55 protein-coding genes and 1 pseudogene (2 of these 56 cut by a window edge) are annotated in these 56,467 nt (G+C 74.1%); 26 read left to right on the forward strand and 30 right to left on the reverse strand.

Annotated elements, in window-relative coordinates; all coding sequences use genetic code 11:
• Window positions 1–24, reverse strand: partial view of a pirin family protein gene (locus tag KOV94_RS15895; RefSeq protein ID WP_218052582.1) — the 5' portion only. 954 nt of this gene lie to the left of the window's left edge; only the first 24 of its 978 coding nucleotides appear in the window; the start codon lies at window positions 22–24; its stop codon lies off the left edge, out of view.
• A 110-nt stretch (window positions 25–134) separates the two neighbouring features.
• Here KOV94_RS15895 and KOV94_RS15900 point away from each other — a divergent pair, with 110 nt between their 5' ends.
• Genes KOV94_RS15900 through KOV94_RS15910 form a run of 3 tightly spaced genes read left to right on the forward strand, consistent with a single transcriptional unit; the run spans window position 135 to window position 1,595 of the window.
• The gene (locus tag KOV94_RS15900) at window positions 135–614 is read left to right on the forward strand and encodes an RNA polymerase sigma factor (RefSeq protein WP_218052583.1); all 480 of its coding nucleotides are present in this window, start codon (window positions 135–137) and stop codon (window positions 612–614) included.
• A complete protein-coding gene (locus KOV94_RS15905) occupies window positions 614–1,213 on the forward strand; it encodes a methylated-DNA--[protein]-cysteine S-methyltransferase (protein ID WP_218052584.1) in 600 nt (199 codons plus the stop codon). Before KOV94_RS15900 ends, KOV94_RS15905 begins: the two co-directional genes overlap by 1 nt.
• A gap of 10 nt (window positions 1,214–1,223) precedes the next feature.
• Window positions 1,224–1,595: a DUF2277 domain-containing protein gene (locus tag KOV94_RS15910; RefSeq protein WP_124341219.1), complete on the forward strand. Its 372-nt coding sequence runs from the start codon at window positions 1,224–1,226 to the stop codon at window positions 1,593–1,595.
• A 163-nt stretch (window positions 1,596–1,758) separates the two neighbouring features.
• Here the strand turns inward: KOV94_RS15910 and KOV94_RS15915 are convergent, their stop codons facing one another.
• From KOV94_RS15915 to KOV94_RS15925, 3 genes and pseudogenes are all read right to left on the reverse strand, one after another.
• Window positions 1,759–2,067 (reverse strand): hypothetical protein, encoded by a 309-nt coding sequence (locus KOV94_RS15915; RefSeq protein ID WP_124341218.1) that lies wholly within the window; start codon window positions 2,065–2,067, stop codon window positions 1,759–1,761.
• Window positions 2,068–2,075: 8 nt separating this feature from the next.
• A pseudogene (gene mqo, locus KOV94_RS15920) lies at window positions 2,076–3,563 on the reverse strand (malate dehydrogenase (quinone)); the annotation flags it as partial.
• Window positions 3,564–3,736: 173 nt separating this feature from the next.
• Window positions 3,737–6,529, reverse strand: coding sequence for a cellulose binding domain-containing protein (locus tag KOV94_RS15925; RefSeq protein WP_218052585.1), 2,793 nt, complete (start codon window positions 6,527–6,529; stop codon window positions 3,737–3,739).
• 266 nt (window positions 6,530–6,795) lie between these two features.
• Here KOV94_RS15925 and KOV94_RS15930 point away from each other — a divergent pair, with 266 nt between their 5' ends.
• Window positions 6,796–6,996, forward strand: coding sequence for a hypothetical protein (locus KOV94_RS15930; RefSeq protein WP_124341215.1), 201 nt, complete (start codon window positions 6,796–6,798; stop codon window positions 6,994–6,996).
• A 117-nt stretch (window positions 6,997–7,113) separates the two neighbouring features.
• Here the strand turns inward: KOV94_RS15930 and KOV94_RS15935 are convergent, their stop codons facing one another.
• From KOV94_RS15935 to KOV94_RS15950, 4 genes are all read right to left on the reverse strand, one after another.
• Entirely contained in the window at window positions 7,114–8,292 is a 1,179-nt protein-coding gene (locus KOV94_RS15935; RefSeq protein ID WP_124341214.1) for an App1 family protein phosphatidate phosphatase, read from the reverse strand.
• Window positions 8,289–8,861, reverse strand: coding sequence for a Dps family protein (locus KOV94_RS15940; RefSeq protein ID WP_218052586.1), 573 nt, complete (start codon window positions 8,859–8,861; stop codon window positions 8,289–8,291). The genes KOV94_RS15935 and KOV94_RS15940 overlap by 4 nt, the downstream gene beginning before the upstream one ends.
• Before the next feature lie 101 nt (window positions 8,862–8,962).
• A complete protein-coding gene (ligD, locus tag KOV94_RS15945) occupies window positions 8,963–9,826 on the reverse strand; it encodes a non-homologous end-joining DNA ligase (RefSeq protein WP_225916817.1) in 864 nt (287 codons plus the stop codon).
• A 14-nt stretch (window positions 9,827–9,840) separates the two neighbouring features.
• Window positions 9,841–10,767 (reverse strand): ATP-dependent DNA ligase, encoded by a 927-nt coding sequence (locus KOV94_RS15950; protein WP_225916834.1) that lies wholly within the window; start codon window positions 10,765–10,767, stop codon window positions 9,841–9,843.
• Between the two features lie 102 nt (window positions 10,768–10,869).
• Here KOV94_RS15950 and ku point away from each other — a divergent pair, with 102 nt between their 5' ends.
• The 4 genes from ku to KOV94_RS15970 all read left to right on the forward strand — a co-directional run bounded on the left by ku (window position 10,870) and on the right by KOV94_RS15970 (window position 13,972).
• Entirely contained in the window at window positions 10,870–12,012 is a 1,143-nt protein-coding gene (ku, locus tag KOV94_RS15955) for a non-homologous end joining protein Ku (protein WP_218052588.1), read from the forward strand.
• A complete protein-coding gene (locus KOV94_RS15960) occupies window positions 12,009–13,043 on the forward strand; it encodes a PHP domain-containing protein (protein ID WP_218052589.1) in 1,035 nt (344 codons plus the stop codon). Before ku ends, KOV94_RS15960 begins: the two co-directional genes overlap by 4 nt.
• A gap of 144 nt (window positions 13,044–13,187) precedes the next feature.
• Window positions 13,188–13,469, forward strand: a complete 282-nt coding sequence (locus KOV94_RS15965) for an HU family DNA-binding protein (protein ID WP_124341208.1) — start codon at window positions 13,188–13,190, stop codon at window positions 13,467–13,469.
• Window positions 13,470–13,552: 83 nt separating this feature from the next.
• Window positions 13,553–13,972 (forward strand): Fur family transcriptional regulator, encoded by a 420-nt coding sequence (locus tag KOV94_RS15970; protein ID WP_269467829.1) that lies wholly within the window; start codon window positions 13,553–13,555, stop codon window positions 13,970–13,972.
• Window positions 13,973–13,988: 16 nt separating this feature from the next.
• On the opposite strand, the gene KOV94_RS15975 is transcribed toward KOV94_RS15970, so the two are convergent.
• The gene (locus tag KOV94_RS15975) at window positions 13,989–14,474 is read right to left on the reverse strand and encodes a DUF6328 family protein (protein ID WP_218052590.1); all 486 of its coding nucleotides are present in this window, start codon (window positions 14,472–14,474) and stop codon (window positions 13,989–13,991) included.
• A gap of 101 nt (window positions 14,475–14,575) precedes the next feature.
• On the opposite strand from KOV94_RS15975, the gene KOV94_RS15980 reads away from it, so the two are divergent.
• Window positions 14,576–15,634 carry a threonine aldolase family protein gene (locus KOV94_RS15980; RefSeq protein WP_218052591.1) on the forward strand — a complete coding sequence of 353 codons (1,059 nt, stop codon included), beginning with the start codon at window positions 14,576–14,578 and terminating at the stop codon, window positions 15,632–15,634.
• 93 nt (window positions 15,635–15,727) lie between these two features.
• Here the strand turns inward: KOV94_RS15980 and KOV94_RS15985 are convergent, their stop codons facing one another.
• The 3 genes from KOV94_RS15985 to KOV94_RS15995 all read right to left on the reverse strand — a co-directional run bounded on the left by KOV94_RS15985 (window position 15,728) and on the right by KOV94_RS15995 (window position 22,016).
• Window positions 15,728–17,956, reverse strand: a complete 2,229-nt coding sequence (locus KOV94_RS15985) for a cellulase family glycosylhydrolase (RefSeq protein WP_218052592.1) — start codon at window positions 17,954–17,956, stop codon at window positions 15,728–15,730.
• A 151-nt stretch (window positions 17,957–18,107) separates the two neighbouring features.
• Entirely contained in the window at window positions 18,108–20,711 is a 2,604-nt protein-coding gene (locus tag KOV94_RS15990) for a glycoside hydrolase family 6 protein (RefSeq protein ID WP_124341204.1), read from the reverse strand.
• Between the two features lie 198 nt (window positions 20,712–20,909).
• Window positions 20,910–22,016, reverse strand: a complete 1,107-nt coding sequence (locus tag KOV94_RS15995; protein WP_308160601.1) for a LacI family DNA-binding transcriptional regulator — start codon at window positions 22,014–22,016, stop codon at window positions 20,910–20,912.
• 67 nt (window positions 22,017–22,083) lie between these two features.
• Between KOV94_RS15995 and KOV94_RS16000 the strand changes: the two genes are divergently transcribed.
• Window positions 22,084–24,783, forward strand: a complete 2,700-nt coding sequence (locus KOV94_RS16000; RefSeq protein WP_124341203.1) for a substrate-binding domain-containing protein — start codon at window positions 22,084–22,086, stop codon at window positions 24,781–24,783.
• A gap of 110 nt (window positions 24,784–24,893) precedes the next feature.
• Here the strand turns inward: KOV94_RS16000 and KOV94_RS16005 are convergent, their stop codons facing one another.
• On the reverse strand, window positions 24,894–26,669 hold the full coding sequence (locus KOV94_RS16005) for a DEAD/DEAH box helicase (RefSeq protein WP_124343426.1): 1,776 nt from the start codon (window positions 26,667–26,669) through the stop codon (window positions 24,894–24,896).
• Window positions 26,670–26,957: 288 nt separating this feature from the next.
• Window positions 26,958–27,371, reverse strand: coding sequence for a CoA-binding protein (locus tag KOV94_RS16010; protein ID WP_124343427.1), 414 nt, complete (start codon window positions 27,369–27,371; stop codon window positions 26,958–26,960).
• A gap of 182 nt (window positions 27,372–27,553) precedes the next feature.
• On the opposite strand from KOV94_RS16010, the gene clsA reads away from it, so the two are divergent.
• The 8 genes from clsA (at window position 27,554) to KOV94_RS16050 (ending at window position 33,805) form a co-directional block, all read left to right on the forward strand.
• A complete protein-coding gene (gene clsA / locus KOV94_RS16015) occupies window positions 27,554–28,138 on the forward strand; it encodes a cardiolipin synthase ClsA (RefSeq protein WP_218052593.1) in 585 nt (194 codons plus the stop codon).
• Window positions 28,135–29,124, forward strand: coding sequence for a DUF881 domain-containing protein (locus KOV94_RS16020; protein ID WP_218052594.1), 990 nt, complete (start codon window positions 28,135–28,137; stop codon window positions 29,122–29,124). Before clsA ends, KOV94_RS16020 begins: the two co-directional genes overlap by 4 nt.
• Complete coding sequence (locus tag KOV94_RS16025) at window positions 29,121–29,453, forward strand: small basic family protein (protein ID WP_124343430.1); 333 nt, start codon at window positions 29,121–29,123, stop codon at window positions 29,451–29,453. The genes KOV94_RS16020 and KOV94_RS16025 overlap by 4 nt, the downstream gene beginning before the upstream one ends.
• Before the next feature lie 13 nt (window positions 29,454–29,466).
• Complete coding sequence (locus tag KOV94_RS16030) at window positions 29,467–31,056, forward strand: DUF881 domain-containing protein (protein WP_218052595.1); 1,590 nt, start codon at window positions 29,467–29,469, stop codon at window positions 31,054–31,056.
• 115 nt (window positions 31,057–31,171) lie between these two features.
• Complete coding sequence (locus KOV94_RS16035; RefSeq protein WP_124343432.1) at window positions 31,172–31,657, forward strand: FHA domain-containing protein; 486 nt, start codon at window positions 31,172–31,174, stop codon at window positions 31,655–31,657.
• Between the two features lie 40 nt (window positions 31,658–31,697).
• Window positions 31,698–32,465: a transcriptional regulator FtsR gene (ftsR, locus tag KOV94_RS16040; RefSeq protein ID WP_218052596.1), complete on the forward strand. Its 768-nt coding sequence runs from the start codon at window positions 31,698–31,700 to the stop codon at window positions 32,463–32,465.
• 83 nt (window positions 32,466–32,548) lie between these two features.
• Window positions 32,549–33,043 (forward strand): bifunctional nuclease family protein, encoded by a 495-nt coding sequence (locus tag KOV94_RS16045; protein WP_124343434.1) that lies wholly within the window; start codon window positions 32,549–32,551, stop codon window positions 33,041–33,043.
• Between the two features lie 168 nt (window positions 33,044–33,211).
• A complete protein-coding gene (locus KOV94_RS16050; RefSeq protein ID WP_218052597.1) occupies window positions 33,212–33,805 on the forward strand; it encodes a MerR family transcriptional regulator in 594 nt (197 codons plus the stop codon).
• An 84-nt stretch (window positions 33,806–33,889) separates the two neighbouring features.
• Here KOV94_RS16050 and KOV94_RS16055 read toward each other — a convergent pair whose 3' ends face one another.
• A complete protein-coding gene (locus tag KOV94_RS16055; protein WP_124343436.1) occupies window positions 33,890–34,657 on the reverse strand; it encodes a ParA family protein in 768 nt (255 codons plus the stop codon).
• Window positions 34,658–34,841: 184 nt separating this feature from the next.
• On the opposite strand from KOV94_RS16055, the gene KOV94_RS16060 reads away from it, so the two are divergent.
• The 6 genes from KOV94_RS16060 (at window position 34,842) to KOV94_RS16085 (ending at window position 39,634) form a co-directional block, all read left to right on the forward strand.
• The gene (locus KOV94_RS16060; RefSeq protein ID WP_218052598.1) at window positions 34,842–35,486 is read left to right on the forward strand and encodes an MBL fold metallo-hydrolase; all 645 of its coding nucleotides are present in this window, start codon (window positions 34,842–34,844) and stop codon (window positions 35,484–35,486) included.
• An 81-nt stretch (window positions 35,487–35,567) separates the two neighbouring features.
• Window positions 35,568–35,708: a hypothetical protein gene (locus KOV94_RS16065; protein WP_168678017.1), complete on the forward strand. Its 141-nt coding sequence runs from the start codon at window positions 35,568–35,570 to the stop codon at window positions 35,706–35,708.
• Between the two features lie 149 nt (window positions 35,709–35,857).
• A complete protein-coding gene (locus KOV94_RS16070; protein ID WP_124343438.1) occupies window positions 35,858–36,358 on the forward strand; it encodes a GNAT family N-acetyltransferase in 501 nt (166 codons plus the stop codon).
• A 1,013-nt stretch (window positions 36,359–37,371) separates the two neighbouring features.
• The gene (locus tag KOV94_RS16075) at window positions 37,372–38,394 is read left to right on the forward strand and encodes a tyrosine-type recombinase/integrase (protein ID WP_124341443.1); all 1,023 of its coding nucleotides are present in this window, start codon (window positions 37,372–37,374) and stop codon (window positions 38,392–38,394) included.
• 92 nt (window positions 38,395–38,486) lie between these two features.
• Window positions 38,487–38,960: a heme-degrading domain-containing protein gene (locus tag KOV94_RS16080; protein ID WP_218052599.1), complete on the forward strand. Its 474-nt coding sequence runs from the start codon at window positions 38,487–38,489 to the stop codon at window positions 38,958–38,960.
• Window positions 38,961–39,052: 92 nt separating this feature from the next.
• Window positions 39,053–39,634, forward strand: a complete 582-nt coding sequence (locus KOV94_RS16085; RefSeq protein ID WP_218052600.1) for a hypothetical protein — start codon at window positions 39,053–39,055, stop codon at window positions 39,632–39,634.
• A gap of 113 nt (window positions 39,635–39,747) precedes the next feature.
• Here the strand turns inward: KOV94_RS16085 and KOV94_RS16090 are convergent, their stop codons facing one another.
• Window positions 39,748–40,695: an aldo/keto reductase gene (locus KOV94_RS16090; protein WP_124341449.1), complete on the reverse strand. Its 948-nt coding sequence runs from the start codon at window positions 40,693–40,695 to the stop codon at window positions 39,748–39,750.
• Between the two features lie 221 nt (window positions 40,696–40,916).
• On the opposite strand from KOV94_RS16090, the gene KOV94_RS16095 reads away from it, so the two are divergent.
• Complete coding sequence (locus KOV94_RS16095; protein WP_013771102.1) at window positions 40,917–41,261, forward strand: RNA polymerase-binding protein RbpA; 345 nt, start codon at window positions 40,917–40,919, stop codon at window positions 41,259–41,261.
• Window positions 41,262–41,288: 27 nt separating this feature from the next.
• Here the strand turns inward: KOV94_RS16095 and KOV94_RS16100 are convergent, their stop codons facing one another.
• The 10 genes from KOV94_RS16100 to KOV94_RS16145 all read right to left on the reverse strand — a co-directional run bounded on the left by KOV94_RS16100 (window position 41,289) and on the right by KOV94_RS16145 (window position 53,180).
• The gene (locus tag KOV94_RS16100; RefSeq protein WP_218052601.1) at window positions 41,289–42,077 is read right to left on the reverse strand and encodes a polyprenol monophosphomannose synthase; all 789 of its coding nucleotides are present in this window, start codon (window positions 42,075–42,077) and stop codon (window positions 41,289–41,291) included.
• Window positions 42,074–43,639 carry an apolipoprotein N-acyltransferase gene (gene lnt, locus KOV94_RS16105; protein ID WP_308160605.1) on the reverse strand — a complete coding sequence of 522 codons (1,566 nt, stop codon included), beginning with the start codon at window positions 43,637–43,639 and terminating at the stop codon, window positions 42,074–42,076. The genes KOV94_RS16100 and lnt overlap by 4 nt, the downstream gene beginning before the upstream one ends.
• A 461-nt stretch (window positions 43,640–44,100) precedes the next feature.
• Window positions 44,101–45,738: an amidohydrolase gene (locus KOV94_RS16110; RefSeq protein WP_124341448.1), complete on the reverse strand. Its 1,638-nt coding sequence runs from the start codon at window positions 45,736–45,738 to the stop codon at window positions 44,101–44,103.
• Between the two features lie 96 nt (window positions 45,739–45,834).
• Window positions 45,835–48,711, reverse strand: a complete 2,877-nt coding sequence (locus tag KOV94_RS16115; RefSeq protein ID WP_308160608.1) for a DEAD/DEAH box helicase — start codon at window positions 48,709–48,711, stop codon at window positions 45,835–45,837.
• Window positions 48,712–48,833: 122 nt separating this feature from the next.
• The gene (locus KOV94_RS16120; protein ID WP_124342822.1) at window positions 48,834–49,748 is read right to left on the reverse strand and encodes a diacylglycerol/lipid kinase family protein; all 915 of its coding nucleotides are present in this window, start codon (window positions 49,746–49,748) and stop codon (window positions 48,834–48,836) included.
• Entirely contained in the window at window positions 49,745–50,533 is a 789-nt protein-coding gene (gene tatC / locus KOV94_RS16125) for a twin-arginine translocase subunit TatC (protein ID WP_124342823.1), read from the reverse strand. The genes KOV94_RS16120 and tatC overlap by 4 nt, the downstream gene beginning before the upstream one ends.
• 43 nt (window positions 50,534–50,576) lie before the next feature.
• A complete protein-coding gene (tatA, locus tag KOV94_RS16130) occupies window positions 50,577–50,777 on the reverse strand; it encodes a Sec-independent protein translocase subunit TatA (protein WP_124342821.1) in 201 nt (66 codons plus the stop codon).
• 67 nt (window positions 50,778–50,844) lie between these two features.
• Window positions 50,845–51,174 (reverse strand): hypothetical protein, encoded by a 330-nt coding sequence (locus KOV94_RS16135; protein WP_124342820.1) that lies wholly within the window; start codon window positions 51,172–51,174, stop codon window positions 50,845–50,847.
• A 4-nt stretch (window positions 51,175–51,178) separates the two neighbouring features.
• Entirely contained in the window at window positions 51,179–52,153 is a 975-nt protein-coding gene (locus KOV94_RS16140; protein WP_124342819.1) for a helix-turn-helix transcriptional regulator, read from the reverse strand.
• Complete coding sequence (locus KOV94_RS16145; protein WP_218052603.1) at window positions 52,146–53,180, reverse strand: helix-turn-helix transcriptional regulator; 1,035 nt, start codon at window positions 53,178–53,180, stop codon at window positions 52,146–52,148. The genes KOV94_RS16140 and KOV94_RS16145 overlap by 8 nt, the downstream gene beginning before the upstream one ends.
• A gap of 36 nt (window positions 53,181–53,216) precedes the next feature.
• On the opposite strand from KOV94_RS16145, the gene KOV94_RS16150 reads away from it, so the two are divergent.
• Complete coding sequence (locus KOV94_RS16150) at window positions 53,217–54,365, forward strand: DUF3866 family protein (protein ID WP_218052604.1); 1,149 nt, start codon at window positions 53,217–53,219, stop codon at window positions 54,363–54,365.
• Window positions 54,366–54,474: 109 nt separating this feature from the next.
• On the opposite strand, the gene KOV94_RS16155 is transcribed toward KOV94_RS16150, so the two are convergent.
• The 4 genes from KOV94_RS16155 to pnuC form a co-directional block, all read right to left on the reverse strand.
• Window positions 54,475–54,906 carry a PH domain-containing protein gene (locus KOV94_RS16155; protein ID WP_218052605.1) on the reverse strand — a complete coding sequence of 144 codons (432 nt, stop codon included), beginning with the start codon at window positions 54,904–54,906 and terminating at the stop codon, window positions 54,475–54,477.
• An 8-nt stretch (window positions 54,907–54,914) separates the two neighbouring features.
• On the reverse strand, window positions 54,915–55,763 hold the full coding sequence (gene hisG / locus KOV94_RS16160; protein WP_218052606.1) for an ATP phosphoribosyltransferase: 849 nt from the start codon (window positions 55,761–55,763) through the stop codon (window positions 54,915–54,917).
• A 41-nt stretch (window positions 55,764–55,804) separates the two neighbouring features.
• Window positions 55,805–56,068, reverse strand: coding sequence for a phosphoribosyl-ATP diphosphatase (locus KOV94_RS16165; RefSeq protein ID WP_124342814.1), 264 nt, complete (start codon window positions 56,066–56,068; stop codon window positions 55,805–55,807).
• 306 nt (window positions 56,069–56,374) lie between these two features.
• Window positions 56,375–56,467, reverse strand: partial view of a nicotinamide riboside transporter PnuC gene (gene pnuC, locus KOV94_RS16170; protein ID WP_124342813.1) — the 3' end only. It continues 609 nt past the right edge of the window; the window shows 93 of its 702 coding nt (coding positions 610–702); its start codon lies beyond the right edge, outside the window; the stop codon is at window positions 56,375–56,377.

Genomic DNA, 56,467 nt, shown 5'->3' on the forward strand with positions numbered 1-56,467 from the left:
CGGGCGGACCTCCAGGTTCGTCATGGCTCCACTGTGCCTGACACCCCGACCGGTCGGGAGCACCACGCCTGGCACGCCGACCCGTCGGTGGCACCTCACACCCGGCGCGCCCCGGACGTCTGCACACTGTGGGCGTGAAGCAACCGTTCGAGCGGGTCGTCGTGGAGCACGGCGCGACGGTGCTGCGCGTCTGCCGGTCGGTGCTGGGACCGGTCGACGCCGACGACGCGTGGTCCGAGACGTTCCTGTCGGCGCTGCGCGCCTACCCGGACCTGCCGGCCGACGCGAACGTCGAGGCGTGGCTCGTCACGATCGCCCGGCGTCGCTCGATCGACGTTGTCCGTCGCGCCACCCGGCAGGCCGTCCCGGTCGCCGAGCTGCCCGAGCGCACCGCGCCGGCCGACGGGCGCGACCTGGACCTGTGGGCCGCGCTGGCCGCGCTGCCGGACAAGCAGCGGCGGTCGGTGACCTACCACCACCTCGGCGGGCTGCCGTACGACGAGGTGGCGTCGTTGCTCGGCGGGACGTCGGCCGCGGCGCGACGGGCGGCGGCCGACGGGGTCGCGACACTGCGCCGCACGTACCCGCGCTTCGCCGAGGAGGGAGAGCAGTGATGACGGACGGACGAACCCCGGGGACCGAGGAGCACCTCGTGCGGCTGCGCGCCGGGCTCGTGGCACGGGCCGCCGAGGACGGGCTGCTCGACGTCGCCTACCGCACGGTCGACAGCCCTCTCGGGCCGCTGCTCCTGGCGCGCACGCCCGCGGGCGTCGTGCGGGTGGCGTTCGCCGTCCAGGACCACGACGCGGTGCTCCAGGACCTGGCGGTGCGGGTCAGCCCGCGCGTGCTCGAGGCCCCAGGCGCGCTCGACGACGTGGCGCGTGAGCTCGACGAGTACTTCGCCGGGTCACGGCTGACGTTCGACGTCCCGGTCGACCTGCGCCTGACCGCGGGCTTCCGCCGCTCGGTCGTCGAGCACCTGCCGGACATCCCGTACGGGCGCACGGCGTCGTACGCGCAGGTCGCGGCGTCCGCGGGCAGCCCGCGTGCCGTCCGCGCGGTCGGCACCGCGTGCGCGCTCAACCCCGTGCCGCTCGTCGTCCCGTGCCACCGCGTCGTGCGGTCCGACGGCAGCCCCGGCCGGTACGCGGGCGGCGACGCCGCGAAGCACGTGCTGCTCGAGCTGGAGGCGCGAGTCGGACGTGCGGCGTAGCGTCGGGCGCATGTGCCGGAACATCACGACGCTGCGCGGGCTCGAGCCGCCCGCGACGACCGAGGAGATCGAGGCGGCCGCCCGCCAGTACGTGCGGAAGGTGACGGGCGTCCAGTCGCTCAGCGACGCGACGCGCGACCCGTTCGAGGCCGCGGTGGCCGAGATCGCGGCGATCACCGCGCGCCTGCTCGACGAGCTGCCCGCCCGACGCCAGCCGCCCGCGACCGTGCCGCCGCTGCGCCGCCCGGAGGTCCAGGCGCGCATCGCCGAGCGGATCGCCGCGCGCGAGGCGCACGAGCGGGCGCACGAGCTCGGCCTGCCGCACACGCACGAGGACGACGACCTGCACGACGACCTCGACGAGGTCGCGGCCGCCCGCTGACCGGCATCCCGACCGACCGCGTCGAGCGACGCGGTGGGTGACGTGGCGTGGAAGGTGTGGTGCGCCTGACGCGACGGTCCCTCCACACGGCCGACGACCGGCCCGCCACACGACCGGCCACCGGAGAGCGGGCGGAGCGGTCGTCGCCGAGACCGGCGAGGCGTCAGGACAGCGGGTCGGTGCCCTCGCCGGCGACGACGTGCGCGCTCACGAGCCGCGGGATCCCCGGGGGAGCGACGGCGGAGAGCGCGAGGAAGCGCGCCTCGGCCCGGTGCAGCCGGATGTGCTCGTCGAGCGTCCAGGTCGGGCCGTTGGTGAGCTGCATGCCGCACGCGCACGCGATGGTGACGCGCCCGTCGGACGTGGTGTCGACGAGCCCGACGGTGGTGTGGTCGGTCGCGGCGCGCACCTTGGCGCGGCGCATCTCGGCGCTCACCGGCACGACCGGCGTCGCCGCGTCGTGGACGGTCATGGCGTTCCTCAGCGGTCGGTGGCGACCCGCTCGTCGACGAGCTGGTCGAGCTCGAACGACTCGTCCCAGTGCGCGCCGCCGAGCGACGGCATCATCGCACGCAGCTGCGGGCGCCAGCCCTCGACGCGCTCGGGGAAGCAGCGGTCCAGCAGGTCGAGCATGGTCGCGACGGCCGTCGACGCGCCGGGGGAGGCGCCGAGGAGACCGGCGATCGAGCCGTCCGCGGAGGTGACGAGCTCGGTGCCGAACTCGAGCACCCCGCCCTTCTTCCGGTCGCGCTTGATGACCTGCACGCGCTGGCCGGCGGTGATGAGCTCCCAGTCGCGCGGGTGCGCGGTCGGCATGAACGCTCGCAGCGTCCGCAGGCGGTCGGTGTCCGTCGCCGTGACCTCGCTGATCAGGTACTTCAGCAGGTCGAGGTTGCGCACGCCGACGGCGAGCATCGGGACGAGGTTGTCGGGGCGGATCGACCGCAGCAGGTCGAGCCACGAGCCGTGCTTGAGGAACTTCATGCTCCAGCCGGCGTAGGGGCCGAACAGCAGCGCGGTGCCGCCGTCGACGACGCGCGTGTCGAGGTGCGGGACCGACATGGGCGGGGCGCCGATGTCGGCCTTGCCGTACACCTTCGCCTGGTGCCGGGCGACGATCTCGGGGTTGGTGGTGCGCAGGAACTGCCCGCTGATCGGGAAGCCCGCGAAGCCCTTGGCCTCGGGGATGCCCGACTTCTGCAGCAGCGGCAGCGCGCCGCCGCCGGCGCCGATGAACACGAAGCGTGCACGCACGCGGCGGGCCTTGCGGTTGCCGTTCCAGCGGCGGTCCTTGACGCGCAGCGTCCAGGCGCCGTCGCGGCCCTGGCGCAGGCGCGTGACCTCGCTCTCGACGTGCAGGCGGGCACCGCGGGCCTGGGCGTCGTCGAGCATGGAGCGCGTGAGGGCGCCGAAGTCGACGTCCGTGCCGGAGGTCGCGCGCGTCGCGGCGACGGGCTCGGCGGGGTCGCGGTCGTCCACGAGGAGCGGCGCCCAGTCGGCGATCGTGGCCGGGTCCGCGCTGAACTCGAGGTCGGAGAAGAGCGGGTGCGCGCGCAGGGTCTCCCAGCGGCGGCGCAGGTACTCGACGTTCGCCGCGCCACGCACGAACGTCATGTGCGGGGTCGAGGACAGGAAGCCGGTCCCGCCGGGGAGGCGGCCGTTCGTCGCGAGGTGGTTCCAGAGCTCGCGGGAGAGCTCGAACTGCTCGTTGATCGTGACGGCCTTGGAGATGTCGATCGAGCCGTCGGCGCGCTGCGGCGTGTAGTTGAGCTCGCAGAGGGCGGCGTGGCCGGTGCCCGCGTTGTTCCACGGGTTCGACGACTCGGTCGCGACCTCGGCCCGGCGCTCGTGGATCTCGACGGTCCACGTCGGCTCGAGCGTCGTGATGAGCGCGGCCAGGGTCGCGCTCATGATCCCGCCGCCGACGAGGACGACGTCCACTGTCTCTTCGCGATGCGCCACGATTCGAGCGTATGTCGACGTCGAGAATCTCTACAGCGAGGAACGTGTGACCTTCGTCTCTCTCGTCCCATGACTTCAGACAGGTCGTGGGACGACCGACGGGGACGGCGGGCCGCCGTGGTGCGCGGCCCGCCGCCCCCGTCAGGTGGTGCGGTGGACGTCGGTGCTGGTCGCGGGCCTCAGCCCGCCGTGCAGGCCGTCCCGTTGAGCGTGAACACCGTCGGCTTCGGGTTGCTGCCCGCGTGCGAGCCGTTGAACCCGATGTCGACGCTGCCCTTCGCGGCGATCGTGCCGTTCCACGGCGCGTTCGTCACGACGACGGACTGGCCGGTCTGCGTGAAGCTGCCCGACCACCCGTTGGTCACCTGCTGCGACGACGGGAACGTGAACGCGAGGGTCCACCCGTTCATCGGCGCCGAGCCGTTGTTGGTGACCCGGACCGACGCCGTGAAGCCCGTGTTCCAGTCGTTCGTCGTGTACCGCACGGAGCAGCCGGTCGGCTGGACCGTGGGCGTGACCGTCGGCGTGGGCGTGACGGTGGGCGTCACCGTCGGCGTGACGGTCGGGGTCGGCGTGACCGTCGGCGTCGGCGTGACCGTGGGCGTCACCGTCGGCGTGACGGTCGGCGTCGGGGTCACCGTCGGCTCGGTGCCCGAGCTGTTCCCCACGACGATCCCGCGCCCGTTGGTCCCGACGTAGACGCGCCCGAACACGTCGGGGTCACCGGTGATCGCGGCGCCCGTCCAGGCGTACTGGTGCTCGTCGTCGTTGATCCGCACCCACGTCGCACCCGCGTCCGTCGAGCGGAAGAAGCCGCGCACGCCGTTCAGCTTCGACGTCGTGTAGATCGCGGGGTACGTCGCGCCCGGGGCCGCCTTGCCGAACCCGACCGCGCCGCCGTCCTCGAACCCGGCGAGCTTCGTGAACGTCACGCCCGCGTCGGTCGACCGCCACAGGCCGGTCTCACCTGCGAGCCAGACGTGGCCCTCGTGGCCGGGCACCGCGCCGAACCGGATGTTGCCGGTGGTCGGGAAGCCGGTCGCGGCCGAGGCGGTGAACGACGCGCCGCCGTCCGTCGACCGGTAGAACCGGCCGTCGCCGAACGCGTAGAACTTCTGCGCGTTCACGCGGTCGGCCTCGACGCGCGCACCCGCGGGGACACCCGTCGACGCGGTCCACGACGAGCCGAGCGTCGTCGAGCGGTGCACGCCGGTCCCGGCCGGGCTCCAGACGATCGTGCCGCCGTCGGCGGACATCGCGACGGTCCCGCCGCCGGTCACGCCCGCCGGCTGCTGGCCCGCCCACCACGACGAGCCGGACGAGGTCGAGACGCCGATGTGCGACTCGACGGTCCCGTCGACGGCCTGCCCGACGCGGACCATCGTCGCGGGCTTCGCCTCGGCGAAGTCCACGCCCGTCACGGAGCCGTGGTACGGCTGCGTGTACATCTGCGCCGGCACCTTCGTGATGTCGGTGTGCACGAACCCACCCACGTCACCGAGCCCGGAGATCAGCTCGACCGGTCCCGGCGGAGCGGCGAGGTCGAGCACGGCCGTCTCCTCGATGCCCTGCGCCTTGACGCCGATCTTGACCTTCCCGCCCGTGTCCCACGCGGTGAGGTTGCTGCCGCCGTAGACCGTCGCGCCGGTGCCGTAGAGGAACTTGTCGGAGTCGAACGGGTCGATCTCGAAGGACTCCGTCATCCAGCCGAGCTTGACGAGCGGCTCGCCCACGGGCGCGGACGTCTTGCCGAACGTGAGCCACGGCGCACCCGAGTAGTCGAGGTCGTAGCGCAGGTCGCGGTTCGGGTAGCCGGCCCAGTCCCAGATCCGGCTCCAGGTCGCGCCCCGGTCGGTGCTGCGGAACACGATGATGTCCGGCCACCAGGAGATCTGCGTGACGACCATGAGCGTGTCGGGGTCCTGCCGGTCGATCGTCAGGCCCGAGTAGCCGAAGTACTGGTCGCTGCTGGACGACGGGACGGGGGAGATGTTCGTCCACGTGCCGGTCGTGGTGTCCAGGCGCCAGACGTCGCCGTGCCCGCCGTCGTACGGGCCGCCCGTGTCGCTGGTCGCGAGGTAGAGCTGCTTGCCCTTCGCGTCGTAGACGCCCTTGTGCGCGATGTACCCGGTCGGCTGGCCGGGGATCCGCTGCCACGTCGCACCCGCGTCGGTCGACCGGTAGACGGTGTTCTCCTTGTCGGCGACGCCGACGTAGATCGTCTTCGTCGGCGAACCCTTGGTGCCGCTCGACGGGTCGAACGTCACCCACACGACGCCCTGGTTGCTCGTGAGGTAGTCGTTGGTCGACGTGGGGTCCTGCACGTAGGTGCCGGGGTTGGTGAACGAGCTGACCTTGGCCCACGTGACGCCCGAGTCGGTGCTGCGCCACAGCCCGTTGCCGCTCTCGGTGCCGAGGTAGAGGACCCGGTTGTCGTTGGGGTCGACCTGCAGGCGCTCGCCCATGCCGCGGCCGGGCATGTTGCCGCCGACCTTGAACGGCAGGGTGGTCTTCTGCCAGGTCTCCCCGCGGTCCGAGGACCGCAGGACCGCGCCGTTCTGCGGGTCCCACGAGTTCGTGTAGGTGCCGACGGCCGCGTAGACCCTGTTGGGGTTCACCGCGTCCGTCGCGAGGCTCAGGACGCCGGTGTGGCTCCACTCGTCCCAGCCGATGTGGTCGAGCAGCGGGACCCAGCGCTGAGTCGCCTGGTCGAGGCGGTACGCCCCGCCGATGTCGGTGCGGGCGTAGACGAGGCCCTTCTCCGACTGGTTGTAGACGATGCCGGGGACGAACCCGCCGCCGACGACCTCGACGTTGCCCCACGTGTACGACGGGGTGGCCGCGGTCGCGGGGGAGCCGAGGGCGACGGCCGTGCCGGCGCCGGTGACGAGTGCGGCTGCGAGGACGGCGCCGGCGAGGCGTCGTGGCGGGCGGCCGGGTCTGACGGGGGAGGTTCGAGCAGGGACGCGCATCCGCTGCACTCCTTCGTGAAGGCGGTGGTGTGCCCGCCGGGCGAGGGTTGCCCGGCCGGTCGACCCCGCAGCCGGACGGCCTCGGGAGGGCGCCGGACGACGGGTGGCCGCACGGTATCGAAGCGCTTCGAGAGCGGGTCAGGGGACGAAACCTTTCGCACGCCACCCGACCGGGAGGGCCCGGCCCGCGTCCAGCCCGCGACGCGGTGCGGGTCAGCCGGTGGTCCGCAGGTGCGACGGGGGAGGAGCAGCGGTAGAAACCTCCCATGAGCCGCGACCTGACCTCCGACCCCGCCGCCGAGCACCTCGCCGAGCCCCCGCTCCCGGAGGCCGAGCTGGCCGCCGCGGACGCACGCTCGGGCGGCGACCCGACGCGGGCCCCGCGGTCGCTGCACGCGGTCGAGATCGAGGCCGACGACGAGGCCATCGCGAGCAGCGAGGACTGGGACGACCCGCAGCGCCTCTGACGGGCTCCGACGCCCGGCCGGACCGCGTCCCCGACGCCGATGAGGCTCCCCGCCGAGGGCACGGCACGCAGGTGCCGCTCTCGGTGGGGAGCCTCACCTCGTGGGCGCCGGACCGGCTCAGCCGCCGGCGATGCCCTCCGGGCCGATCTCGCGACGGAGCTCGTACCCGTCGGCAGCCTGCAGGACCGGGATGCCGTCCGGCGCCGCCGCGGCGGCACGCTCGGCCGCCCGTGACTCCGGGGTGGGCGCCGGCAGGCCGTGCGCGAGCACGTGCTCGCTGAAGGTGAGCTGCCGCAGCAGGATCGCGCGCACGTGGTCCGGGTGGTGCGTCGCCGCACCCGCGTAGATCTCCGGGTCGCGCTGGCCGTCGTCACCGACGAGGACCCATCGCACGTCGGGCAGCTCGTGCACGAGGCGCCTCAGCTGCGCGACCTTGTGCGCACGGCCGCTGCGGAACCAGCCGGTGTTCGTCGGGCCCCAGTCGGTGAGCAGCAGAGGACCGGCCGGGTAGCCGTGCCGCTTGAGGAACCGGGAGATCGCCGGCGCCGCGTTCCAGGCACCCGTCGACAGGTAGACCACCGGCATGCCCGGGTGACGTCGGCGCAGCTCCGCGTACAGCTCGGCCATGCCGGGCACGGGCTCGCGCGCGTCCTCGTTGCGCACGAGCACGTTCCAGGCCGCGACCAGCGGACGCGGCAGGCGGGTCACCATGACCGTGTCGTCGATGTCGCTCACGAGGCCGACGCGGACGGCCGGGTCGATCACCAGCACCGGCGCCTGCGCGCTCGTGCCGTCCTCGGTCGTGAGCTCGACGTGGTGCCAGCCCGGCTCGAGGTCGGACTCGAGCCGGACGTCGAGGTAGCCCCCGCGGTCCGACACGACGGAGTGCTCGTGGCCGCCCACGCGCACGTGCAGCGCCACGCCCGCGACCTGAGCCGTCGCGAAGGAACGCCAGCCGCGCGTCGACGGCGGCTCGGCCGCGTCGATGTGCGCGTCGGCGCCGGCCCCCGGCAGCTCGTGGTCCGGGACCTCGGGCGGTGCCAGGAGCGTGCGCGCCATGACCCGGACCCAGCCCGGGGCGCCGTAGCCGGCGAACGGCTCGATCCGCACGGTCCAGCCCCGGTGGCGCATCTGGTGCGCGACGGCGCGGTCGAACGCGTCCTCGAGCCGGGCCGCGACGTGCAGGCGGCGCGTCGGGCTCGGCGGCTGCGATCCCGCGCCCACGGCACGGTGGCCCGGACGTGCCGCACGGAGCACCGCGCGGTCGTCCGCGGGGTGCTCCGTGCGGGTCGTCATGCCGATGCCTTGTCCTTCGCCCGGGCCTTGTCCGCCGACGCCTTCTCGCCCTCGGCCGACGCGGTGCTCAGCGCACCGCCCGCCGACTCCAGGTGGGCGCGCACGAACCAGTGGAACAGCTCGAGCTCGTGCAGGTGGCCGATGAGGAGGTCGTTCGTGACGTCGTCGAGCTCCTCGGTGTCCTTCGCCGCCTGGCGGTGGTCCGTGATGACGCCGACGTAGACCTCGTCGAGCGCGCCGAGGTGCGCGATCGCGCTGTCCCGGCCGATCGAGTAGTCGTCCCAGCTGCGCGCCTTGACGAGCGCACCCGGCGTGCCGACCGGGGCGACGCCGAGGGTCGCGATGCGCTCGGCGATCGCGTCGACCATGAGGCGGACGGCGTCGACCTGCGGGTCGATCATCTCGTGCACCGCGATGAAGTGCGGGCCCACCACGTTCCAGTGGATGTGCTTGAGCGTGAGGGCGAGGTCGTTGAGCGCGTTGAGCCGCTGCTGGAGGATCTCGGCGACCTTCGCGCCGTCCTCGGGCGTGAGCGACGGGACCGTGTACTTGGGCAGCGAACGTGCCATGAGGGGACTCCTCCTTCAGCTCGTGACCACCGGGCGAGGTCTTGCCCGGGTGTCCGTCCACGCTGCCGCAGGACCGGCCCCCTCGCCAGCGGAACGGCCGGTCACCCGAACGGGTCGCCGTCGCGGTCGAGCCGTTCCGCCACCTCGTCGGGACCGAGCTGCGCGAGCCCGGGACCGATCTCGTCCCACCAGCGGGGGGCCGCGACGCGCGGCTCGTCACGGCCGCGCAGCGAGTACGGCGTGATCGTCGTCTTGGCCGGGTGGTTCTGCGACCAGTCGATGAGCACCTTGCCCCCGCGGACGTCCTTGCGCATGACCGCGACGACGAGCGACGGGTGCTGCTTCGCGACCGCGAACGCGAGGTCGCGCGCGTACTGCCGGACCTCCGGCGCGGTCCTCCGGCCGGGCAGGCGTGCGTAGAGCTGCATCCCCTTGCTCCCCGACGTCACCGGGACCGTCTCGTCCAGGCCGTCCTCGCGCAGCCGGTCCGCCACGAGGTGCGCGACCTGGGCGCACTCGTCGAGGCCCGCGGGCGCACCCGGGTCGAGGTCGATCACGAGCCGGTCGGGGTTCCGCACCCCGCCGCGCGGCCCGACCGTCCACTGCGGAGTGTGCAGCTCGAGCGCGCCCTGGTTGGCGCACCACACGAGCCCGGCCAGGTCGTCGACGAACGGCAGGTCGAGCATCGTGCCCTCGCCGTCGTCGTTGTTCGGCGCCGCGGGCAGCGTCTGCCGGCGCAGCCAGTCCGGTGCGCCGCGCGGCACGTTCTTCTCGAAGAACTTCTCGCCCGCGACGCCGTCGGGCCAACGGATCCGGGTGACGGGCCGCTCGTGCAGCTGCGGCAGCAGCGCCGGTGCGACCCGCACGAGGTAGTTCATGACCTCGGCCTTCGTCGTCCCCGTGCCGGGGTACATGACCTTCTCGAGGTGGGTCACGCGGACCTGCCGCCCGTCCACCTCGACCATCTGCCGATCCGGCGTCACTGCTGCTCCCAGGGGTCGGGGTCGGTGTCCGTCCGCACGCCCCGGACGACGGGCTGGCGCAGCCGGCCCGTCGGGGTGCGGTTGAGGTAGCGCGTGTCGACGACCACCACGGGCGCGCACCAGCGTGTGCCGCGCGCGTCGAGCGGTGGGACGTCGTCGTCGAAGGGGCACGTGTCGCGCGGCTGCGCGGTCACCGCGGCGTGCAGCGCCGTCGCGAGCGCGCCCGTGAGCCCGCTGCCTGCGCGACCCAGGTAGCGCAGCCGCCCGTCGGCGTCGTGCGCCCCCAGCAGGACCGCGCCCAGCCGCCCGCTGCCCGACGTCTCCTCGCGCCACCCGACGACGAGCGCCGTGCGGTGGTGCTGGTGCGCCGACTTCACCCAGTCGGCCGAGCGCACGCCCGGCCGGTAGACCGACGACCGCCGCTTCGCGACGACGCCCTCGAGGCCGTGCTCCGCGGTCACGGCCCACAGCTCGTCGCCGTCCGGGTACACGGGGGAGAGCTGGACGCGATCAGGAAGCGGCAGCCCGTCGAGCAGCGCGCGTCGCTCGTCGTACGCGCGCGACGTGACGTCGGCGCCCGCGACGCGCAGCACGTCGAACACGAGGTACGTGACCGGCCGGGACCGGGCGAAGGCCGCTGTGCGGCGCGGGTCCCGCACGTGCATGCGCTCGGCGAGCGCCGCGAACGACGGTCGCCCGCCGTCGAGCAGCACGACCTCGCCGTCGAGCACCGTGCCCGGCAGGTCGACGAGCCCGCTGAGCTCGGGGTACGCCGGGGTGACGTCCCGACCGCCACGGCTCCACAGCCGCAGCACGCCCGTGGTGGTGTCCGCGAGCGCCCGCACGCCGTCCCACTTGACCTCGTAGGCCCACTGCGGCCCGCGCGGAAGTGCGCCCGTCCGGGCTGCTGGGGTGGCGAGCATGGGCTCCACGGGTCCATCCTGCCCAGGTGGTCCGCGTCCGTCGCGGGCTCGCCGGGGCGTGCCCGGCAGGCGGTGCCGCCGAACCGACGGAGGTGGTCGACGATGCGAGCGATCTGGAAGGGCGCGGTCGCCTTCGGGCTGGTCAACGTGCCCGTGCGGCTGTACGCGGCCACGGGGGAGCACGAGGTGACCCTGCACCAGGTGCACAAGGCCGACGGTGGCCGGATCCGGTACCGGAAGGTGTGCAGCATCGACGGCGAGGAGGTCGAGTACCGGGAGATCGCGAAGGGCTTCGAGACCGACGACGGCGAGCTCGTGGTGCTGACGGACGAGGACTTCTCGCGGCTGCCGCTGTCGACGGAGCGCGAGATCGAGGTCATGGAGTTCGTGCCGGCGGAGCAGGTGGACCCGATCCTGCTGGGCAAGACGTACTACCTGGAGCCGGAGAAGACGGCGGCGAAGCCGTACGCGCTGCTGCGCGGTGCGCTCGAGCAGGCGGACCGGATGGCGGTCGTGAAGGTCGCGATCCGGCAGCGCGAGTCGATGGCGGTGCTGCGGGTGCGGGACAAGGTGATCTGCATGCAGATCCTGCTGTGGCCGGACGAGGTGCGGGCGGCGGACTTCCCGATCCTCGACGGGGACGTGTCGGTCAAGCCGCAGGAGCTCGCGATGGCGTCGTCGCTGGTGGACTCCCTGGCGGCCGACTTCGACCCGACGCAGTACGAGGACCGGTACTCGGCGGCGCTGGAGACCTTGATCGAGACCAAGATCCAGACGGGCGACACGCGTGCGGTGCCGGCACCCGCGGGCGAGGAGGGGGAGTCGGGCGGTGGCGAGGTCGTCGACCTGCTCGCGGCGCTCCAGCGCAGCGTCGAGAAGGCGCGAGGCACGCGGGGCGGGGCGGGCGAGCCGGCGGCGGAGGAGAAGCCGCGGTCGCGGGCGCGGACGGGGACGGACGACGTCGACGAGGGTGACGAGGACGCGTCGGACGGCGGTGCGAAGCGGTCGACCGGCGCGCGGTCGTCGAGGTCCTCGGGCACGAAGGCGTCGACGTCGAAGGCGTCGAGCGGGACCAGGTCGAGCGGGACGACGTCGTCGAGCAGCGCGAAGTCCTCCGGGAGCGCGAAGTCCTCCGGGAGCGCGAAGGCGGCTGACGGCGCGAAGGCGAAGCCCGCTGCCAAGGCCACGTCCAAGGCCGAGGGCGACGAGCCGACGCCGCGCCGCACGCGCCGCAAGGCGTCGTGACGGCTGCGGCGCTGCGGGACGACGCGGTCGCGGCGCTGCGCCGGATCGCGTTCCTGCTGGAGCGCGCGCAGGCGAGCGGGTACCGGAGCGAGGCGTTCCGGGCGGCGGCGTCGTCGGTCGAGCGGACGGCGCCGGACCGTGTCGTGGCGCTCGCGAAGGCGGGCGCGCTGACGGACCTGCCGTCGGTGGGGGCGCGCACGGCCGAGGTCGTGTCGCTGGTCGTGCGCGGGAAGCCGGTCGAGTACCTGGAGCGGCTGGAGGCGGAGGCGGCGGCCGGGGAGGCGCCGGAGCCTGCGGTCGCGGCGCTGCGGGAGCGGCTGCGCGGCGACCTGCACGCGCACAGCGAGGCGAGCGACGGCGCGACGCCGATCCAGGAGATGGTGCTGGCGGCGCTCGACCTCGGGCACGAGTACCTCGCGATCACCGACCACTCGCCGCGGCTGACGGTCGCGAACGGCCTGTCGGCACCCTGCCTGCGCGCGCAGCTGGAGCAGGTCGCGGCGCTCAACCGCGCGGTGGCGCCGTTCACGGTCCTGTCGGGCATCGAGTGCGACATCCTCGACGACGGCGCGCTGGACCAGGACCCGGACCTGCTCGACGAGCTCGACGTGGTGGTCGCGTCGGTGCACTCGAAGCTGCGGATGGACTCGCGGTCGATGACGGAGCGCATGGTCGCGGCGGTGCGCAACCCCCGCACGGACGTCCTCGGGCACTGCACCGGCCGGCGTCTGACGGGCCGGCAGCGCCCGCAGAGCGAGTTCGACGCGCGCCGGGTCTTCGAGGAGTGCGCCGAGCACGGCGTCGCGGTGGAGATCAACTGCCGCCCCGACCGCCTGGACCCGCCGCACGACCTGCTGGCGGTCGCGGTCGAGGTCGGCTGCCTGTTCAGCATCGACACCGACGCGCACGCGCCGGGTCAGCTGGACTGGTTGACGGCGGGGTGCGAGCGGGCCGCGCAGCACGCGATCGACCCGGAGCGGGTCATCACGACGTGGCCCGTCGAGCGGCTGCGTGAGCGATCGCACCGCTGACACGCCCGGTCGGACGTGCGGAAGCGCACGGGTGGACGCGTTAGGGTCTGCGCAGCCCCCGGTCACGCGGTGTCGCCGCGCGCCCGACGGGTCCAGGCCCGTCCAGGGTCCGCAGGAACCGAGTCAACAAGGAGCACACATCTCGTGAGCGTCAACCGCACCGAGCTCGTCCAGGCCGTGGCCGCGAAGGCGGGCACCGCCAACGCCGAGGCCGACAAGGTCCTCAAGGCCTTCCAGGAGGTCCTCGTGGAGCAGCTCGCCGCAGGGGAGTCCGTGACGATCCCCGGCTTCCTCGCCGTCGCGCGCGCCGAGCGCTCGGCCCGCACGGGCATCAACCCGCAGACGGGCGAGAAGCTCGAGATCCCCGCGGGCTACCGCGTGAAGCTCACGGCGGGCAGCGCCCTCAAGCGCGCCGTCCAGGGCTGACACCCGACTCAGGGCCGGGTCCGACCGTCGAGGTCGGGCCCGGCCCTGTCTCGTGCGCGTCCACTATGATGCGAACGAGTCTCATGAAGGAGCGGCACGTGATGGCGGTGGTACGGCAGACGCGGCAGCGTGCCGAGATCCTCGACCTGCTCGCGGGTCTGGACGAGTTCCGCAGCGCCCAGCAGCTGCACGAGCTGCTGCGCTCACGCGGCTCGTCGGTGGGCCTGGCGACCGTGTACCGCGCGGTGCAGAGCCTGACCGAGACGGGCGAGGTCGACGTCCTGCGCACCGAGGACGGCGAGTCCGTCTACCGCCGGTGCGCGCAGCGCACGCACCACCACCACCTCGTCTGCCGGTCGTGCGGGCGGACCGTCGAGATCGACGCGGCGCAGGCCGAGGCGTGGGCCGCGCAGGTCGCGACCGCGCACGGGTTCGCCGACGTCGACCACACGATCGAGCTCGTCGGGACGTGCGCCTCGTGCCGGGCGGCCGCCGCGTCCTGACCGCGCCAGCGCCCGCTCAGCCCGCCGCGCGACGCATGAGGCGCGGCACGAGCCACCACGCGGACGTGAGCACCACGAGCGAGACGCCCCCCACGAGCAACCCCGCCTGACGCCCGACCACGACGTCGAACAGCAGCATCGCCGAGCCCGCGAGCACGAGGGCCAGGACCACGAGCCCGAGCCGCGCGAAGATGTTGGCGGCCGCGACGAGCTCGGGCTTGAGCCGCTTGCGGAACAGCACCCGGTGCAGGCTCACCGGCGCCACGAGGAGCGCCGTCGCCAGGACCGCGAGCACGACCAGCACGAGGTAGAGGTCCTTCTGGTACGCGTCGAGGTCCGCGAACCGCTGCTGGAACGGGATGGTGAACAGGAAACCCGTGAGGATCTGCGTGCCGGTCTGCGTGACGCGCAGCTCCTGCAGGAGCTCGTTCCAGTTCCGGTCCATCCGCTCCGTGAACGTCTCGTTGCGGTCCTCGTCGTGCAGCTGGTCCTGCGCGGGCACGGTGCCTCCTTCGGTCGTGTCGCAGGGGATCATGCCGCAGGCGCCCTCGTGCCGCCCGACAGGTGTCCCGGGCACCCGTCGGGCCGGGGGAGACTGGGGGAGTGACACGACTCCACGACGCCGACCACCGTGACTTCGCCTCCGACAACTACGCGGGCGCGCACCCCGAGGTCCTCGCCGCGCTGGTCGACGCGAACGGCGGCCACCAGACCGCGTACGGCGCGGACGCCTATACCGCGCGGCTCCAGGAGGTCGTCGGGGCGCACTTCGGTGCCGGCGCGACGGCGTACCCGGTGTTCAACGGGACGGGCGCCAACGTGCTGTCGCTCCAGGCGCTGCTGCCCCGCTGGGGCGCCGTCGTGTGCGCCGAGACCGCGCACATCCAGACCGACGAGAACGGCGCGCCGGAGCGTGTCGGCGGGCTCAAGCTGCTCACGGTCCCCACACCGGACGGCAAGCTCACGCCCGAGCTGGTCGCCCGCCAGGCGTGGGGCTTCGGGGACGAGCACCGCGCGCAGCCCGGCGTCGTGTCGATCACGCAGAGCACCGAGCTCGGCACGCTCTACACGCCCGACGAGGTCCGCGCGCTGGCCGACCAGGCGCACGACCTGGGCCTGCGGCTGCACGTCGACGGGGCGCGCATCGCGAACGCGGCCGCCGCGCTCGACCTGCCCCTGCGCGCGTTCACGACGGACGCCGGCGTCGACGTCGTGTCGCTGGGCGGCACCAAGAACGGGCTGCTGTTCGGCGAGGCGGTCGTCGTCCTCGACGAGGCCGCGGCCCCCGGGCTCGCATACCTGCGCAAGATGAACATGCAGCTCGCGTCGAAGATGCGGTTCGTGTCCGCGCAGCTCGTCGCCCTGTTCGAGGGCGACCTCTGGCTGCGGTCGGCGCGGCACGCCAACGCGATGGCTGCGCGCCTGCGCGCCGGGCTCGACGCGCTCGGGGACCGCGTCCACGTGACGCTCCCGACGCAGGCCAACGGCGTCTTCGTGACGCTCCCGCGTGCGGTGTCCGCCGAGCTGCGGCGCACGTGGACGTTCTACGACTGGCACCCGGAGAGCGGGGAGGTGCGGCTCATGTGCGCGTTCGACACGACCGAGGCCGACGTCGACGCCTTCCTCGCCGAGCTGCGTCGGCTGCTCGACGCGCAGGGCTGACGCGACGGCGCCGGTGGCACGGGGCTGAGCCCGTCCCACCGGCGCCGAGGGCGGGTGCGCCGGCCTCCACGTCCGACGCACCCACCGGAGAGGTCAGCGGGTGCAGCTCGCCCCGTTGACCGTGAACGCGGTCGGCGCGGTGTTCGTGCCGGTGTGCGTCCCGCTGAACCCGATCTCGACGCTCGCCCCGGGCGCGAGGACCCGGTTCCAGTCCGCGTTGGTCGCCGTGACCTTCGCACCGGACTGCGCCCACGTCGCACTCCAGCCCTGCGTCAGGGTCTGGCCGCTGGGGAAGTCGAACGCCAGCGTCCAGCCGTTGAGCGCGGTCGTCCCGGTGTTCGTGACCTTGACCGCCGCCGTGAACCCGCTGGACCAGCCGTTGGCCGTGTACGCCACGGAGCACGACCCGGTCGCGACGTCCGGCGCGGTCGACGCCGTGAGCGCCGCCGACGCGGCGGACACGTTGCCCGCCGCGTCCTTCGCCCGGACGGTGAAGGAGTACGACGTGCCCGCGGTCAGGCCCGTCACCGTGTACGACGGCGTGGTCGTCGACCCGACGAGCGTCGTGCCCCGGTAGACGTCGTAGCCCGCGAGGCCCGAGCCACCGGTGTCCGTCGACGCGGTCCACGTCAGCGGGACCGACGTCTTGGTCGCCGTGCCCGCCGTGAGGCCCGTCGGCACGCTCGGCGCGGTGGTGTCGCCCGTGCCGGCCGCCGTGCGCACCGACACCGCGGTGGACGCCGCCGACACGTTGCCCGCGCCGTCCTTGGCCCGCACCGAGAACGAGTACGCGGTGTCGGCCGTCAGGCCGGTCACGGTGTAGGACGTCGAGGTCGTGGTCCCGACGAGCGTCGAGCCGCGGTACACCTCGTAGCCCGCGACGCCGGACCCGCCGGTGTCCGTCGAGGCCGTCCACGACAACGGCACCGACGACGCCGTCGGCGTGCCCGCCTTCAGGCCACCGGGGACGCTCGGCGCGGTCGTGTCCGACGTGCCGCCGCCCACCTGGGAGATCGAGATGCCGGTGGTCGAGCCCACGCCGCCGAGCGGCACCTCGTGGTCGAGGCCGACGAACTTGCCGCCGTGCTGGAACAGCGTCGGCTTGAGCATGGTCGAGTACTTGACCTCGTCCCACGTCTTCCAGTCGTCGAGCAGCAGGCCGCCCGTGTCACCCGAGTTCGGGTTGAGCACCCAGAACGTCTGGCTGAGCTTCCGCTCGGCGATGAGGTCGCGCAGCGCGGCCATCCACTTGTCCTGCCGCGGGTCCTGGCCGAGCCGGCCACCCCACTCGCCGATGAGCAGCGGCGCGATGTCCTCGTCGTGGATGAACAGCCAGTTCGGGCCCCACACGTCCGCGGTCAGCGACGCCTTGTCGAAGTCCTTCTGGAACCACTTCTGGTCGAACACGAGCGGCCCGTAGTCGTGCGGCGAGTACACGAGCTGGTCCTGGTTCGCCCCCAGGTCGATCGGGAAGTCACGCACGCCCCGCAGGTTCCCGCCCCACCACGTGCCGTAGTAGTCGGTGAGCCCGGTCGAGGTCCACGAGACGCCCTCCTTCGGGTAGATCTCGACACCCTCGACGAACACGAGCCAGTTCGGGTTGATCGCGAGGATCTTCTTCGACGCCGTCTCGGCGAAGTGCTTGAAGTTGTCCTTGTCGGTCGTGCCGTCCCACTTCGCACGCTCGGTCGAGCCCTGCGTGCCGTGCGGCTCGTTCTTGATGTCGGCGCCGACGATCGTGTCGTCGTTCTTCCAGCGCGCCGCCGCCCACTCCCACCCGGCGTAGACGTCCTCGGTGGTGATCGACCCCTTCCACCACATGTTGTAGACGTGCCCGGAGTTGTCGGCCTCGGCGGAGTGCACGTCGAGGAACACCTTGATGCCGTACCTCTGGCACAGCGTCAGGAAGTACTCGAAGATCTGCAGGCTGTTCTTGCCCTCGAGCTCGGGGTTGGCGTAGGTGTTCACGTTCGGCTTGAGGAACGTGCCCGCCTTCCACTCGAGCAGCAGCTGCGTCGAGATCGGCACGCGGACCGTGTTGATGCCGCGGTTCGCCATCTGCTGCGTGATCTCGGTGATGTTGCCGGACCACAGGCCGTGGAAGACGCGCTCGCTCGCGTTGAAGCCGAACCAGTTGACGCCGGAGAGCACGACCTCCTTCCCGGACGCGTCGACGATCGTGTTGCCCTGCACGTGGAGCCAGTCGTCGCCGGCGGCCGCCTGTGCAGGCGCGGCGACCAGGGCGAGCGGCGCGGTGAGGGCGGTCGCGGCCAGCAGGCCCGTGACCGCCGCGCGCACGCGGGTACGGAGGGGGGAGTGCACGTGGTTCTCCTCGGGTCGATCCGGTCCGGCCGGTGGGTCCCGGCCGGGCGAGCCCGGTGGTGCGGCCGGGTGGGCACGCGGAGCGGGGGTCCCCCGGGACTTTCCGGAGGACCCCCGCCCGTCATGCGGTCGGTGCGGCGAGCACGTCAGGTCACGCGACGGTGCAGGCCACGCCGTTGAGCGTGAAGGCCGTCGGTGCGTTGTTCGTGCCCGAGTGCGAGCCGTTGAAGCCGATCTCGACCGACGAGTTCGCGCCGAGCGTGGTGTTCCACGCCGCGTTCTTGGCCGTCACGGCCGAGCCCGACTGCGACCAGTCGGCGCTCCAGCCCTGCGTCACCTTCTGGCCGTTGGCGAACGAGAAGCCGAGCGACCAGCCGTTGAGCGCGCTGGTGCTGTTGTTCGTCACGCGGACCGAGGCGGTGAATCCGTTGTTCCACGAGCTGGCCGTGTACTTCACGGTGCATCCACCGGTCGGGTTGCTCGGCAGCGTCGAGGCCGACAGGGCCGACGACGACGTCGAGACGTTGCCCGCGGCGTCCTTCGCCTTGACCGTGAACGAGTACGTGGTGCCGGCGGTGAGACCGGTCGCCGTGTAGCTCGTCGTGGTGGTCGAGCCGAGGAGCGTCGAGCCGCTGTACACGTCGTAGCCCGTGACGCCGACGTTGTCGGTCGACGCGCTCCACGACAGCGGGATCGTCGTGCTGGTCGCGGTGCCCGCGGCGAGACCCGTCGGCGCCGTCGGCGCCTGCGTGTCGACCACGGTGTCCGTCTTGGTCGTCGCCGAGACGGCGGTGGAGGCGGCCGACGTGTTGCCCGCGGCGTCCTTGGCCCGCACCGAGAACGAGTACGTCGTGCCGGCGGTGAGACCGGTGACCGTGAAGCTCGTCGTCGTGGACGTGCCGACCACGGTCGAGCCGCGCAGGATCTCGTAGCCCGCGACGCCGACGTTGTCGGTCGAGGCGGTCCACGACAGCGGGACCGACGTGGTGGTCGTCGTGCCGGCGGTCAGACCCGCGGGCACCGAGGGCGCCTGCGTGTCGGTGACGGTGCCGGACTGCGTCGTGGCGGAGACGGCGGTCGAGGCGGACGAGACGTTGCCCGCCGCGTCCTTGGCACGGACCGTGAACGAGTACGCCGTGGCGGGCGTGAGGCCCGTGACCGTGTAGCTCGTCGTGGTCGAGGTGCCCACGAGCGTCGTGCCGCGGTACACGTCGTAGCCGGTGACGCCGACGTTGTCGGTCGACGCGGTCCACGACAGCGGCACCGAGGTCGACGTCGTCGTGCCGGCGGTGAGGCCCGTCGGGACCGTCGGCGCCTGCGTGTCGTTGCCCGGGTCCGTCTGGCCGATGACCGGGTACGCGTTCTTCACGAGCGTGACGAACTGCTCCTCGAACCACTGGCCGGCGAGCGGCGCGTTCGGGGTGGCACCGGTGAGCTGGTTGTTCAGCTTGGGCGAGACGAACGTCGGGTCGCACATGCGGTCGAACCGCTTGCCCTGGTCGTTCGGGATCTCCGACGACGCACCGTCGGACTCACCCGGGGGCTTGATCCAGACGAACGCGTCGAGGTGCGACGCGGCGTAGCCGGACGGGGTGGCCTCGGGGAACCGGCCGATGCCCGCACCGAGCGGGTTGCACCACGCGCCGCGGTGCGCACGACGGTCCACGCGGTTCGCGTCGACGTAGGTGTTCACGTCCGTGCTGGCCGTGATCGCCGTCGGACGGTTCGGGCCGCCCCAGCCGTTGCGCGACGTGTCGATCAGCATGCCGATCGTGGACGGGAAGCCCGCCGCGACCAGGAGCTTGTGCATGTGCGCGGTGTAGTCGACCTCGTCGAAGTCGAAGTTCCACTCGTAGAACTTCGACGACCGGATCGGGTTGTTGTTGATCGTGAGCGACGAGTCGGTGAGCAGCGGCTCCTCGAGCGGCGTCGTGTTGGCGACGTCGGAGACGAAGCCGTCGATCGACGCGAAGCCCGCGGTCGTCGTCTTGGCGACCTCGGCGAACAGCGTCGCGGACGGACCCGCGTTGCTGTCCCAGCCGAGCCAGCCGGAGTGGCCGATGTCGATGTAGTTGTAGACGTTCGGGATCGCGTGCAGCTTGTCGAGCGCGTACTTGACGCCCTGGCGGTAGTACGGCGCCGCCTGCTGGCAGGCCTGCTCCGAGATGTTCGTGACCAGGTTCGGCAGCGAGTCGGGCTCGATGGTCGCGGCGATCCGGATGTTCTCGTACTCCGGGTTGTCGAGGAGGTCCGCGATCGGGTCGATGTACTCGGTCTTGTACCGCGCGAGGCCCGCGTCGGTCGCGGGGAGCTCGCCGTTGGACGCGAGCGCGAAGCAGTCGCGGCCGGGCAGGTCGTAGATGACCAGGTTGAAGACGAGCGGCTTCCCCGCGGCCTTCTGCTGCGCGACGGCGTTGTCGAGGTGGAACTTCAGGCCGTTGCCGTCGGCGTTGCCGGTGATCGCGGAGATCCGGTCCATCCAGACGGCGGTGGGCTGCGTCGCGACCGTCCGCATCTTCGCGGCGAGGGTCGGGTCGGCGCTCTGCCGGCCCGCGGCGGCGGTGACCGAGGCGGACCACGTGGGGTTCACGTACTGCACCGCGCCCGAGTAGGGGTTGTCGACATGGGTCGGCGCCGCGCTCGCGCTCGTCGCCAGGGTCGTGAGAGGGACGGCGGCGAGTGCCGTCGCCGTGGCGACGGTCGCCGCGGCACGTAGCCGCCGCCTCACCGTCGCTCGCTTGCCGTGTGTGGACACGTGGTCCTCCGGGTGTCGATCGGCACACCCGAGCGGACCGTCCCGGTCGGGCGCGAGTCGCCCGGGGGGAGTCCACGGCGACTGGCGGCTACCTCAACACGCACCGCGATCGGGACGGCATGGGGCAAATCGTTTAAGCATCCCGCGTTACCCATTCGTTACCCGATCGACGCCCGCACGGGGTGGCGAAGCCGCTGGTCAGCGGCTCCGCGGACCCGTGCTGCCGCGCACCGCGAGCCCGCCGACCTGCAGCTCGCGCCGTACCCGGGTGTCGCCGTCGAGCACCGCGAGGACCGCCTCGCCGGTCGCGAGGCCCAGGTCGCGCTCCGCCGACGGCAGCGTCGTGACCGACGGCGTCGCGAGCCGGCACAGCGCCGAGTCGGAGCCCGCGACGACCGACAGGTCCCACGGCACCGCGAGACCCGTGCGTCGCGCCACGTCGAGCGCCGCGATGGCCATCTGGTCGGAGTCGAACACGATCGCGGTCGGCGGGCGCCCCGCCGTCAGCAGGCGTCGCGTCGCGACGGCCGCCTCCTCGGCGGTCCCCGCGGTCGCCTCGTGCTGGAGGTGCCCGCCCGCCGGGTCGAGCACCCGCGCGAGCGCGCCGACACGCGACCGCGTGCGGGCGAGCCCGTCGGGCGCGGTGACGGCGGCGACGTTCCGGTGGCCCAGCTCGAGGAGGTACCGGGCGACACGCGCGTAGGCGTCCCCCTCGTCGACGCGCACGCTCGCGAGGTCGTGGTCCTCGGGCGAGCCGCCGACGACGACCGCGGGCGCCCGCAGCCGGCGCAGCGCGTCGATGCGCGGGTCCTCGACGAGGACGTCGGTCACGACCATGACGTCGAACCGCCGCTCGGCCCACCACTCGCCGTACAGCGCCACGGCGGCCTCGGGACCGTCGACGATCTGCAGCACGAGCGCGAGGTTCCGGGTCGCGAGCACCTCCTGGATGGCGGTGACGAACTCGAGCACGCCGGTCGCCTGCGCCGCCGGGCCCGCACCGGCGCGGTCGACGACGAGCCCGACCGCCCGTGGACCGGTGCGCATCGAGCGGGCCGCCGCGCTCGGCCGCCAGTTGAACTCGTCGGCGACGCGGAGCACACGCTCACGCGTGGCGGCCGAGACGCCGGGACGACCGTTCAGGGCGTACGAGACGACCGCGATCGAGACGCCTGCCGCGCGGGCGACGTCGGTGATCGTCGGACGCCTCGGCGCCGGGGTGGACGGTGGAAGCGGTCCCGGCCCGGAGGGGGTCGGAGTGCTTCCATCGGTGGACGAGTCATATGCAGGTGTGACCACGATCACCTAGTGTGTCGCCCGATGCGGCACAATTGCACCATCTCGACTCCGACGACGTAGGCGAGGAGCAACCATGGGGACTGTCCGGCGCGGTCCGGTGTCGCCGACGGCACGGCGCACCATCGGTGTGCTGTCGCCGGTCGTCGGGGGTTTCTACTTCGGTGCGCTCATCGCCGGCGTCGCCCGAGCGGCGCGCGCGGCGGGCCATCGGGTCGTCGCCGTCCAGACCTATCCCGCGGGCCTCGACCGCGAGCGGTACCCCGACGAGTCGATCCTCGACGCCCCCGTCGCGCTGGGCGCGGTCGACGGCCTGGTCGTCGTCGGCAAGGCGCTGCGCGCCGACCGGCTGGCGGCGGTGCAGCAGTGGGGCGTGCCGCTGGTGCTGGTGTCGGAGGAGCCGACGTCGCAGGACGACCCGGTCGTCGTGCCGGACAACACCGCGGGTGTGCGGGCGGCCGTGGACCACCTCGTCGGGCACGGGCACACGCGGATCGGGTTCGTCGGCTGCCTCACGCAGCGCGACATGCGCGAACGCTTCGCGGCCTACCGCGCGACCCTCGCGGACCACGGGATCGAGCCCGCCGAGGCGTGGTGGTACGACGCGACGGACAACCACGAGCAGGGTGGCGCGGACGCCGCGGCACGCATGCTGGCGCTGGGCCGGCAGACGACGGCCGTCGTGGCGGCGACCGACCGCAACGCGATCGGCTTCCAGCGCGCGCTCCGTGCGGCGGGCCTGGTGCTGCCGCGGGACCAGGCCGTCATCGGGTTCGACCACGCGGACTCGGGTGCACGCGTGACGCCGCGCCTGTCGACGGTCGACGCGCACTACGACCGCGTGGGCGAGACGGCGGTGTCGCTGCTGCTCGCGCGCATGCGGGGCGAGGAGATCGTGGGCGGCGAGTACCGGACGCCGTCGACGCTCGTGCTGCGCGAGTCGTGCGGCTGCACCGAGGTGGGGCCGGCGTCGGCCGCCGACCAGCCCACGGGCGTCGCGGGCGGTCACCAGGTGCTCCGGGCGCTCGCCGAGACGGCGTTCGTGGGACCGGTCGGTGCGGGTGCGGGCCGACGCGCGGGCAGCGCGCCGCGGGACACGTGGTGGCACGCCGTCGTCGAGCCGCTCGAGGCCGCGGCCGAGCGCGGTGCCGTGCCTGCGCCGGCGACGCTCGCGCGGCTCGCGGACCTCACGGCCGCGATGCAGCCGCACCCCGAGGCCCTCGAGCAGCTCGTGACGTGCCTGCGCGGGATCGAGAGCGCGACGCTCGCGGCGCTGCCACGGCCCGAGCACGAGACCGCCGTGCGGCGCGCGGTGACCGAGGTCCTGCTGGCGCTGACCAAGGGCTGCACGCGGGCGATGCTCGCGCGCAGCGGTCAGCTCGAGCGGACGATCGTCGACCAGTACGAGGTCGACATGGACCTGCTGCGCGGCGACGGCGCGAGCCCGCGGGCGCTCGGGTGGCTGCCGCGCGGCGTGCGCGGTCACGCGTGCCTCGGCCTGTGGCTCGGCGCCGATCGTGGCCCCGGGGACCGGGAGATGGAGATCGTCGGCGTGCACGACACGTCGGGCACGCTGTCGCGCCTCGTCGGGATGCGCACGACGGCGAGCCAGTTCCCGCCGGCGGCGCTCACGCGCGCGGGGACGGTCGGCAGCAACGAGCTGACGTTCGTGGTCCCGGTGACGTTCGGCGGCAGCGACTGGGGTCTGCTCGCGATCGACGGCACCGCGGAGACGCGGGCGACGAGCGCGCGCGACCGGTTCAACCACTGGGCGGCGCTGCTCGCGGTCGCGCTGGACCAGGAGCGCCTGCTCACGTCGCTGCGCGAGCAGCGCCGGGCGCTCGAGCAGGCCGCTGCGCGGGAACGCTCCCTCGCGGACACGGTGCGCGCGAGCGAGGAGCGGTACGCGCTCGCGTCGATGGCGGCGCACGACGGCACGTGGGACTGGGACGTCTCGGCGGGCACGGTGTACTACTCGCCGCGCTGGAAGCAGACGCTCGGCTACGACGACGAGGTCATCGGCGACTCGCCCGCGGAGTGGCTCGAGCGCGTGCACCCCGCCGACCGCGACGACCTGTCCGCGGCCATCGCGTCGCAGCTCGCGGGCGCCGGCACGCCGCTCGAGCTCGAGCACCGCGTGCGGACGTCGTCGGGCGACTACCGCTGGATGCTGTGCCGCGCGGTGACGGTGCTCGACGACGCGGGCTGCCCCGCCCGGCTGGTCGGGGCGCTCGTCGACGTGACCGAGCGCAAGGAGGCCGAGATCGCGCTCCAGCGGGACGCGCTGCACGACCCCGAGACGGGTCTGGTGAACCGGCTGCTGTTCCTCGACCGGCTCGCCTCCGCGCTGCTGCGGACGCGCCGCTCGCCGTCGTACGACTGCGCGGTCGTGCTCGTGCGCGTCGCGGACGACCACGCGATCCCGACCCAGGGGCGGCACGAGGAGGGCGACGTCCACCTCGACCTGCACCGCGAGCTCGTGCGCCGGCTGCGTCGGCCGCTGCGGGAGGGCGACACCCCGGCGCGCATCGCCGAGGACGACTTCGCGGTCCTGCTCGACGACGTCGGGCCCGGCGGCGTGCCAGGACGGGTGGGTCAGCTGCTCGACCAGCTGCGCCACGAGCTCGGCGCGCGCATCCGCGTCGGTGCGCTCGGCAGCATCCGCGGGTTCCGCGACGTCTCCGAGGTGCTCCGCGAGGTCGACATCGCCCTCCTGCGTGGCGGGTCGACGACGACCTGGCGGCAGGAGTCGCGCCCGGGCTCCGTCCTGCGCTGAGCGCGACGCCGGCGACGAGACGACGTCGAGCGACGCCCGGCGACGAGACGACGTCGAGCGACGCCCGGCGTCGTCGTGCGTGCCCGCCGCGGAGGGCGGGCACGCCGGTGTCAGGAGCGGCCGCGCTGCGGGCCGTGGGACGGACGCGAGGCGCCGTGACCCGGGCGCGGACCCGTGTCCATGCGGATGCGGAGCGGGCGTCCCGCGACGCGGGCCCGGGCCAGGCGGTCGACCGCGTCGGCCGTGAGCCCGCCGGGGATGTCGACGAGCGCGAAGCTGCCGAAGATGTCGATCTTGCCCACGTCCTTGCCGGTCAGCCCGCCCTCACCGGTCAGCGCACCGACCAGTGCGCCCGGCTGGAGGCCGTCGCGGTGGCCGACGGCGACGCGCCAGCGCGGCGGACCGCCCGCGATGTGCGTGTCGCTGCGGCGACGCTCGCGCGGCGGACGGTCGTCGTGGCTCACCGTGCGCTCGGTCCTGCCCGGGGTGAGGCGCGCACGCTCGAGCGCGTCGTCCAGGTCGTCGCCCGTGCGCGCCGCGGGACCCTCGTCGCCGACCGCGAGCGCCGCGACGGACGCGAGCAGGTCGACGGGGTCGGTGCCGGGGTGGGCGGCGAGGTGCGCGGCGATCGCCTCGCGGTACACGTCGAGCCGGCCGAGCTCGGCGCGCCCGGGTGCGCGGTCGAGCAGTCGCGTGACCCGGTGCCCGCTCACCTCGGCGGGCGACGGGATCTGGACCTGCTCCATCGGGACGCGCGTGGTGCGCTCGATGCTGCGCAGGCGCGACTGCTCCGACGGGGTGACGAACGACAGCGCCTCACCCTCGCGGCCGGCGCGGCCCGTGCGGCCGATGCGGTGCACGTAGGTCTCGGCCTCGCGCGGCACGTCGAAGTTCACGACGAGGCCGATGCGCTCGACGTCGAGACCGCGTGCCGCGACGTCGGTCGCGACGAGCACGTCGAGGGCGCCGGTGCGCAGGCGGTCGACGATCTTCTCGCGGTCGCTCTGCGCGACGTCGCCGGAGATGTGCGCCGCGGAGATGCCGCGCTCGACGAGCGCGCTGCCGACCTCCTCGGCCGCACCGCGCGTACGGACGAACACGATGGTCGCGTCGGCGTCGGTCACCGACAGGACGCGGCCGAGCGCGCCGACCTTGTGGCGGTGGGGCACGACCGCGTAGGTCTGGCGGACCGTCGTGACGGTCGACGACTGCCGCGCGACCGTGATCTCGACAGGCTGGTGGAGGTGCTGCTCGGCGACCCGACGGATCGGTGCGGGCATGGTCGCGGAGAACAGGGCGACCTGGCGACGGTCGGGCGTCGAGGACAGGACGCGGTCGACGTCCTCGGCGAAGCCCATGCGCAGCATCTCGTCGGCCTCGTCGAGCACGAGGTACCGGACCTGGTCCATGACGAGCGTGCCGCGGTCGAGGTGGTCGAGGACGCGGCCGGGGGTGCCGACGACGACCTGCGCGCCGCGCGCGAGCGCACGCTGCTGCGGCAGGAACGGGGAGCCGCCGTAGACGGCGACGACGCCGAGCCCGGTCAGGTGCGTCGCGAACGAGGAGATCGCGTCGGCGACCTGCATCGCGAGCTCGCGCGTCGGGGTGAGGACGACGGCCTGGACGCCGGCGGTGCCGGCGTCGACCGACGCGAGGAGGGGGAGGCCGAACGCGGCGGTCTTGCCGGTGCCGGTCTGCGCGACACCGACGATGTCGCGGCCCGCGAGGAGCGCGGGGATGGCCTGGGCCTGGATGGCGGAGGGGGTGACGAAGCCGAGGTCGGCCACCGCGCGCTCGAGGGCGGCGGGCAGGCCGAGGTCGTCGAACCGGGGGTCCGGCGTGTCGGTCGCGTCGGTCGTGGGGGCAGGGGGCACGAGGGTGCTCATGGGGGAACCGTTCGGTGGAGCGGGGGAGCCCTGAACCGTGCGCCGGGACGGCGGACGGCGGGTCGCTGCTGCCCCGCACACCCGACGGCACCAGGACGGTGCCCAGACTTCACGACACGAGCCCGCACAGGGTGCAGGCTCGACGGGGGACGCGCGACGAACTCCGGTAGTCGTGGACCAGTCTACGGGCGCGGGCCGCCCGGTGGTCGCGGAGGAGCAGGTGAGTTCGCGCACACGACGTCGTCGCCCGCACGAGCGCGGGGTTCACCGCGTCGTGCTGCGTCGTGCTCAGAGACCGAGCCGGCGCGCCTCGATGATCGGGCACGTGTCCATGACGACGTCGAGTCCCGCTGCGGCGGCACGGGCGGCCGCGTCCTCGTCCACGACGCCGAGCTGCAGCCACACCGCGCGCGCGCCGACCGCGATCGCCTCGTCGACGACGGCACCGGCGAGCGCGCTGTTGACGAACACGTCGACGACGTCGACGTCGCCCGGGACGTCCGCGAGCGTCGCGTACCCGGTCGCACCGTGCACCGTCGGGGCGCTCGGGTGCACCGGGACGATCTCGTTCCCGCGCGCCTGCACGAACTCGGAGACGCCGTACGCGGCGCGCGCGGTGTTCGTCGACAGCCCGACGACGGCCCAGCGGCCCGGGGTCGTCAGGAGGCGGCGGATGACGTCGGTGTCGTTGTGGTGGGTCACGCCCGCAGCCTCGCACGCCGTGCCGGTCGGACGCGCGGGCACACCCCGGACCCGGGTCGGCACCGGGCCGGACGCCCGCGGGGTGGACGGCTCCGACGCGCGGACGCGGACGGGGGAGCAGGTCGGCGGGGTCGAGCGCCGTAGGATCGTCGCCGCAAGCACCGAGAGCGACGGGGGAGGCAGTGAGCCAGAACGAGCTCGTCACACCCCGCGTGCTGACGGTGCCCAACCTCGTGAGCTTCGTCCGCCTGCTGCTCGTGCCGGTGTTCGGCTGGCTCATCGCGACCGGGCACGACGGCTGGGCCGTCGTCGTGCTCGCGGTGTCGGGCGCGTCCGACTGGCTCGACGGCGTGCTCGCCCGCCGGCTCCACCAGGTGTCGCGGCTGGGGCAGCTGCTCGACCCGGCCGCCGACCGCCTCTTCATCCTCGTCACGCTCGTCGGGCTCGTCTGGCGCGGTGCCGTGCCGTGGTGGCTGCTCGCCGTCCTCGTCGCACGCGACGTGCTGCTCGCGGGCGTCTTCCTGCGCCTCGCCCGCGCCGGCTGGGGCCCGCTGCCCGTGCACATGGCCGGGAAGGCCGGCACGTTCGCCCTGCTGTACGCGTTCCCGCTGCTGCTGCTCGGCCAGTGGGCGGCGCCGCTCGGGCCCGTCGCGTCGGTGCTCGGGTGGGCCTGCGCGCTGTGGGGCGTCGGCCTCTACTGGTTCGCGGGTGCGCTGTACCTCGTGCAGGCGCGCGACCTGCTGCGCGGCGGGACGGCCACGGCATGACCTCCCGGCACGGCGACGCGGTGCAGCGGCCCGCCCCCGACGCGTCGATGACGCTCCTCAACGAGGTGTACCGGCGCCCGCTCGACCCCGGCTACGCCGCCGCCGCGGAGGGTCGCCGGACCGGCACGCGCCCGCCGCGCACCCGCCGGGGTGCCGCGCTGCTCCTCGTGCTGGGCGTCCTGCTGGGCCTGGGGACGGTCACCGCAGCCGTGTCGCTGCGCACGCCCCCGCCGTCCGTGGTCGCCGCCCGCAACCTGCTGCAGAACCAGATCGAGCAGCACGACGCGGAGGCCGAGGCGCTCGAGGCCGACATCACCGCGCTCAGCGACGAGGTGCGCGCGCTGCAGGAGTCCGCGCTCGACGACGTCGACCCCGCGCTGGCCGCGGAGCTCGAGGCGAGCCAGATCGCGTCCGGGGTCGTGCCGGTCACCGGCACGGGGCTGCGGATCGTCCTCACCGACGCGCCCGTCGACCCGGAGAGCAGCGAGGAGGACCCGTCGTCGCGCGTGCAGGACTTCGACCTCCAGGTGCTCGTCAACGGGCTCTGGGCGTCGGGCGCCGAGGCGGTCGCGATCAACGGCGAGCGGCTCACCACGACCTCCGCGATCCGCAGCTCGGGTCCGGTCGTCCGCGTCGACCTCGTGCCGCTCGTCAGCCCGTACGTGGTCGAGGCCGTCGGCGACCCCGTCGCGATGCAGACCGAGATCGCCCGCAGCTCCGCGGGCCAGCTCCTCGCGACGCTCCGCAACACCTACGGCATCGGCGTCGACACGTCGTCGCAGACCGCGCTCGAGCTGCCCGGCACCGGGCAGGTGAAGCTGCACGACGCGACCGTGCCGGAGGAGTCGCGCCTGACCCCGCCGACCCCGTCCAGCACGAGCGACGAGCCGCTCGGCACACCGGACGCCGGGGCGTCGTCGGAGGGTGCGGGAGAGGCGGCCGGTGTGGCAGGGTCGGCACGTCATCCGGGGAGGGAACGTACGTGATCGCAGTGATCGGGCTCGTCGTCGGGGTCGTCGTGGGCCTCGTGCTGCAGCCCACCGTCCCCCCCGAGCTGCAGCCGTACCTGCCGATCGCGGTCGTCGCCGCGCTCGACGCGCTGTTCGGCGGCCTGCGCGCGATGCTCGACGGCATCTTCGACGACCGGGTCTTCCTCACGTCGTTCCTGTCGAACGTCGTCGTCGCCGCGCTCATCGTGTTCCTCGGCGACCAGCTCGGTGTCGGGTCGCAGCTGTCCACCGCGGTCGTCGTCGTCCTCGGCATCCGGATCTTCTCGAACGCCGCCTCGATCCGCCGGCACCTGTTCAAGGCGTGAGCGACCTCCGCGCATGAGCGACGACCAGCACCTCGACCGTCCCGACGGCGCGCGCACCGACCCGCCGAGCGCGGACCTCGCGAGCGCCCACCTCTCGAACGTCGACGTGCCGAGCCTCGACGAGCCGGTGTCCGACTCTCCGACCGTGGACGAGACGCGCCGCGACGACCCCGCCGACGCCCCCGTGGAGCTCCCGGCACCCGTCGAGGACGGCCTCGCCGAGCCCGCTCCTCCCGCCGAGGCCGCGGAGCCCGACGACGTCGCGGAGCCCGACGACGTCGGCGACCGTCCGACGGCCGACGAGCGCGACGCGTCGCCGCCCGACCGGGCCGAAGACGTCCTGACGAGCGAACCGGTGCACGACGTCGTCGACGCACCCACCGCCGGTGCCGACCTGCCCGCCCCGCTCGTGTCGCCCGACGCCGTTCCCGACGGCGAGCAGGACGGCTCCGCACCCGGCGACCTCGACGACCGGGACGGCGGCGTGCCGTCCGACGTCGTGCACGTCGACGACGACGCGCTCGTCCGTCCGCTCGACGCGCCCCTCGCGCACGTGCTCGGCAAGGACGCGGACGACCTGTCCGTCCTCGCCACACCCGCCGACGCCACGGACCCGGACCTGCCCACCCACGCCCCCGACGACGGGGCGCCGAGCGGCGCGCCGGACGCGGACACGTCGACCGCCGCGTGGGACGAGCCCCTGCCCACCGACGTGCACACCGTCGCTCACATCGAGGTGCACACGCCGGACGCCGGTGCGGTCGACGACCCGCGCGCCGGCGGCGTCCCCGAGGGCGCGACCCCGGTCGTGGTCCCGGCAGCCACGGCCGGCGGACCCGTGCCGCCGCCTGCGGCGCCCACCGCCACGGCTGCCGCACCCCGCAGCGGGTGGTCGGTCCTCGGTCGCGCCCTGGCCCCCCGCGTCAACCGTGCCCAGGTCCTCGCGGGCGTGCTGTGCGCGCTGCTCGGGTTCGCGCTCGCCGTCCAGATCCGGCAGACCAGCGACCTGAGCCTGTCAGGCATGCGCCAGGCGGACCTGGTCCGCATCCTCGACGAGGCGACGACGCGCGGCGACTCCCTCGAGCGCGAGCGCGCCGACCTCCTCGACGAGCGCGACGAGCTGCTGTCCGGCTCCGACACCCGGCAGGCCGCACTCGACGCGCTGCGGCGCAGCGCCGAGACGCAGGGCATCCTCGCAGGACGCCTGCCGGCGGAGGGCCGTGGCGTGGTCGTCACGGTGAGCGACGGGAGCGGGCAGGTCAAGCCGGTGACGATGCTCAACATGCTCGAGGAGCTGCGCAACGCGGGCGCGGAGGCGATGCAGCTCAACGACCTGCGGATCACCGCGAGCAGCGCGTTCACCGGCACGGCCGGGGCCGTCCAGCTCGACGGGGCGACGCTGACCGCGCCGTACGTCTGGAAGGCCATCGGCGACCCGGACACGATCGCGACCGCGCTGCAGATGCCGGGCGGCGCGTTCGCCGAGGTGCGCAACAACGGCGGGAACGCGTCGGTCGAGCCGCAGGACCTCGTCGAGGTCAGCGCGATCCGCGTCGTGCCGGACCCCGTGCACGCGACTCCGGTGCCCCCGGCAGCGGGCTGACCCGCGCGTCCAGGCGATCCGTGCTGCGACGACGCGCCGGCTCCGCATAGGGTGTGCGTGACCCCACCGAGGACGGTGCCGGGTGATCGGACGAGCAGGGCGCGCGGGAGGCGGAATGAGCGGCGACGAGCAGGCCCCTGGGGTCCCTGGACCGCAGACGGGTCGGCCCGCGTACGGTCCGGACACGACGATGTCGTTCGGTGCGCTCGAGCCCGTCGAGATCGAGGCCGCCGCGCCGGTCGGGCTGACGCCAGACGAGGTCGCCGCGGTGAACGCGCTCCCGCCGACGTCGGCGCTCCTCGTCATGCAGCGGGGGCCCAGCGCGGGTGCGCGGTTCCTCCTCGACGCCGACCGCACGGTCGCCGGCCGGTCGACCGAGGCCGACATCTTCCTCGACGACGTCACGGTGTCCCGCAAGCACGCGGAGTTCGTGCGCGACGGGCAGCAGTTCGTCGTGCGGGACATCGGCTCGCTCAACGGCACCTACGTCAACCGGACGCGCATCGACCAGGCCGTGCTGCGCTCGGGCGACGAGGTGCAGATCGGCAAGTACCGCATGACGTTCCACCCCAGCCCGCACCGCGAGGTCGCTCGCGGGTGAGCGCCGTCCTGGTCAGCACGGGTCCGTGGGGGAGGGACGCATGAGCGGCGCGCAGGCGCAGCGCACGCAGCAGGACGACCGGGCCGTCGCGCGCCCGGGGGCGACCGAGCCATGGCCGCGGGGGATCTCCCGACGCGCGTCGATGCGGATCTCCGACGTCCTGGCCGCGCTGCGCATCGAGTTCCCGGCCGTCACGACGTCCAAGCTGCGCTTCCTCGAGGAGCAGGGCCTCGTCGAGCCGGTCCGCACACCCGCGGGCTACCGGCAGTACTCGCCCGCCGACATCGAGCGGCTCCGCTTCGTCCTGCGGCAGCAGCGCGACAAGTACATGCCGCTCAAGGTGATCGGCGAACGGTTGGCCGCGCTCGACGCGGGCGACGAGGAGGAGACCGCACCGCGGGCACGCCTCGCGACACGCGACGGCGTCGTGCAGTCGGGCGAGGTGCGCTGGACCGTCGACGCGCTCGCCACCGAGGCGAACGTCGAGGTCGCCTTCGTCGAGGAGCTCGTCCAGGCCGGCGTGCTGCGCCCGCGTGGACGCTCGTCGTTCGACCCGTGGGCGCGTGACGTGGTCGTCGCGGCCGCCGCGCTGGCGGAGCACGGCATCGACGCCCGCCACCTGCGGCAGTTCCGGACCGCGGCAGACCGTCAGGCGGACCTCGTGGAGCAGGTCGTCGCCCCCTGGCGGGGTCGTCGGGGTGCCTCCGCGGCGGCGCGCGCGGGCACGGTCGCCGCCGAGGTCGGTGAGCTCTGCACCCAGATGCACACCGCGCTCGTGCGGGCCGCGGTCGCCGACCTGACCCCCTGAGCACCCGCCCGACCGTCTGCACGACGGGACGCGCCGATCCGCCGCCGACGTCGTACGTTGGACGTGTGGGCGAGGACGGCGGGATGGTGCAGGTGGAGGTCGTCGGGGTGCGTCAGCACCTGGCTGACGACGAGATCGTCGTGCTGCTGCTCGACCCCGAGTCCGAGCTGCTGGTCCCGATCCTCATCGGCCCGACGGAGGCCAGCGCGATCGCGTCGGCGCAGGCCGGGATCGTGCCGCCCCGCCCCATGACGCACGACCTGCTGCGGGACGTCATCGTCGCGGCAGGCTCGGGCGTCGCGCACGTCGAGATCACCCGGCTCGAGGAGGGCGTCTTCCACGCCGAGCTCGTGCTCACGACCGGACCGCGCGTCGACTCGCGCGCCTCGGACGCGATCGCGCTCGCGCTGCGGTTCGGCTGCCCCGTGCTGTGCGCGGCCGAGGTGGTCGCGGTCGCGGGTGTCGAGGTGCGGACCACGAGCACCGAGCAGGACCTCGAGCGGTTCCGGAGGTTCCTCGACGTGGTGACGCCGGACGACTTCTCGACGGGGGAGGAGCCCGGCGAGAGTGGCCGTTAGGGCGTTCGACGTGCGCGAACGGGTGAACCTTCGACCTCAGGTGGAAGGTGAGACTCGCCGAGCGCGACACGCCAGGGCGGGGCGTCATTGCATCGGGGTGACCGCAGGCCTAGCGTTGCAGGCAGTCGAGGACCAGCGCGCCGTCGGGCGGGCGAAAGTGGAGGACCCGTGAGCAGCAACGACAGCGCCGAGCAGCACCCCGCCGCGGTGCCGCAGCGCGCGCAGGGCCTGCTGTTCGACGACGACCTGCCCGACCTCGACACCTACTCCGGGTACCGCGGGCCGACCGCCTGCCGCGCTGCCGGCATCACCTACCGGCAGCTCGACTACTGGGCACGCACCGGGCTGGTCGAGCCGTCGATCCGCCCCGCGACCGGCTCCGGCACGCAGCGGCTCTACAGCTTCCGCGACATCCTCGTGCTCAAGGTCGTCAAGCGACTGCTCGACACGGGCGTCTCGCTCCAGCAGATCCGCACCGCGGTCGGCCACCTGCGTGAGCGTGGCGTCGACGACCTCGCGCAGATCACCCTGATGTCCGACGGCGCCTCGGTGTACGAGTGCACGTCGGCCGACGAGGTCATCGACCTCGTCCAGGGCGGTCAGGGCGTCTTCGGGATCGCCGTCGGGCGCGTCTGGCGCGAGGTCGAGGGGTCGCTCGCCGAGCTGCCGACCGAGCGCGCGGAGGACGAGGCGGCCGAGGACGCCGCACCGGCGCCTCAGGACGAGCTCGCGCTGCGTCGGCAGGCGCGCTCCGCAGGCTGACGCACGCTCCACGACGCCCTCCACGAAGCGTGGGGGGCGTCGTCGTGCTGGGAGACGGGTGAGGGCCCGGACGTGTCGGGACGGTCAGCGGCGCGGCGCGCGCATCGCGCGGTCGAGCAGCGTCTCGAACGTCGTCGCGAGCTCGGCGGCCGCGGCTCCGGGCCAGGCGTGCACCGGCTGGGCCGCACCCTGGGCCTGCTGGAGCGCCGCACGCTCGGGCACGAACGGCGACAGGACCAGCGGCCCGTACAGCGTGCGCAGCTCCTCCATGCGGAAGGCCTGCTCGACCGAGCGCGCCCGCACGCGGTTCACGACGATGCCGAGCGGCTGCAGCTGAGCGGCCGGGCCGCGGCGCAGCTCGTCGATCGTGCGCATCGCACGCCCCACCGCCATCACGGCGAACAGCCCCGGCTCGGTCACGACGACCGCGCGGTCGCACGCCGTCAGGCCCGTGCGCGTGAGCGCGCCGAGCGACGGCGGGCAGTCGATCAGCACCAGGTCGTAGCCCGAGACCCAGGACAGCGCGAAACGCAGGCGGTCGACGTCGCTCTCGTCGAGGCGGTCGTGCACGGCGGAGCGCTCGGAACCGGCCAGCACGTCGAGGCCGTCGTCGGCCCACGTGCTCAGGACGGTCGCGGCGGCGACGGACTCGGCGCCGGGCTCGCTCAGCACGCCCGCGACGTCGCCCGTCCCGGCCGCACGTGCACCGAGGGCCATGGTCGCGTCGCCCTGCGGGTCGAGGTCGATGACGAGCGTGCGCACGCCGCGCTCGAGCGCCGCCGACGCGAGGCCGAGCGTCACCGACGTCTTGCCCACGCCACCCTTGAGACTGCACACCCCGAGCACCAGCACGGCGCCCACGGTACGGGCACGGCGGGCCTCCGAGGAAACCGGCACCCCTCGCTGACGGCGTGATCGTCGCTGTCGCCCGTCGCCGGCGGCCGCCCGTGCCGACGCCGGACCGCGCGCGCGTCGTCCACGGCGGACGCGGGCGCGCTGACCTGCGGCGACAGCGCAGCGCAGGCAGACTGGGGCCATGACGACCCGACTGACCCGATGGGGACACTCGTGCGTGCGGCTGGAGCGTGACGGGGGGAACCTCGTCATCGACCCCGGCACCTTCTCCGACCTCGACGCGGCGCTCTCGGGCGCACCGGCCGTCCTCGTGACCCACGAGCACGTCGACCACCTCGACGTGCCGCGCGTGGCCGAGGCGGTCGGGCAGGGACTCGAGGTGTGGGGGCCGCAGGCCGCGCTCGACGCGCTCGTCGCCGCGGGCGCCCCGCAGGACAGGCTCCACGCCGTGCGGGACGGCGACACCGTCTCGGTCGGCCCGTTCGAGGTGGTCGTGCTGGGGGAGTGGCACGCCCTCATCCACCCCGACGTGCCGCGCGTCGCGAACGTCGCGTACCTCGTGGACGGGGTGCTGCACCCCGGTGACGCGCTCGTCGACCCCGCGGGTTACGCCGTCGATGTCCTGCTCACGCCGCTCGCCGCGCCGTGGCTCAAGCTTGCGGAGGTCGTCGACTGGGTGCGAGCCGTGCGACCCGCCCGGATCGCGGTCATCCATGACGCGCAGCTCAGCGACGCCGGTCGGGGGCTGTCCCGCACGCTGCTGGGGCGCCTCGGCGGCGCGGGCGACCCCGTCGACCTCGCGGACGGCGAGTCGCTCGACGTCTGACGGCCTTCCAGGACCACCCCCGCCCGCCGTACGGTGGGCGTCCACCTCGACCCGGCCAGCCGGGACCACGAAGGAGGCAGCGTGACGCAGCCCGTGGGGCACGACGTGCCCGAGCTCGAGTTCGACGAGACCGTCCCGCCGCGCCCGGAGGAGGAGATCGCCGACGTCGCGCGGTCCGTCCCGGACCCCGAAGGTCACGGAGGGACGCTCCCGGCGCCCTGACGGGCACCACCGCCCGGCACCGGCGGCCGCGGGCATCTCAGCTCACCCGGAGCGCGTGCTTCCGCCGCCATGGGCCAGCCGATGGGCGACGCGCCCGGCTGAGGGGCGCCCTGACGTGCGTGTGCGTCGGCGTGGGGCATGCTGGTCGCGTGCAGATCCACCGCGCCACCGAAGACGACTGGGCCCTCGTGCGGGACGTGCGTCTGCGGGCGTTGCGGGAGAGCCCCGAGGTGTTCGGCTCGTCCCTGGCGCGCGAGGAGTCGTTCCGCGAGTCGCACTGGCGGATGCGCGTCCGGACCGGCCCGACGTGGATCGCGGTCGACGAGCACCAGGTGGGCCGCGGGCTCGTCTCGATGATCCAGGAACCCGGGTCGCCCGTGGACGACCGGCACGTCGTCGCGCTGTGGGTCGCCCCGGAGGCGCGCCGGCAGGGGATCGGCTGGTCGCTGCTCGACGCGGTCCGTGCCGCTGCCGTGACCGATGGTGCGCGCACGCTCTCGCTGTGGATCCTCGACGGCAACAACGCGGCGGGGGACCTGTACGTGCGCGCCGGCTTCGCGCGGACGGGGGAGCGTCAGCCCCTTCCGCGGGATCCGTCGCTCGTGGAGGAGCGGTGGGTGCGCGAGCTCGACGAGCCGCAGCTGCGCTGACTGGACTCTCGCCGTGCACGGCCGTCCACGACCGGCCTCGGCTGGTCGAGATACCGACCACTGGCGGCGTCGGTGGGAGAGCGACAGCGGCTCAGCCGGGCGCTTTCTGCCATAGTTCCCGCGCGGCATGGGCGCCGGCGCGGCGGGGAGTCGTCGGGGGGGCGACGCAGCGCCGCCGCGCGCGGCGGCGGTCCGGCACGAGGCCCGCAGACGGCTCGCGACTGACCTGACGGCCGTGTGCACGTCAGGTTCCGGACGACGTCGGAACGCGACCCAGCAACTCGGCTGTCGTCTTTCTGCTGCCGCCAGTCGCGCTCGGCGACGCATGCCTGGTGCTGACCGGTGCCCGGTGGCGCCGATGCCGGCACCTGGGGCGTCCTGGCGATCGACGACGTCGACGCGACGCGCGGCGTGGCCACAGCGGCCCTCATGGCGGACGTCTGGTGCCACACGAGACAGACGGTGCGTGCGGACCGCGTCGTGAGGCGATCGCGCAGGCCGCGGGACAGTGACGGACACGCGCGATGTCCTGCCGGATCACCACCGCGCCCCACCGGCCCCGCTCGATGAGTTTTCGACCATAGCCGGAACTTTGGCAGAACTAGGGATGGGGCTCCTCGTCGCACTCAGACGTCATCTCGTCTCCGGAGCGCCCCTGCCGCTCGACGACGTCATGCACCCGACCGCACAGCCGCCCCGGCTCGCTCTCTCGTATCGAGCGCCGACGCGCCGTCTCGGCGTCAGACGAGCCGCCCACGGCCGTCGACTGTTCGCGCGTGTCCCCGGCACCGTTCGGGAGCCGTCCGGGCATCCCGGCCGACCGCTCGTCGGTGTTCGGGGCCCGCCACCCTTCACTCGTCGGCGCCGTCGACACCCCGATCGGAACTTTGGCAGTCGGTGTTCGGGGCCCGCCACCCTTCACTGGTCGGCGCCGTCGACACCCCGATCGGAACTTTGGCAGAACTCCGGCGCGTCCCCCGACGACCGGTGATGTCGGCCCGTACGGTCGGCACATGGCCGTGCCCCTCGCCTCCGTCGTCGAGCCGTTCCTCACCGACCGCGCCACGCTCACGCGGCGTGGTCTCACCGACGGCTCGCGCGCGGGCTACCGCCAGGACGTCGCGACGTGGGCGCGCCAGATCGCGCAGGACGTCGGCCGCCTCACGGGCGACGAGGGCGAGGACCCGCTCGCGCTGCTCACGTCCGACGACCTCACGGAGCTGAACGTCAAGAACGCCTACCGGTCGATCCGTGGGCGCGAGGCCGCGTCGACCGTCCAGCGCCGGGTCGGAACACTCCGTCTGTTCGTCCGGTGGCTCCAGATGGAGGGGCACCTCGCCGTCGACCCGACGCTCCGCATCGAGGCCCCCGAGCGGCCGGTGCGCCTCCCTGCCGGATGGGACGACGCCGAGCTCCTGCGGCTCGCGAAGGTCGCGTGGGACGTCTCCCCCGGCGACAACCGCCGCTGGCCGGCGCGTGACCGTGCGGCGTTCGCGCTGCTGTCGACGACCGGCGTGCGCGCGTCCGAGCTGTGCGGCCTGACGGACCGGTCGCTGCGCGTCGAGGAGGACGGCGAGGCCGTGCTCACCGTCATCGGCAAGGGCAACCGGCAGCGGAACGTCCCGGTCCCCCCGGAGGCGCTGCGCGTCGTCCAGGAGTACGTCGCCGAGCGGGACGACCGGTTCGGCCAGCCCGAGCACGGCGCTCCCCTGCTGCGCCTGTCGTCGGGGCGGCCGCTGCAGCGTGGTGCGCTCAACCACCTCGTCGACGGCTGGATCCGCCGCTCGGGCGTGTCCAAGCAGGAGGGCGAGGCCGCGCACGGCTTCCGGCACACCTTCGCGAAGGGGCTCATCCGCTCGGGCGTGCCGGCTCCCGCCGTGCAGGCGCTCCTGGGCCACGAGGACCTGAAGACGACCGGCATCTACGTGAAGGCCACCGCGGCGGACGTCCGGGACGCGGTGCTCGTCTCGCCGTCGCGACGCGTGCTGCGCGAGGTCGGCGCGACCGACGCGGCGACGGCAGCCGTGCCGTCCTAGTCCCCGCCGGTCCGGTCCCCGCCAGTCCTGATCCGGGTCGGCCGTCCGCGTGCCGTCGTGTGGACCGCTCCGGCGTACGCGACGATGACGACATGACCACCGACGACGTCCGTGCCACCATCGCCGAGGTCGAGCAGCAGGAGCGCGAGCTCGTGCTCTCGTCGTTCACGAACGACGAGTCGTGGCGGCTCGGCTGCCTGCTCGTGGAGCTCGCCGAGGAGCGCGACCTGGCGGTGACGATCGACATCCGGCGCGGCACGCAGCAGCTCTTCCACGCGGCGCGCACGGGCACGACGCCCGACAACGACTCCTGGGTGGAGCGCAAGGTGCGCGTGGTCGAGCGGTTCGGCGCGTCGTCCTACCTCGTGGGGCTGCGCGCGAAGGAGCGCGGCACCACGTTCGCCGAGCAGCACGACCTGCCGCTCCAGCAGTACGCCGCGCACGGCGGTGCGTTCCCGGTGCGGGTGCACGGCGTCGGACCGGTCGGCGTCGTCACGGTGTCCGGGCTCCCGCAGGCGGACGACCACGCGCTCGTGGTGGAGGCGCTGCGCGCGTTCCTCGCCTGACGAGCCGTCCACAGCCCGCGTCCGGGGGGCCGCTCCCCCGGATGGGCTTCGTGCCCCGGGGCGACGTCGCCGCGCGGACGACGCTGAGGGCTATGACCGACGACCCGCACGACCTCGTCTGGGAGTCCGACCGCGAACCCGGCGATCATGAGCCACGCACCGGCCTTCCCGAGCCGGGCGCCCCGACGCACGACCCCGACTCACGCCTGCACGCCGACGACTGGTCCGACGTGCCGTGGCTGCTCGACCCCGCCCTCCCGGGCGACGGCGGGCTCCCTCGCGTGCCCACCCGGCCGCTGCGGGAGCGCGACGACGTCCTGGACCTGCTCCTGCGGCTCGTCGGACCGGAGCGCGCGGGCCCGCCCGCGCTGTGGTTCGTCCTGCTCGACGCCGACGACCGGTGCCTGCCCGTCGTGCTGCCGCTGGCGGAGGTCCCGCTCACCGCGTCGCCCGGTGTCGCCGCGCACGTCATGCACGTGCTCGCGTCGGTGCTCGACCGCGACGCGCCGGGCGGGTCGGTGCTCGTCGGGCTCGTGCGCGCGTCCGGCGGGGACCGCGGCACGTTCGAGACGTCGTGGGCACCCGTCCTGCGCGACGCGGCGGACGAGCACGGCGCCCGCATCCGCGCGGTCGCCGCGATCGGTGCGAGCCGGGCCCGCGTGATCGAGTGGTGAGCGGCGCGAGCCGCGGTCGGCGGGAGCCGCGCCCGTGTGATCGACCTCCGTGATCGACCCGCAGGATCGAGTGGTGAGCGGCGCCGCGCCGCACGGCGGGCGCCGCGGCGACATCAGGCCGGGCCGGGTGCGACCTCGTCGATCGCGGCGAGCTGCTCGAGCTCCGGCTCCCACAGGATGCTCGCGACGTTCGCGCGCAGCTGCTCGGGCGTCCGGGCGCCCGCGATGACGCTCGTGACGGCGGGCTGCGCCGCGAGTCCGCCCAGCGCGAGGGTCGGCAGGTCGATCCCCCAGTCCGCACCGAGACCGGCCAGGGCCTCGATGCGGTCGAAGTCCGCGGCTGCCAGGCGCTGCGGCATGCGCGTGAGGCGGCTGCCCTCCGGCGCCTCGGCACCGCGCCGGTACTTCCCGGTCAGCAGCCCGGACGCGAGCGGGACGTACGGGATCAGACCGACACCCGTCCGCTCGAGCGCCGGGACGAGCTCCGCCTCCGCACCGCGGTCGAGCAGGTTGTAGCGGTTCTGCGCCGACACGAACGGCGACGTGTGCGTCGTGCGCGCGGTCCAGTCCGCGTCGACGACCTGCCAGGCCGCGAAGTTGGACGACCCGACGTAGAGCACCTTGCCCTCGGTCACGAGCTCGTCGAGCGCCGCGAGCGTCTCCGCGATCGGGGTGACCGGGTCGGGAGCGTGCAGCTGGTACAGGTCGATGCGGTCGGTGCCGAGCCGCTGCAGCGACCCCTCGACGGCACGGCGCACGTACCGGCGCGAACCGCGCGCACCCCAGTCGGTGCCGTGGAGACCGCCCACGTCCATGCCGAACTTCGTCGCGACCACGACGTCGTCGCGTCGGCCGCGCAGCGCCGCGCCGAGGAGCTCCTCGCTCTGCCCCGGGCTGCCGCCGTAGACGTCCGCGGTGTCGAAGAAGGTGATCCCGGCGTCCAGAGCGGCGTCGACGAGCGGCCCCACCCCTTCCGGCGGTAGCGTCGCCCCGAACGTGTTGCAGCCGAGTCCGGCGACGGACACGGTCAGCCCGCTGGCCCCGAGCCGGCGGAAGGACATGGGCGGCGGGGTGTTCGTCGTCACCCGCAGCACTCTACGTCCCGGTCAGGCAGCGGCCACTCATCAGAAGAACCAGGTCGCTCGGGTGCGCACCCTCTCCCCTGTCGGCGGCGGCCGTTCACCAGACCTTCACGGCTGGCTGGAACACGGAGAGGTCCCCCGCCGTTGACAACGGTGGAAGTTCTCACTCGACGGCCGGAACCCGGCACGGAGGTCCCCTGATGGCAAACCGGTCCCTGCGCGGCATGCGCATCGGGTCCCACAGCATGGAGACGGACGAGGGCGTCGACTTCGCCCCCCGGCTCCAGGCGCACTACGACTGCCCCAACGGGCACACCATCATCCTGCCGTTCTCGGTCGAGGCCGACGTCCCGGTGGTGTGGGAGTGCCGGTGCGGCGCCGAGGCCCTGCTGCGGGACGCGTCCAAGCCCGAGGCGAAGGCGGGCAAGCCCGCCCGGACGCACTGGGACATGCTGCTCGAGCGCCGCACGATCGGCGAGCTCGAGGAGCTGCTCGACGAGCGCCTGGGTCTCCTGCGCGCCGGGAAGCTGCGCCGCAGCGCCTGACGCCCCGCGCCGAGGCACGCCCCCGCCTCAGCGCACCCGCGCGCTCCGCGTCCTGCCGAACGCTCCCGCCAGCCGGCGGGAGCGTTCGCGCATCCCCCACCGGGTGACGTTGAGCAGCGCCTCCAGGACGATCGCGCGGCTCATCTTCGAACGGCCGACCTCACGCTCCACGAACGTGATCGGCACCTCGACGACCCGAGCGCCCGCGCGCACCGCGCGCCACGCCATGTCGACCTGGAAGCAGTACCCCTGCGACGCGACCTCCCCGAGGGGCAAGGACCGCAGCAGGTCGGCGCGGTAGGCCCGGAAGCCGCCGGTCGCGTCGCGCAGCGGGATACCCAGCACGAGCCGCGTGTAGGTGTTCCCGCCCAGCGAGAGCACCTTGCGGTGCGCCGGCCAGTTCACGACGCTCCCGCCGGGCACCCACCGGCTGCCGAGCACGAGGTCGGCGTCGGCCGTCGCCTCCAGCAGCCGCGGCAGGTCCTGCGCGCGGTGCGAGCCGTCCGCGTCCATCTCCACGACGAGGTCGTAGTCGCGTGCGAGCGCCCACCCGAACCCGGCGACGTACGCGGTGCCGAGGCCGAGCTTGCCGGAGCGGTGCAGGACCGCGAGCGAACGGGTCGCGTCGGGTGAGGTGGCCTCGTCGGCGGCGATCTTCTCCGCGAGCTCCCCGGTGCCGTCCGGCGAGCCGTCGTCGACCACCAGCACGTCGGCCGTCGGGGCGTGCTCCCGCAGCCGCTCGAGGACCACGGGGATGTTCTCGCGCTCGTCGTACGTCGGGATCACGACGAGCACACGTGCCGCGCTGGGGTTCATGCCGCGCTCTCTTCTCGGTCCGGACGGGGCACGCGGCGGGCACCGAAGGCTCCGGCGACCACCATGCACACCGCGAGGGCGTCGACGACGAGGCCGGGCCAGGGGCCGAGCGCCGTCGCCGGTGTCCAGGTGGTGCGCAGGGGCAGGTCCGCGACGATCTGCTCGGCGGTGAACAGACCGGTCTGCTGGCTCACGGACCCGTCCGGACCGATCACCGCGCTCACGCCGACGGTCGAGATCTGCACCGTCGCGCGGCCGTGCTCGACGGCCCGCAGCCGCGACATCGCGAGCTGCTGGGTCGACTCGTCGCTCCGGCCGAAGGACGCGTTGTTCGTCTGGACGACGAGCACCTCTCCCCCGGCGCGCACCGCGTCCCGGACCAGCGCATCGTAGGCGACCTCGAAGCAGATGACGTCACCGATGCCCACGGTGCGGGCCAGACGCTCCGACTCGAGGGGCACGTAGCCCGGACGGTCGCCCGGCAGCATGTCGCGCGTGACGGTGTCGACGGCGGACGAGAAGTTGCGGACGAACGACCGCATCGGGATGTACTCGGCGAACGGCGCGGGGTGCTGCTTGGTGTACGTCGCGGTGACGCCCTCGCCGGGCACCCACAGGACCGCGGTGTTGTAGCGGCCGCCCTCAGGCGGGTACTCGACGGTGCCGACGAGCATCGGAGCGTCGACGGCGCTCGCGGCGGAGTCGATGAGGTCGGCGGCGCGCGCGTCGACCTGCGGGTCGATGTCGGTGCCGTTCTCGGGCCACAGCACGAGGTCGAGCTCGCCCGGCTGCACCTGGTCGAGCAGCGCGAGGGTCCCGGTGACGTGGTTGCCGAGGACCGCGGACCGCTGCCCGAACGCGTCGAGGCCGGTCCCGGGCACGTTGCCCTGCACGGCGCCGACGCGCAGCTGGCCCGCCTGGGCTGCCGTCGCGAGCGGTACGAGCAGCCCACCGACCGCGACGGCGGCGGCGAGGACGACGGCGCCGAGCGCGCGCAGCACGCGTCCGCGGACGACGGCGACCGCGCCCCGGGCGAGCAGCACGCCGACCGCCGCGACGAGCGCGGAGACCAGGGGTGTCCCGCCCCACGACGCGAACGCGACGAGCGGGGAGTCGGCCTGCGAGAAGGCGAGCCGGCCCCACGGGAAGCCGCCGAACGGCCACGTCGAGCGGAGGTCCTCGGCCGCGACCCACAGCACGGTGAACACCACGACCTGCAGGCCGCCGTTGCGCCAGACGGCCTCGCCTCGTCGTGCCCACGCCCACGCGGCACCGAAGAGCGCGACGTAGGACGCCTCGAGCACGGTGAGCGCGAGCCACGGCACGAGCCCGACCGCGTCGTTCGCCCACGTGATGAGCGGGCCGAAGAACGCGAGGCCCCAGACGAAGCCGACGAGGGCGTTCCAGCGTGCGGAGTCCCGCCGCATCGCGAGGTACAGCAGGGCCATCCCGAGGAACGCCGCGGGCCACCAGCCGGGGGCGGGGAACGCCGCGCGTGTGACCAGGCCGCTGATCAGGGCGAGGCCGACCGCCCACCAGCGGGAGGGTTCACGGACGAGCACCGCGCAAGAGTACGACAGCAGCATGTGCGGGCCGTCGGGACCGGCGTCCTGGAAGCGTTCCCGACCGACCGGCCCGCGTGTCCTTCGTACCGGTCGGCGCGCACGGCGCGACCGTTGTCTGTTGAACACGCGGGCCCGGTCGGAACCCTGGGATCCGACCACCGGCCTCGTCGGGGCCTGCCGCCGGCCGACTGCCGCGTCGGCCTCGAGGGCGGTGGCACCCGACCGGTCCCCCCGGTCGTGGATACCTTCAGGAACCTACCGAGATCAGGCGACGTGTCAAGGCGCCGTCGCCGCAGGTGGTGGGCCTCTACGCAGGTCACCTCGACGGCGTGGGCCGACGACACACCCGTCGGGGCGGCGTGTCGTGGGGCGTGTCGCGGAAATCGGACAGGCGTCCAGCACGGCGCGCCGCGCAACGCTGCCGAAGATTCACCCGCTCGCGTCGAGCAGCGTGTGGGTCAGCCGAGCGCGTCGTACAGGACGACGCCGTCGCGCACCGTCCGCAGGCAGCGCGGCGACTCCTCGTCGGGGCCGAGGAACGGCAGGAGCGGGGTGCCCGACCGGGCGTCCGTGCTCCACGACGCGAGCCGGCCGTCGGGCGCCTGCACGACGAGGTGCTCGGCCCGCCACACGGCGAGATGCGCGGGTGCGCCGACCCGCAGCTCACCCGCACCCGTGTGGTCGAGGCCGGCGAGCCGCCAGCCGCCACGCGTCGAGGCCCGGAACGCAGCACGTGCGGAGATCCGCTGCTCGGGCGCGGTGTGCAGGACGGCCGCCCGGACGCCCGCCCACGGGTCGACCGGCGTGACGGGCGCGTCGGAGCCGAACGCGAGCGGGATGCCCGCGCCCGCGAGGTCGGCGAGCGGGTTCAGCGCGGCCGCACGACCGGCGCCGAGCCGCGTCGCGTACATGCCCTTCTCCCCGCCCCACGCGGCGTCGAACGCGGGCTGCACGCTGAGCCGCACGCCGAGGAGGATGAGCGACGCGAGGGTCGGGGCGTCGACCATCTCGGCGTGCTCGAGGCGGTGCCCGGCACGGCCGATCGCCTCGACCCCCTCGACGTCGGCGGCGGCGCGCAGGCCGAGCGCGACCTCGTCCATGGCACGGTCGCCGATGACGTGGAAACCGCCCTGCACGCCGGCACGCGTCACGGCCGTGACATGGTTCGCGATCTGCTCGGCCGACAGGTACAGCGCGCCGGAGCCGTCGGCGTCCGCGTACGGGGCTCGCAGCGCAGCGGTGTGCGACCCGAGGGACCCGTCGACGTTGAGGTCGCCCCCGATGCCCGTCAGGCCCGGGATCGCGGCCAGGATCTCGCGCGCGTCGTCGACGGTCACGCACAGCTCGCCGCGGTACCCGACGACCAGCGGCAGCGCGCTCGCGGCGTCGGCCGTGGAGGTGAGGAGCTCGACGAGGCCCTCGCGCGTGTCGATGAACGGCGCGCTGAGCTCGTGCACCGACACGACGCCCTGGGACGCCGCGTGCGCGAGCGCGCGGCCGTACACGGCGGTGCGCCGCTCGGGCGTCAGGCGTCGGGCGGCCTCGCGCGCGGCGTGGTGCGCCTCGCGCTCGACGCGACCGTCGTCGGACCAGCCGGGCAGCCGGTCGAGGCCCTCCGCCTGTGCGAGGGCGGTCGACACGACGGCGGAGTGCACGTCGACGCGCGCGAGGTACACGGGCGCACCCCCGGCGGCCGCGTCGAGCTCGGCACGTGTCGGCGGGCGACCCTCGGGCCACTCGGTCTCGTCCCAGCCGAACCCGAGGAGCGGCACGTCCGCGTCGGTCGCGGAGCGCTCGCGGGCGGCGCGGGCGACGGCGTCGAGCGCGTCCCCGAGGGACCGGACCCCGGCGTCGGCGGACAGCGGCACGCTCTCGAGGGCGAGGCCGGTCTCGAGGACGTGGACGTGCGCGTCGACGAACCCCGGTGCGACGAGCGCCCCGTCCAGGTCGACGACCTCGTCGGCACGGGCGGCCAGCCCGTCGGCGGTGTCGTCGTCACCCAGCCAGGCCACGACGCCGTCGTCGACGAGCAGCGCCTGCGCGAACGGGTCGGCCGGGGAGTGGATGACGCCGTTGCGGTAGAGGGTCGAGCTCACATCGGCTCACGATAGGGCAGGTCAGGGCGTCGCACCCGGGCGAAATCCGGACGGATCGGCACGGGTGGGACCGTCGGCCCCGTCACAGGCCCCGCGTCAGACCGAGGAGTACGCGACGACACCTCGCCGGACGGCGTCGACGGCCCGCCGGGCGGTGGTGCGGGTGCGCTCGTGCGGGGCGGCCTGGGCGACCTGGTCGAGCACGTCGATGACCTGCTTGCACCAGCGCACGAAGTCGCCCGCGGACAGGTCGCCCCCGCGCAGGACGGCGTCGAGGCTGCGCCCGGCGGCCCAGCGGTGCACGGCCTCCACGAGCCCCAGGTCGAGCGGCACGGTCGTCTCGAGCCGGTGCTCCGACTCGAGGTCCTCGAGCTCCGACCAGGCGCGCAGCGTGCCGTCGAGCGCGACACCCAGCCGGCTCGCCGGGCCGCCGGGGACGTGCGGCTCGCCCTGGTCCTCACGACGCGAGCGGAACACGAGCGTGGAGACGGCGGCGGCGAGCCCGGGCGGGTCGAGCTCGTCGAAGGTGCCGCGACGCAGGCACTCCGCGAGCAGCAGGTCGTTCTCGGCGTAGAGGCGCCGCAGCCAGCGTCCGTCGTCGGTGACCTGCAGGGTGCCGTCGGTGCGGTCGAGGTAGCCGAGCCGGACCAGGACGTCGCAGATGCGGTCGAACACCGCGGCGATCGAGCCCGTGCGGCCCTCGATGCGGCGGACGAGGGCGTCGTGCTCGCCGCGCAGGCGGTCCCACCGCTCGGCCCAGCGGGCGTGCTCCTCACGGTCCGGGCACGCGTGGCACGGGTGGGCGCGAAGCCGTCGGCGCAGCTCGGCGATCTGCGCGTCGTCCTGCGCGGCGGTGTGCCGGGGCGGGCGGCCGCGGCGCGCCCCGGGTCGCCGGTCGCCGCGCGGGTCGCCGTCGCCCACGGCGCCGGACGAGACGGAGGCCCGCAGCGCGGCGGCGAGCTCGCGTCGGGCAGCGGGGACGCGCGCGCTGAACCCCTTCGGCACGCGCAGCCGCCCGACGGTCCGTGCGCCCGTCCCGACGTCCGCGACGGTGAGCCGCCGCACCTGCCGGTCGGTCGTGAGCACCATGGGCCGGGGGCCGTCGAAACCGCCCGCGCCGCCGGGGTCGATGACGACGGCGTGGCCGGAGCGTCGCCCGACGGGGATCTCGAGCACGTCGCCGACGTGCAGGCCCTCGAGCGAGCGGGCGACGTCGGCACGGCGAGCGGCGGCCGCGGCGCGGGACTGGTCGCGCTCGAGCCGGCTGATGTCGCGGCGGATGCGCGCGTACTCGGCGAAGTCGCCGAGGTGGCACCGCATCGCCTCGGCGTACCCGTCGAGCGCCTCGGCGTGCGACTGCGCCTGCCGGGCGAGCCCGACGACGCCGCGGTCCGCCTGGAACTGCGCGAACGACGTCTCGAGGACCTCGCGCGCGCGGTCGCGACCGACCTGCGCGACGAGGTTCACCGCCATGTTGTACGTGGGCCGGAAGCTCGAGCGCAGCGGGTACAGCCGCTTCGACGCGAGGCCCGCGAGCTGCACCGGGTCGAGGCCCGCGTGCGCGACGACGACGGCGTGCCCCTCGGTGTCGATGCCGCGGCGCCCCGCACGCCCGGTGAGCTGCGTGTACTCCCCCGGGGTCACGTCGACGTGGCTCGACCCGTCCCACTTGACGAGCTTCTCCAGGACGACGGACCGGGCGGGCATGTTGATGCCCAGCGCGAGCGTCTCCGTCGCGAACACGACCTTGACGAGCCCGCGGGAGAAGAGGTCCTCGACGGTCTCCTTGAACAGCGGCAGCATGCCCGCGTGGTGCGCCGCGACGCCGCGCGTGAGCGCGTCGAGGAGGTCCCAGTACCCGAGCACGTCGAGGTCCTCCGGCGGGACGGCGGCGCACCGCTCCTCGACGATGCGCCGGATCGTCGCCTGCTCGCCCGGGTCGGTGAGGCGCACGCCGGCGGCCAGGCACTGCTGCACGGCCCCCTCGCAGCCCGCGCGGGAGAAGATGAACACGATCGCGGGCAGGAGCTCGTCCTTGTCGAGCGCGTCCACGACCGCGAACCGCGGGGTCGGGCGCCCGAAGACCGACCCTCCCCCGGGCCGGTGACCGCCGCGCCCGCGGAAGCCACGGTCCCCCGGTCCGCGTCGCCCCGGCCCTTCCGAGCGCTCGCCGCGGCGCAGCAGCTGCACCAGGTCCGGGTTGATGGGCGGGTCGACGCCCGGGTCCGTGGGGTCGACGTGCCCCGCGTACAGGTCGAGCAGGTCGCCGCGGACGAGGACGTGCTGGCCGAGCGGCACCGGCCGGTGCTCGCTGACGACGACCTCGGTGTCGCCGCGGACCGTCGCGAGCCAGTCGCCGAACTCCTCGGCGTTCGAGACGGTCGCCGACAGCGACACGAGCTGCACGTCGTCGGGCAGGTGGATGATCACCTCTTCCCAGACGGGCCCGCGGAACCGGTCGGCGAGGTAGTGCACCTCGTCCATCACGACGAACCCGAGCCCGGCGAGGGTCTGCGAGCCCGCGTACAGCATGTTGCGCAGCACCTCGGTCGTCATGACGACGACGGGCGCCTCCCCGTTGATGGTCGTGTCGCCCGTCAGCAGCCCGACCCGCTCAGGGCCGTAGCGGCGCACCAGATCGCCGTACTTCTGGTTCGACAGCGCCTTGATCGGCGTCGTGTAGAACGCCTTGCGGCCCGCCGCGAGGGCCAGGTGCACCGCGAACTCCCCCACGACCGTCTTCCCCGCGCCCGTGGGCGCCGCGACGAGGACGCCGCTGCCGCGCTCGAGGGCCGCGCACGCCTCGACCTGGAAGTCGTCGAGAGGGAAGCTCAGCAGCTCGCGGAACTGCGCCAGCTCGCCGCGCTCGGTCTCCGCGCGGCGGCGCGCGGCCGCGTACCGCTCAGCGGGCGACGGCTCGGCCGGCACCGTCGACGAGCCGGGACCGGAGGACGGACGACGCCTGCGTGACACCACAGGCACACCCTAGGCACGCGAGGGCACGTCGCACGCTGCGAACCCCGGGCGCGCCGGGCGCGCTCGCGGACGGGTCAGGCGAGGACCGGTCAGGCGAGGACGGGTCAGGCGAGGACGGGTCAGGCGAGGACGGACAGGGCGCCGGGGTCGACCTGCACGCGCAACGGGAGCGGCCCGACCCGCTCACCGTCCGCGAACGCCGCCGGAGGCGCCGCCCCCGTGTCGAGGAGCGGCTCGATGAGCACCGACCGGCTGCGCACGACGGTCACCGCCGGGTGGTGCACGTGCCGGCCCTGGTAGATGCCGGGGAAGATCCGCGTCACCGCCGAGCGCGACAGCGGTCCCGCGACGACGACGTCGAGCAGGCCGTCGTCGACGGACGCGTCGGGCGCGATCCGCAGGCCCCCGCCGAACGACGGGACGTTCGCGACGGCGACGAGCGTGCCGGCCGACTCCCACGTCCGGTCGTCGAGCGTCACGCGGTACCCGTAGGGCCGGAACGACGCGAGCTCGGCAGCCAGGGCGCGCACGTAGCGGGCCGAGCCGGCCGGCCACGTCATGGTGTTCGCGCGCGCGTTGACGGCCGCGTCGATGCCGCACGACAGCACGCCGAGGAACCACTCGTGCGCGGAGTGCTCGGGCGTGCCGACGCGCACCGCGTCGATCCGGCGAGGTCCCGCGTCGAGCGCGCGCTCGACGACGTCGACGGCCGCCTCGACGTCGCCGCGCGGCAGCCCGAGCGCCCGGGCGATGTCGTTGCCCGTGCCGGCCGGGACGATCCCGAGCGGCAGCGCGGTGCCCGCGACGACGTTCGCCCCGAGGTGCACCATGCCGTCACCGCCGACCACGACGAGCGCGTCGAGGCCGTGGACCGCGGCCGCACGCGCCCGGTCGGTGGCCTGCGCGAGCGTCGGCGCGGACAGGTCCTCGACCTTCATGCCGCGCGCCACGAGCAGCTCGTGCACGCGTCGGCCGGCCTGCGCCCCGCGTCCCTTGCCCGCCGTCGGGTTCACGACGACGCCGACGTGCCTCACGTGGCGGCAGGCTCGGCGTCGTCGGGGAACGTGCCGTCGAGACGCGGCAGTCCCGCAGCGACCCGCCGACGGTCGACCCGACGGTCGTGCACCGTGCAGATCACCAGGGCACCCGCGTAGAGCAGGCAGATGGGGATCGCGACCGCGATCATCGTGATCGCATCCGGCGTGGGCGTCATGATCGCGCTGAACGTGAACGCGATCATCACGGCCCACCGCCAGCCCTTGCGCCACGTCGCCGCCGTGCCGAGACCCGCGAAGTTCAGCGCGACCATCACCACGGGCAGCAGGAACGCCAGACCGAAGACGAGCATCACCCGCATGACGAACCCGAGGTACGTCTGCGCGTCGACGAGGTTCGTCGCACCGGACGGCGTGAACTCGATGAGGAGCTGCACGGCGTGCGGCAGCACGTACCAGGCCAGCAGGGCACCGCCCAGGAACAGCGGAACGGCCGCACCGAGGAACCCGAAGGCGTACCCGCGCTCGCGGCGGGTCAGCCCGGGCGTGATGAACGCCCAGAGCTGGTACAGCCACCACGGGCTCGACAGGATCACGCCGAGGAAGATCGTGATCTTGACCCGCATGTCGAAGGGCGCGGCGACGCCCGCGAAGTTCAGGGAGACGAGCCCGTCACGCGTCGATCCGGCGGCCTCCAGCGGCTGCTGGATGGCCTCGAAGACGGGGTCGTAGAAGATCCAGGCGAGCACGGCGCCGAGGACGACGCCGATGGACGCGAGGACGAGGCGCTTCCTCAGCTCGAGGAGGTGGGCCCGCAGCGGCATCCTGCCGCCGGGGTCGCGCCCGCGGCGGGAGCTGCTCACGCGGTCAGACCTTCGGAGGCGTGGTGCCCTCGGTCGGCTCGTCAGGACGCGTGTCGTCGTCCCGCAGGTCCTTGACCTCGGTCTTGAAGATCTTCATCGACTGGCCGACGCTCTTGGCGAGCCCCGGGAGGCGGTTCGCCCCGAACAGCAGCAGGACGACCAGCACCAGCACGATGATGTGCCAGGCGCTCAGGTTTCGGATCACGGGGCTACCTCCGTCGCGGTGCGAGTCCCGCGCATCCTAACCCCGCCGGACCTGTCCGGATGCTCCCTCAGCTCCAGTACGCACGCCACGACTCGCGCGTGCGCCAGTGCCGCTGCTCGCGCGCCGCGCGACGTGCGGTGCGCTCCTCGCGGAGGGCCGCCCGGCGCTCGACCAGCGGACCGCGCGGCGACAACACCGTCGGCCCCGTGTCGACCCGGTTCTGCTCCGCCAGCGCCTGCAGCTCCGCCAGCCGGTCGGCGAGCTGCCCCCACGTCTCCCCGGCCTTCGCGAGCTCCCGGCCGAGCGCGAGACCCGACCGCCACAGGCGCCGACCCAGGAAGAACGCACCGACGAGCGTGCCCACGACCAGCACCGTCCACACGCTGAACCACAGCACGACGTCAGCCCTCCTCGTCCGCGAGCTGCCCGTACGCGGCCAGCGCGGCACGCGCCGCAGCGGCGACCTCCGTCGCCACCCGCGCGGGCCGCACGTCGAGCACCTCGTCCGCGACCTGCAGCACCAGGTGCCGCAGCCAGGCCGGGCGCAGGACGCGCAGGTCGACCTCGAACGACCCGTCCTCCAGGTTCCGCACCGCCTCCACGGGTGTGCTCTCCGCGACCCAGCGCGCCGAGCTGCGCAGGTGCAACGTCACGAGCTCGCCGTCCGGCCCGGGCTGGAACTCCCCCGCGTCCGGCGCGACCGTGTGGTCCGCCACCGGATCGTCGAGCACCTCGGCCGCCAGGATGCGGTCCACCCGGAACAGACGCTCCCCGTCGACGAGCCGGCACCACGCCAGCAGGTACGAGCGCTCGTCGTCCGTGACCAGCCGCAGCGGGTCCACGTCGCGCTCCGTCGTCACGTCCGACGCGTCCACGTAGCGCAGGTGCAGCCGGCGCCCGTTGCGCAGCGCCGTCGCCACCGCCGTCGCGACGTCCGGCGCCGCGTCGAGCCCCAGCCGCACGTCGAGCGCCGCAGCCGCGTCACCCGCCGCCGTCGTCAGCTTGTCCAGCGCCGACGACAGCACCGCGGCCTGCTCCCGGTCGAGCGCCGGCCGCAGCGACGAGTCCAGCGCCCGCAGCGCCGCGAGCAGCGCCACCGCCTCACGCGCACCCAGCCGCAGCGGACGCGTCATCCCGCGCGACTCCGTGAGCCGCACCACACCCTGCTCGTACGACGCCGCGTCGAAGTCGATCAGGTCGTGCGGGAAGTACCCCGGCGTCCCCGTGACCCACAACGTGTCGATGTCCGACAGCACCTGGTCCGCCGTCACCCCGAACTGCTCCGCGATCTCCTCCACCGGGACGCCGGCGTGCCGGTCCAGGTACGTGATCATCCCGAGCATGCGCAGCAGGCGGTCGCTCGCGCGCTCAGCCATCCGTCCCACCCCCGACCGTCGCGCGGTCCAGCGTCGACGCCGTCCGCAGCAGGTGCAGCACCGCGTGCCGCACGCTCGGCGGGTCCAGCACCACCACCGCGTCGCCGTACCCCACGAGCTCCTCCGCCAGCTCCCAGTCCAGCCGGAACGGCACGTGCACCACGTCGCGCTGCGCCAGCGCCGCAGCCGCCCGCGGATCCGACCACACGTCCGGCGCGTCCGCCGGCGCCGGCACCGCACGCGCCCGCGCCGCACCCGCACGCTCCGGCAGCACCGCGAGCGTCGCGACCCGCTCCGGACGCTCCTCCCACGGGTGCAGCGCCGCCGCCAGCTCCTCCGCAGGCGGCGGCTCGAACGCACCCGGCGCGCCCACCAGCCGCACCGTCCCCTCGACCCGGCTCAGCCGGTACGAGCGGGCCGCGTCGCGCTCGCGGTCACGGCCCACCAGCAGCCAGCCACCCCGGCGCGCGAGCAGCTTCCACGGCTCGACCGTCCGCTCCCGCACCTCGCCCGTGTTCGCCGCGCGGTACACGAACCGCACGACCTGCCGCGCCTGCACCGCGTCGAGGAGCGGACCGATCGCCCCGCCGCCCGACCGCACGCGCGGCGCGAGCCCCGCCACCAGATCCGTCGACTGCGGCGCCGCACCGACCGCACGCAGCTTCGTCAGCGCCCGCGACGTGTCGGCACGCAGGGACTGGTCCTGCCACAGCTGCGCCGCCATCGCGAGGACACCCAGCTCCCCCGCCGTCAGGTCCAGCGGGGCCAGGGCGTACTGCTCGGCGTCGATCCGGTACCCGATGTCGTCACCGTGACCCGCGTCCGTCACCGTGAGCACCGGGATCCCGAGCTCGCGCAACGTGTCCTTGTCACGCTCGAACATCCGCTCGAACGCGTCGTCCGACGGCGCGTCCTGGTACCCGGCGACGCTGGCGCGCACCTGCTCCTTGGTCATGCGGCCGGACGTGTTCACGAGGGCGATGACGAGGTTGAGCAGGCGCTCTGCGGGCGGGATCGCGGGGGGCATCGGGGACCACGGTAGCCGCCCCGGTACGGTGGGGCCGTGATCACGTGGCGTTCGGGTGTCGTCGTCGCGAGCGGGACGGCCTGGCCGGGCGCACAGGAGCTCACGGTGGCCCTCGACCACCCGGGCACCGGCGCCCTGCCCGACACCGTCAGGGCGCTCGCCTACCCCGCCCTCGTCGGCTCCCCCGCCGTCGGCGACCGGGTCCTGCTCAACGTCTCCGCACTGGCCCGCGGGCTCGGCACCGGCGGCTACGCGCTCGTCGCGGCCCCCGGCGGCAACCTGCCCGCCGACCCGCCGCCCGGGCCCGGCCATCTCGTCAAGGCCCGCTACACCCCGCTCCAGGCCATGGTCCTCGGCGTCGACGACCAGGAGTCCCCCCACCACGAGACCCTGCGCGACGCCGACGACCTCGACGGCCTGCCCGTCGTCGTCGCCGACCTGCACTCCGCGCTTCCCGCCGTCGTCGCCGGCGCCCGCTACGCCGCCGCCCGCGCCGGCCGCCCTGCACCGACCGTCGCCTACGTCATGACCGACGGCGGCGCCCTCCCCGCCTGGTTCTCCCGTGCCGTCGCCGGCCTGCGCGACGCCGGCTGGATCGACGCGTGCGTCACCACCGGGCAGGCGTTCGGCGGCGACCACGAGGCCGTCACCGTGCACACCGGCCTCCTCGCCGCACGCCACGTCGTCGGCGCCGACCTCGTCGTCCTCGCCCAAGGACCCGGGAACCTCGGCACCGGCACCCGCTGGGGCTTCTCCGGCGTCGCCGCCGGAGAAGCGGTCAACGCCGCCGCCACCCTCCGCGGCCGCCCCGTCGCCTCCCTGCGCGTCAGCGGCGCCGACCCCCGCGAACGACACCTCGGCGTCTCGCACCACTCGCTCACCGCCTACGGACGCGTCGCGCTCGCGGCCGCCGACGTCCCCGTCCCCGTGTTCGACCCCGACCCCGACGGCGGGCTCGACGCCCTCGGGCGACGCGTGCGCCACCAGGTCGCCGCGCTCGCCGCACCGCACGGACGGCACCGGCTGGTCGACGTCGACGCCGGCGCGGACCTCCTCAGCGCGCTCGCGGGCTCGCCGGTGCGGCTGTCGACCATGGGCCGCGGGCTCGACGACGACCCCGCAGCGTTCCTCGCTGCGGCGGTCGCCGGGGTCCACGCGGTGGACCTGCTGGACATCGCAGGCTGACCCGCCGCGGCCGAGGCGCCCGACGCGGACATCACGCCGGGCTCACGCGACCGGCTGCCACGTCACCCCGGACGGCGGTCCCTCGCCGCGCCCGACCGCCGGTCGACCCTCAGTCGTCCCGGGTGGTGCGGGTGTGCTCCGCGACGAGCGTCGCGAGCCGGCGGGCCTCCGCGTCGGCGAGCTCGCCGTCGGCGCGCTGGATGCCCATGACGGCGAGCGTGTCACCGTCGGCCAGGTCGAGCTGGACCCAGGGACGACCGTGCCCGAACCGCACCGACACGATCTCGGACCACTCGAGCCGCCGCGTGAGCATGAGGTTGCGGACCGTGAGGCCTCCCTCGTCCGCGCGAGCGCTCACCGTGGCCTGCCGCCAGCAGAACCACGCGATGAGCATGCCGACGAGCGCGAAGCCCGCACGGTCCAGCGGTCCGGCGTTCGGCAGGACCCCGATGATGACGGCGGTGAGCACGAGCACCGCCACGGCCAGCGCGAGCGTCACGAGCCGCGCGAGCCGCGGCCGGAACACCGTCGGGGCGGTCATGGCGACCGTCACAGGCGGCACGCGTGGATCGAGGTCACGAGGATCGCGCGCGCTCCGAGGTCGTAGAGGGCGTCCATGACGCGGTTGGTCTGCGACCGCTGCACCATCGCGCGGACGGCGGCCCACTCACGGTTGTGCAGCGGGGAGACGGTCGGCGACTCGAGGCCGGGCGTGATCGCGACGGCCTGCTCGACGAGCGAGAGCGGGACGTCGTAGTCGATGAGCACGTACTCCCGGGCGGTGAGCACGCCCTGCAGGCGCCGGGTGAGCACGTCGAGGCCCGTCGGCTCGTCCACGCCGGCGCGGCGGACCAGGACGGCCTCCGAGCGCAGGATCGGGTCCCCGAAGATCTCGAGGCCGGCGGCCTTGAGCGTCGTGCCCGTCTCGACGACGTCGGCGATGACGTCCGCGACCCCGAGGCGCGTCGCGGTCTCGACCGCGCCGTCGAGGCGCACGATCCCCGCAGCGCTCACCCCGCGCTCGGCGAGGTACGCGGCGACCAGACCCGGGTAGGAGGTGGCCACGCGGCGCCCCTGGACGTGCGACACGTCGCTCATCTCGCCCACGGGCGCGGCCCAGCGGAACGTCGAGCGCCCGAAGCCGAGCGGGAGGTGCTCGACCGCGGCCGACTCGGAGTCGAGCAGCAGGTCGCGGCCGGTGACGCCGACGTCGACCGTCCCCGCTCCGACGTACACCGCGATGTCGCGCGGGCGCAGGAAGAAGAACTCGACGTCGTTGTCCGGGTCGGGCAGGACGAGCTCGCGGCTGTCGCGGCGCTGGCGGTAGCCGGCCTCGCGGAGCATCTCGGCGGCAGGCTCGGAGAGCGAGCCCTTGTTCGGGACGGCGATCCTCAGCACGGGGGTCCTATCGGGGTGTCGGTGCGGGCGGGGCGGGAGGCTCAGAGGTGCGTGTACACGTCGTCGAGCGTGAGCCCGCGGGCCAGCATGAGCACCTGCAGGTGGTACAGCAGCTGGGAGATCTCCTCGGCGGTCCGCTCGTCGCTCTCGTGCTCGGCGGCCATCCACACCTCGGCGGCCTCCTCGACGATCTTCTTGCCGATCGCATGGACGCCGCCGTCGAGCTCGGTCACGGTGCGGGAGCCGGCGGGGCGCGTGGCCGCCTTCTCGGCGAGCTCGGCGAACAGGACGTCGAAGGTCTTCACGTCGGACAAGCCTAGACGGGCGTCCGGGGTGGCCTGTCGCGCGTCCGCCAGTCAGGCGTCGCCCCCTCCCTCCTGGGCCTGCCGCAGACCGTGGTGAGCGTGGAGCGCGTCGGTGGCAGCGGGCATCTCGGGTGCGAGAAGCGCAATGGCCTGTTATCGCACATTCCGGACACACGGGGATCGTCGCGCCTCGCTTTGCCGCCCAACGCCCCGCCGGCCCCCTTGCCGGAGGCCGCGTTGCCCGCGGGATGCGCGATCGGCACGCCCCGGAGCAGGGCCGCCTCCCCGCCGTCCGGCGGTTGTGGCTCAGGCGGCGACCTCGCTCCGCTCCCCCGCCGGCACGGCGGGCTCCTCGCCCCGAGCGCGCAGCCACACGGTGAAGCCGTAGATCACGACACC

The sequence above is a fragment of the Cellulomonas algicola genome, from assembly GCF_019024305.1.
In the GTDB taxonomy this organism is placed as follows: domain Bacteria; phylum Actinomycetota; class Actinomycetes; order Actinomycetales; family Cellulomonadaceae; genus Cellulomonas; species Cellulomonas algicola.

Excerpts from the sequence above, each read along its gene's own strand:
- KOV94_RS16100 (WP_218052601.1), bottom strand. The coding sequence starts at position 42,077 with ATGAACCCCAGCGCGGCACGTGTGCTCGTCGTGATCCCGACGTACGAC.
- KOV94_RS15910 (WP_124341219.1), top strand. The coding sequence starts at position 1,224 with ATGTGCCGGAACATCACGACGCTGCGCGGGCTCGAGCCGCCCGCGACG.
- KOV94_RS15935 (WP_124341214.1), bottom strand. The coding sequence starts at position 8,292 with ATGACGACCCGCACGGAGCACCCCGCGGACGACCGCGCGGTGCTCCGT.
- KOV94_RS16140 (WP_124342819.1), bottom strand. The coding sequence starts at position 52,153 with ATGGCTGAGCGCGCGAGCGACCGCCTGCTGCGCATGCTCGGGATGATC.
- KOV94_RS15950 (WP_225916834.1), bottom strand. The coding sequence starts at position 10,767 with ATGCTCGCCACCCCAGCAGCCCGGACGGGCGCACTTCCGCGCGGGCCG.
- KOV94_RS16095 (WP_013771102.1), top strand. The coding sequence starts at position 40,917 with ATGGCAAACCGGTCCCTGCGCGGCATGCGCATCGGGTCCCACAGCATG.
- KOV94_RS16000 (WP_124341203.1), top strand. The coding sequence starts at position 22,084 with ATGGGGACTGTCCGGCGCGGTCCGGTGTCGCCGACGGCACGGCGCACC.
- KOV94_RS16005 (WP_124343426.1), bottom strand. The coding sequence starts at position 26,669 with ATGAGCACCCTCGTGCCCCCTGCCCCCACGACCGACGCGACCGACACG.
- ftsR (WP_218052596.1), top strand. The coding sequence starts at position 31,698 with ATGAGCGGCGCGCAGGCGCAGCGCACGCAGCAGGACGACCGGGCCGTC.
- KOV94_RS15905 (WP_218052584.1), top strand. The coding sequence starts at position 614 with ATGACGGACGGACGAACCCCGGGGACCGAGGAGCACCTCGTGCGGCTG.
- KOV94_RS16045 (WP_124343434.1), top strand. The coding sequence starts at position 32,549 with ATGGTGCAGGTGGAGGTCGTCGGGGTGCGTCAGCACCTGGCTGACGAC.
- KOV94_RS16145 (WP_218052603.1), bottom strand. The coding sequence starts at position 53,180 with ATGCCCCCCGCGATCCCGCCCGCAGAGCGCCTGCTCAACCTCGTCATC.
- KOV94_RS16060 (WP_218052598.1), top strand. The coding sequence starts at position 34,842 with ATGACGACCCGACTGACCCGATGGGGACACTCGTGCGTGCGGCTGGAG.
- KOV94_RS16035 (WP_124343432.1), top strand. The coding sequence starts at position 31,172 with ATGAGCGGCGACGAGCAGGCCCCTGGGGTCCCTGGACCGCAGACGGGT.
- tatC (WP_124342823.1), bottom strand. The coding sequence starts at position 50,533 with ATGCCGCTGCGGGCCCACCTCCTCGAGCTGAGGAAGCGCCTCGTCCTC.
- KOV94_RS16020 (WP_218052594.1), top strand. The coding sequence starts at position 28,135 with ATGACCTCCCGGCACGGCGACGCGGTGCAGCGGCCCGCCCCCGACGCG.
- KOV94_RS16155 (WP_218052605.1), bottom strand. The coding sequence starts at position 54,906 with ATGACCGCCCCGACGGTGTTCCGGCCGCGGCTCGCGCGGCTCGTGACG.
- KOV94_RS16085 (WP_218052600.1), top strand. The coding sequence starts at position 39,053 with ATGACCGACGACCCGCACGACCTCGTCTGGGAGTCCGACCGCGAACCC.
- KOV94_RS16075 (WP_124341443.1), top strand. The coding sequence starts at position 37,372 with ATGGCCGTGCCCCTCGCCTCCGTCGTCGAGCCGTTCCTCACCGACCGC.
- KOV94_RS15915 (WP_124341218.1), bottom strand. The coding sequence starts at position 2,067 with ATGACCGTCCACGACGCGGCGACGCCGGTCGTGCCGGTGAGCGCCGAG.
- KOV94_RS15940 (WP_218052586.1), bottom strand. The coding sequence starts at position 8,861 with ATGGCACGTTCGCTGCCCAAGTACACGGTCCCGTCGCTCACGCCCGAG.
- ku (WP_218052588.1), top strand. The coding sequence starts at position 10,870 with ATGCGAGCGATCTGGAAGGGCGCGGTCGCCTTCGGGCTGGTCAACGTG.
- KOV94_RS16090 (WP_124341449.1), bottom strand. The coding sequence starts at position 40,695 with ATGTCCTTCCGCCGGCTCGGGGCCAGCGGGCTGACCGTGTCCGTCGCC.
- KOV94_RS15925 (WP_218052585.1), bottom strand. The coding sequence starts at position 6,529 with ATGCGCGTCCCTGCTCGAACCTCCCCCGTCAGACCCGGCCGCCCGCCA.
- KOV94_RS15930 (WP_124341215.1), top strand. The coding sequence starts at position 6,796 with ATGAGCCGCGACCTGACCTCCGACCCCGCCGCCGAGCACCTCGCCGAG.
- KOV94_RS16030 (WP_218052595.1), top strand. The coding sequence starts at position 29,467 with ATGAGCGACGACCAGCACCTCGACCGTCCCGACGGCGCGCGCACCGAC.
- ligD (WP_225916817.1), bottom strand. The coding sequence starts at position 9,826 with ATGGTCGAGGTGGACGGGCGGCAGGTCCGCGTGACCCACCTCGAGAAG.
- KOV94_RS15970 (WP_269467829.1), top strand. The coding sequence starts at position 13,553 with ATGAAGGAGCGGCACGTGATGGCGGTGGTACGGCAGACGCGGCAGCGT.
- KOV94_RS16080 (WP_218052599.1), top strand. The coding sequence starts at position 38,487 with ATGACCACCGACGACGTCCGTGCCACCATCGCCGAGGTCGAGCAGCAG.